The sequence below is a fragment of the Lactobacillus kalixensis DSM 16043 genome (assembly GCF_001434335.1).
Classification (GTDB): Bacteria; Bacillota; Bacilli; order Lactobacillales; family Lactobacillaceae; genus Lactobacillus; species Lactobacillus kalixensis.
On record NZ_AZFM01000004.1, the window covers coordinates 57,672 to 107,455 of the forward strand.

Here is a 49,784-nt window from a genome sequence, read left to right on the forward strand (position 1 = left end):
CAGTGGTGTTGGTGCACAACCATGTGCAATTGAATTAAATCGGCAACTGCTTGATTCAAAATTTCTTTAGTTTTTGGATATTTCATTTATTTAATCCTCTTTTTTTAAACTACAAACTACTCATACACTGTTCATCATAGCAGCTTTGCTTTTTAAAAGCCAAAATATTGATTTTTTCGTTATTATCTCTTTTTTTCACCCTTCTCCGAATTTGTTTTAATTAATTCCGCTAATTTAGCTACTGTTTTTGAATTCAAATGTCTCTCTGCAAGTTCGAATATTTTCTCAGTTGCAATCTTCTTAATGTCCTCACTAGAATTTGTATTCACAACAAAATCGGCTAATGCCTCTGAGCAATCGAGCAACTCATGATCACTCCTACTTTCTCTTAGAAAGTTTTCATCGATCTCTCGTAGTTTCAAATTACCATTCTTATCAAACTTATACCCACCCCACATATGTTGTTTCACTAGCTGCATTTTCTCGCTATCTACATATTGTAATTTACCTACCATATGATGAGTAGCTGTAATCCCCAAAGTGACTGGATCGTAAATATCAACATAATTGTAAATCTTATTGCGAATTTTATTAGCTCTTCGTCGCTGCTTTTGATCAAGCAAAAGCCAAATATTTGTTCCTTCATACAAATAAGCTGCAATAATTTCTTGCGGATGACGACAGTTTGCAAGGGCATATTGCGCATTGATTGAACCAAGAGAGTGACCGTAAATATAAAAGCGGGCTCCTCTAAATTGATGTATCACCTTATTTAAATAATCAGATGCTGTCTTTAATTGGCTTGGGACCTTTTTTTCGTTAGCTAAAATTGCCAATAAGATAGGCAAATTTGTGTTTAACCATTCATCTCGCCAAGTAGTCGGATTACCTTTAAGAAAGCCATACGAGCCTTTGAACAAAATTGTTACTTCGTTAGGATTAGTAATAACAAAAGCCCGCATCCCATCATCAGCGTAAATAGTATCTGAGACAATTCCTATAAACTTGTCATTAATTTCAACACTTTCTCCTAACTCTAGTTCAGCGTAAGATAGCTTAGTTAATTCAACTCGTTTTTCATCTGTTAATTTTTTATTTTCGTCCATAATTTTTAACCAAAAAAAAATACTAACTACTCTAAATATATCATGTAGCTAGTATTTATTCAGATTATTTAATTGTCAAATTTCTTTTCCAAGTGACTTGCCACCATTGATAGGGCAAAACATACAACGAAATACATAATCGCGATGATCACATACATTGGAATCAGATATGTCGTATTCTGACTGTAAATGATCTGTGCGTGATAAAGTAATTCTGGCGAAACAATGATCGTTGCTAAAGAAGTATCCTTTACCAAAGAAACAAACTGTGACAATAAAGCTGGAATCATATTTTGTAAGGCTTGTGGTACAACTACATGATACATTGCCTGAGCAAAAGTCATCCCATTTGAACGGGCACCTTCCATCTGACCAATTGGTACAGCGTTAATCCCACTACGTACAATTTCACAAAGCATCGCACCTTCAAAAATCACCAAGGCGATGATAGAAGCTGTAGTTGGATTCGTAACGATCCCTAATTGCGGTAAGCCAAAGTAAGTGAAGAAAATAATGAGCAACAGTGGCAAATTACGGATAATATCCACAATAAAGCCAACAATTGCTGAAACATATTTAATCTTCATGTAGCGAATTAATCCGAAAACTAATCCTAAAATAAAGCTTAAAACAATTGAAATCACTGAAACATAAATTGTTACCCACAAACCTTGTAATAAGAAGCGGATATCAATCCATGAATAAGCATAAATAAAACTTTCCATTTTTCTTCCTTTCTTACACTAGTCTGCGAGTTTCTTTTCCAAATGACGCATATAGTAGCTGAGTGGTAAAGTCAAAATCAAGTAGAAAATACCAACAACTACATATGTGTCAATGGTTTGAAAAGATGCAAAGGCAATTAATTGTGCCTGATACATCAAGTCAAATCCAGCAACAAAGGCCAAAACTGATGAGTTCTTAATCAAGTTGATAAATTGATTACCTAGTGGAGGAATCACAATTTTCATTGCTTGTGGCAAGATGACATAGCGCATTGCTTGTGTATAAGTCATCCCGTTAGAGCGAGCACCCTCCATTTGTCCATCACCGATTGACTTAATCCCTGATCTAACTGTTTCAGCAATAAAAGCTGATGTATAAAGTGTTAAACCAATTGTTCCAGCCTGAAAGCCAGATAACTTCACAAAGAAAGTCGGTACAATCAAGTAGAACATCATTACGATTACCAGAAGTGGAATATTTCTAAACACTTCAATATAGATATGAGCAACAACTCGGCCAAATTTAGGTGGAGCAACTTCTAATAAGGCAAATAAAACACCTAAAATCAGACTAAAGATCAAGGCAATGATACTACACAAGATCGTGTTCCAAAAGCCTGTTAAAAAAGCTGACCAGTTATTGGTAAGAATTTGCCACATTATTTAGTCATCTCCTTAATATCAATTCCTGGAATTCCCTTAAACCATTTATCAATTAAACGTTTATAAGTTCCGTTTTCTTTTAATTCTTCTAAGGCTTTATTCAAATGCTTAACCATTTGAGTTTGACCTTTATTAACAGCAATACCATAAGGAGCATTCACATAAACTCCACCTACAAGTTTGTAGCCTGGATTTTCTTGAGCGATACCAGCAAGCAAACCATTATCAGTAGTTAAAGCCACACCTTGTCCTGCTTTTAAAGCAGACATTGCTTGACCGTAGTCATCATATTGCAAAACTCTAGCTTTAGGAGCAAATTTGTGAACATCGTCAACAGCGGTAGTTCCTTTAACTGCTAAAACAGTCTTGCCGTTTAATTGACGAACATTAGTGATCTTACTATTATTGGGCACAAGTAACGATGAACCTGCTGGGAAGTATGGATTAGTAAAATCAACTTGCTTTTTTCTTTCCGCTGTAATTGTCATTGTTGCCAAGACAGCATCAATATTATGGTTCTTTAAAAGCGGAATTCTAGTATTGGCAGTAGTGGTTAAGAATTCAGCCTTAGCATCTTTTCCAAGCATCTGCTTAGTTAATGCCTTAGCTAGATCAACTTCAAATCCTTCAATTTTACCAGTTTTGATGTTAGTCAAACCAAATAGTCTTGTATCAGCACGAATACCCCACGTAATACTTTTATTTTGTTTGACTTGTTCATACGTATTATCGTTTTGTTTACCGCAACCAGCTAAAGCAAAAACAGCTAATAAGAGCGGTAAAAATAAAACTAGCTTTTTAAACTTTTTCATTGAAGTTCACTCTAATCCTTAGAAATAACCTTGCTCAAGAATTCACGTGCACGTTCAGAATCTGGATGAGCGAAGAATTCTTCAGGATTTCTGTCTTCAACAATTCGACCTGAATCAAAGAAGATTAAACGGTTACCAACTTTTCTGGCAAACCCCATTTCGTGAGTAACCACAACCATTGTAATTCCTTGTTCAGCAACATACTTCATAACGTCTAAAACGTCTTGAATCATTTCTGGGTCTAGTGCACTAGTTGGTTCGTCAAATAAGATAACCTTAGGCTTCATTGCAAGTGAACGAGCAATAGCTACACGTTGCTTTTGACCACCAGAAAGTTGACGAGGGTATGAATTAATCTTGTCAGCCATTCCAACCTTTTCAAGATATTGCATAGCAATCTTTTTATTTTCATCGTCAGGGCGCTTCAAAACGATCTTAGGTGCTAAAGTAACATTTTCCAAAACTGTATGATTATCATAGAGATTGAAGTGCTGGAAAACCATTCCGACATTTTTACGAATCTTATTAATGTCAGTTTCTTTATTGGCAAGGTCATAACCTGTTACAATTAATTGTCCACTATTAATCTTTTCCAATCCATTCATTGTTCGGATTAGAGTACTTTTACCGGAACCGGATGGACCGATAATTGAAACGACTTCGCCTTCATTGATGGTTAAGTTGATGTCCTTTAAAGCATGAAATTTGCCATAATATTTATCAACATTCTTAAATTCAATAATTGGTGTCATGGTTTGTTTCCTTTCTCCAAAATGCATTAACTAATATTTTACCTTTTTTTAAAGGATTTTAAAAGGTAACCGGAATTGAAATTAATAAAAAATTCGAAAACTAGTACAAATAACCGATTTATTTTAAGTATTTTATTTAAATTGTACGACATTTATGCTTTTTTTGAAAATATTGAATAGCCATCTGCATGAGAAAATCGTACAAAAACTATTGTCAGGGCTGCATTTTATCGTTAAGATGTTATTGATTAAAATAAAGGGAGACCATTATGACTACACTTGATAAACCTGTAATTATCGGTATCGCCGGCGGTTCAGGTAGTGGTAAAACAACCATTGCTCATGAAATTGCCGATCGTATTAATGACGATGACCATATTATGATTATGACGCAAGATTCTTATTATAAAGACAATACTGACTTACCAATGTCAGAGCGGAAAAAAATCAACTATGATCATCCGGATGCTTTTGACATGCCACTTCTTGAAGCACAACTTAACCAACTACTTCACAGAAAATCAATTGAAATGCCAACTTATGACTTTACCGCTCATACAAGAAGTGATGAAACTATTCATATTGAACCAGCTGACATCATCATTTTAGAAGGAATTCTGGTTCTTTTTAACGAAGAAATTCGTAATTTGATGGATATTAAAGTTTTCGTAGATACCGATGATGATATTAGATTTATCAGACGTTTAGAACGCGATATGAAAGAACGTGGCCGTTCACTTGATTCTGTTATTAATCAGTATTTATCAACAGTTAAGCCAATGTACAACCAATTCATTGAACCAACTAAGCGTTACGCAGATATTATCGTGCCAGAAGGTGGAGCAAAACGCGTGGCAATTGATATGTTAACCACCAAAATTGAATCAATTTTAGCGTAATAAAATAGCCTAACAAACCACTACAAATGATTTGTTAGGCTTTTATTTTATTCAAATTTGATCAAATCTTTCTGAATTTACCTGTTGGAGTATCATCATTGCTATTTGACTCTGGCATAACTATTGTCGCAACAATATATGCAATAATTCCCCAACCAGTAACAACCACAAGGGTACCATCAATAATTCTAGTCCAGGTTTTATCCCAACCAAAATATTCCGCAATACCACCTAAAACACCAGCTAAAATTCTATCTTTTGATTTAGTGAGCTTCTTCATTTTATTCTCCAAAAACGTTGTTAATCTTTTTCAGCTTCATGGCTATTTTCCAAAATTCTGTTATATTTCTTAGCAAAATTAACAAGAAGTAAGATACTAGCGATCACGTAAATTACAGCTGCAATGTAATAAGCATTTGCATATCCATCTGTTGTATTAAATAAATATAGACCAGTAAACAAGCCATCAATTACACCAACAACTGCATAAGCAATCTGCACAACGGCGGTAAATGCTGGACGCAAGTCCTTTTCAACAATTACCATCTGTACTTCTTGCTGGATTGGCATGGTCGCATTCGCCAAAAGAGTTCTTAAGAAGAGTAAAATTCCAACTAACACGAACAAAAACATGCCGCTTCCTAAGTGGCGCCCATTGGCTAGAAGGAGCATTACCGGTACACAAGTGAGTGTTCCAGCCGCTACAGATACAATCGCACCCAACTTCTTTTCCAAAAATGGGGCAAAAAAGTAACCAATAAACATTGCCGCTTGAACGAAAGTATTGATAATGGAAGTTACATCACGAGGTATATGCAAATAATTATTCAAATAAATTGGGACGTAAACTGCAATTAGCCGTGCTCCTAATTGTACACCTGCAATATAAATAATCCACATAATTGTCTTTTCATTAAGCAATTTTTTATACATTTTGGCTTTGTCTGCCCGACTTTTATTTTTTTCATTGCTTTCAGAGCGGTAGTCTTGCGGTAAATCACGAATAAACAATGCCAAAATAAAAGCAAACATGGTTACAGCTGCAGTAATTAATAATAGAATTCGATAAGCATTTGTATAATTATTTAACACACTTGAACTCATTAATTCAGGTTTAGCTGATAGTGCAGAAGCCTTACTATAAGGGACTTTTTGTAATAAGCTGAAGAAGTAAACAATTGCCTCCCCACCTAAGAAAGTACAAATAGTTTGAAAAACCAAGTTGACAATCATGACCACTGAGAACATCTTAGTTCTAATTTTGCTTGGAACATATGAAGTCCACATTAATGGATACATCAAATCGTAGATTCCAATAGCAGTCCAAGAAATGGTATAAGCAATCATAATAACCGCTTGATTGTGTGTTATACATGTTAAAGCCATAAAAATCGCAGTTAATGGTGGTAAGACAAGTAAAATTTTACGATAACCAAATTTATGCACCGTTGTAATAACTAATGACATTAAAATTGCGGTTGCAGCATTAAAAATATTCAAACTTGAAACCAACTGTGGTGCTACAATTCGATAATACGATAATGCCGCATCATTCGTGATCCCAGTAACCGCACCTAAAATTGCATAGATGGCTAGATAAATATAAACATTTCGTTTATAGCGCGGATTCCAATTTTTGATGACTTCCTGTTCTTCCTTTGACACGATTATCCTCCCTCTTTGTAAGCGCTATACACTTTCTAGTTTCATTGTAGCACTTTTAACAAAGAGGCGATGCGCAATTTAAGCCAGCTCAGGTTTTAAGACGCGATCAAATAAGTTAGTAATTAATTTTACTAAAACACCATCAAAAATTAGAGCTGAAAAAATACCAGCTACAAACATAGCAATTTGTAAATTCAAACTATACTTATACCAACCATACATAAAGTATTGTGAAATATACCCACCTAAATTAGCAAAAAAAGTACCTGTCAAAACGCTCTTCCAAGTGAATTGTTGATAACGACTTTTCTTAGGGAAAAATCCAATTTCATTAGTCGCCCCTTGAATTAAACCGGAAAGAATTGTCATTGCTCCCCACTGACCACCAATTGCCATTTCAACAATTGAAGCTAAAACTTCACCTAAAGTCCCTGATCCAGGCGTTGGTACAAAATACATTGCAAGTGGTGCCGCAATATACCAAAGACCAGAAAATACCATATCCATCACTGGTGCATAACCTGTTGGAAGAAGAGCGATTTTACTTAAATTATAGAGATTATTAAAGCCGTATGTATAAATAACTCCCATCAAAATCCCGATTAAAGCGACTAAAATAATTGACTTAATATCCCATTTTGACGATTTTTTGAACATAAAAAACTCCTAACTACTTACATTCATAAGCCATTAGGAGCAATATAATATCTTCTTTATTCCTCACTTCCCTTACGCAAGTATTATCTTGTTCAGGTTCAAAGGGTTTTCTCTCAGCATTACGCACCCCTAGTGACTTATTATTTGATTTCGCTTACATTATAGCACAAGTCCATTAGCATTTGCCTATTTTAATAAATTAATGATACGATATTTTCTGTACGTTATGCGATTTTAAAAAGAGGTGAATAACACATGAATAATAAGAAAAAAGCTTTAATCTTCTTTCTACTAATATTGCTTACATTTACTCTATCTGCTTGTGGTCAAAATAAAAACTATAATGTTTATCAAGAAACTAAGAAAGCTAAAACAATTAATTGGGGTGTTAAGGCTGATACACCTTTATTTGGTTCCATTGACATCAAAACTGGACAAATTCGCGGCTTTGAAATTGATTTAGCCACTGCATTAACTCATAAGATGTATGGTAAATCTGCTAAAGCGAATTTCGTAACTACTACTGCTAACACCAAGATTCAGCTATTAAAAAACCGCAACGTTGATGCCGTTATTGCTGCTATGACAATTACCCCTGAGCGTAAAAAGCAAGTTGATTTTAGTAAACCATACTTTCCAGCTGGTCAATCAATTATGGTTGCTAAAAATAGTAAAATTAAAAACGTTTATGCTCTAAATAACAAACGCGTTTTAGTTGTAAAAGGAACTACTTCAATCGATGCTGTTCATAAATATGCCCCCAAGGCCGATGTCTTGCAGTTTGACGATTATGGTCAAGCTTTTGCTGCTTTAAAAGCTGGTCAAGGTGATGCCTTTGTAACTGACAACGGTATTTTGGCCGGAATCTTGCATGATAATTCTGGCTTTAAATTAGTTGGCGGCACTTTTACTAACCAACCGTACGGTATTGCCGTTAATAAGGGGCAAAAGCAGATGATGAATAAGATTAACGCCGCCTTAACAGAACTCAGAAAAGATGGCACTTATAATCGTTTGGTTAAGAAATGGTTCGGTAACATTCCTGGATTTGATATTAAAGACATTGAGAAGCAATAAAAGTGTCTGGGAAACATACTAAACTTTTTACCCAGATATGAAAAACCAGAAATTCATTATTTTTAGTGAATTTCTGGTTTTTTGTCTCTTTAGCTTCATATATTTTGAAGTTTCTAACCATGCCCGTCGTAGGATCTTTATCCTTACGTATCTTTTTTCTAGAATTGAATAATTGGATATACTTCCATAACTGGCATCGGCTAGAATTTAATAATCATTTATTCTACTTTCCACTCTCGTCCCAAACCTTCTTAACTGCTGGGATCTTGCCAAGGTTAGTCATATCGTCTTTATCAACAACCACCAAATTATTTGGACCTTGTGCCAATTGGTTGAAGCTATCCAAACTTTGATTTCTGAAATAACCTTCACCAGCATGAGACAAAGCTTCTTCCATCTTTTGAACACGATACGCATCAGCATCAGCTTGCGTTTTTACCGCTTCCGCATTGGCTTTCGCGGTAGCAACCAACGCATCGTTTTTGGCTTTAGTAGTCATTTCAATTGTGCGAGCCTCACCTTCAGCTTTAGCAATTGCGGCAGTCTTTTCACGGTCAGCTGTAAGTTGCTTGTCCATGGCGCGTTGAATTTCAGGACTTGGTAAAAGTTCATCAACGTTCACACGAACAACTTTAATCCCATAAATATCAGTCAAATCACCTGTAGCAGTGAACAATTGATCGTTAATTTCTTTAGTTGACCCAAGGGCGGAGTTCAAATCCATTCGACCAATAATATCACGAAGGTGACCACGAATTAATTGCACCATTGACTCTACTGAATCAGTGTTATTGTAAAAGTAACGGTATGAATCAGTTACTAAATAATTCAAAGTTAAACTAGTAGTGATTTCTGCATTATCTTTAGTAATGATTGAATATTTGGAAATTTCAAGTGGCTGAAGGGCCAATGGCACCTTGCGGATCCTTTGGAAAAGCGGCCAAACAAAGATAAAGCCAGCTTTAACAGTCTTAGAATATTTACCCAAAGTTTCAATCAAACCTTCATTATTCTGTGGAACGATTCTAAAACCACAACAAATATAAACAATAACTAAAACGACAATTAAACCCAAAATAATTTTTAGCATCATCTTACCTCAAAATTTAGTCTTCTTTCTTATCTTCATCTAGCTTCTTAGCGATAGCACCTAATAAATCTTCTCTTCCGCTAAGCGTATTAAGGCGCTCATCAAGTAGCTTCGTATACTCATATTTATTCATCTGATCCAAATTATCCCAAGCATTGGGAATTTCAACTCTAAAAGGAATTCCGTTATGCAGAATAATTTGATCATAGAACATATTGATTGCGGTAGCTGAATTTAAACCCAGCTTCTTTAAAATTGCTTCTGCCTTCTCTTTTTTTTCAGGATTCATTCTGACATACAGACCTGTTGTTTTTTCTGCCATAACCTTCATTTCCTTTCTTAGTTGATATTATATATCAAATGAATATTCAATGTATATAATTTCTATATATTTTTTCATAAAAAAAGCAGTGAACTTCCGTCCCTGCCTTAAAGAATTATAAATTATCAATATGAAAAATCTGATTCTCTAAAGTCCTCAGATCATATTGACCATCTTTAACATATTTTTGATGGTATGCAACAGTAAGATAAATGTCATCTGGCGCATTAACATGAATGCTTTCAACTTCGCTGTAGCGCTCAGGTAAATCTACTCCATCAATCATTGCAACTTGCCAGTTATTACTATTGCTTTCACCCCATGGTAATTTCACGATCTTGCGTGACCAAGTGGTTACTTCACCAGTCTCATGATCAATCTTTGGTGATAATTGGTTAGAAATATAGATATTCTTATCATCATCGATCGCATAGCCTTGAACTGAATCAATCATGTTTGGCATTTCTTCATCTGGTGTAACGCTTGGATTATCAAAGTTATCAATATGAAATGCGCTTAAACAATGCAAGTCAGTGATTGGAGTATTTGTGGTGCCATTTTCATCTAATTTTTGATTTACTTCATTTAAATCATATAAGCCAAAGTGACCTGAGCCATCATCCCAAATTGACGCAATCATGAAGTACTTGCCATTTGGTGAAACTGAGGCTTCAACTCTATGTAAATGATCATGACCATCATAAGGAAGATCAGTTACACGATTTAAATGCGACAAACGTGGAAGTTGGGTATTTGAAGTGTAGTTTTCTGGTAAAAGTTTAGGATACTTAACTCGAGCAATTTGAGTAGTCCAGTTACCTGAATTTGGTTTCGCACCAACAAAAAATTCATCGGTATCATTTGCTGGTACCCAAGTTTGAGTGTGTCCAAAGCCAGTCAATACCAAGTGCGGGTCGTTATAATCAACATTCTTAGTTAAGCCAGCATGCTTGCGATAAACTAAAACATCGTGTGCACTGTGAAGAAGTTGCAGAGCAAAAATGTGGTTGTCTTTAACTGCACCAACCTGAGCAACAACGTGGTGCATCCCATTTAATCGATATACCACTTCTGGTGTGATACTTTTAACCATTTTTGAATCCTTTCTCTTAATATCTATTCACTCCTAATTATAATCCCAACTTGATCAATTTTATAATTATGATTATTGATATGTTGATATTTTGCAGAAAATGAAATAATCATCAAAGCCTCGCCACGTGGAGAAAACACTAAAAAATCCTTATTCTAAGGCTTTTAAAAACCTTTACAATACTTATTTTCATTTAGTTTGATTTCTGATCAATCATAAACACTATTATAATAGCATTATATAAATTTCATAAATCAATGATCCAACTTCTTCACCAATAAATAATCAATTTGAGGATCATCCCCTACCGGATATACATGTTGACTCACGCGAGTGAGTCCTTTTTTGGCATAAAATTTTTGCGCAACAATGTTCTTTTCATAAACACCTAGCCACAAATAATCTTTTTTCTCAGCCGTAGCAATCTTTTCGGCATAATTGAATAATACTGATCCTAATCCTTGGTGTTGGAACTTTTCTCTCAAATAAATTCGTTCGATTTCCAAGGCATTATCTCTCAATTGCTCAGTTTGAGCATGTCCAACATTTATCTTCAAATATCCAGCAACTTCGCCATCTACCATCAGAAAGAAAAAGCGACTATCTGGATTACTGATCTCCTGCGTCAATTTTTGAGTAGCATAACTTTCTTCCAAAAACTCCGCCATGTCATCTGGCTTAGTGAACGGATCGAAAGTCTTCTTAAAAGTTTCGCGAGAAATCTCTTGTAATTTCTTCAAATCATCAATTGTAACGTTCTTAATTGTGTAATCCATTAATATTCCCTTCTTCCACCATTTTTCACAAATTTCCAACTCTCACTAGCATTCTCCGCCACTTTTGTTAGCAATCGAAGCAATGTATCTTTTTCATCAGTAGTTAAACCTTCTAACGACGTTTCATTTGAATATTTATTTTCTCGCTCGATTATTTTCACTAGATTTTGTCCTTTTTCAGTCAAAAATAGCTTCTTATTTTTCTTATTATTAGAATCAGATCTTTTTACAACCAAATCATTTTTTACTAGTTTTTGAACACTTCGTGCAGTTGTAGTTCTGTCAATGTTTAGAATCTCAGCCAATCGCTCAGAAATTATCCCGGGATTTTCATCAATTCGAACTAAATATAAATATTGTCCACGCGTCAGCTGCATTTCTTTAAATTCAATATTGGCAATTGAATCAAATGATCGCGCAATTGTGCCAATTTTTCTTAAAACATCTTCTTGCATTTTATTCACCTCATGAAATATCTTAAATTACTATTGTTGCATTTGCAATAATATTTTTATAAAAAAGAAAAGCAGCATGTAAAATGCTGCCAAAATAAATATTTCTCGTAAGTTAAATAAAAACTGAAGATAACTCAAAGCATCTTCAAATTTAACAATTTCATTATACATTACCAATTAATTTTTGAACATATTTTCGCAAAAAATAATAAAAAAGTGTCTGGAAAAAGTCAAAAATTGACTTTTCCAGGCACTCTCATTTACTTATAGCTTCTAAAATCAATTTACTTACTTTTGCTTGTAAATCAGCAACCGTATGTGTTCTTGCTCTACCACATTCCTTAGCAGGTTTCCCACAAACTAAGCATTGTCTCTCCGGAAAACCTAAATCAGTTCTTGAAAGATCATTTTGTCCAAAATTATGCACATCTAAATCAAATAAACGTCGATAATCTTTTGATTCTTCAAAATCAATACATAATTTTTTAACAGCCTGACTTGACCCATCTATAATATAGAAACTTTCTGGACCAGTAGGTTGACTCAACTTAGATAGAAACAATTGAAAAGAAAATTTTTCATTCAACTTTTGTTCAAAGAAAGCCATTTCCTGTTCAAAAAAATATTCAATTTCAGTATTATTTTTGATCGGTCCAGGGATGTTTAATTTAGCTCCTATAATTGTTTTCGTTGGATTAGCATTAACTAATTTTTCTTGAATAGCCACTCTTTTATCTCGATTATTCAGAACTTCAGGAATATTTACTTCTATACCCTTTTGAAAAATATCATTCATCTAAAATTACCCCTTTAGCCAATTTATAATCTTTTCGTGACCCTAAAAAGTTAAGACACTAAAGCCAAAAGACCATAACTTTTTAATAGTACTTATGGCCAAGGCTAAAACGATTTAATCTACTTTCGTAAAAACTTCTTATCTGCTTCTGGAACATCATTTGATACATAACGCTCAATCTTCATGTGTAAGTCATACTTTTCACGCAACTTAGCTAATTCTTGCATCATTGAAGTTTGATGATGAGCATCAATTGCTGCTTGATCTGTCCAACTATCAATCAATAAAACAGTTTCCGGATCATCCATTGGGAAAAAATATTCATATTTTTCATTACCAGGTTCTTGACGAATCTTACCAGCTAACCCACTAGATTCCATCTCTTGAGCAAATTTTCTCGCATTACCATTTTTGCCTGTGTAATATAAATTAACTGTTAAACTCATATTTTTAGCCTCCTCGCCTTAACAGACAAAACTATAATTATTTAATTATTTTACTTCATTTAATTTTAAATTAATAGATATTGCTTTTACAGCGCCCTATGAAAATAAGTCCTCAGTACATTCTGAGAACTTATTTTTTATCCATTATTCAACTCGCGCGATAACATCCTTAACTTTAATATTACTGCTATCAATTCCTGGAGTCTGTCCATGCAAGTCAAAGTCAACTTTTACTTCTGGTCTAAATAATAAAACATGAGTTGACCCACCAAAGTGAAACATCCCTAATTGATCACCTTTATTAACATGTTGGCCGACTCTAACAGTAATTTCATTATTTGATACATCCCCCATACCAACTGCAACAAAACACATCAACCCAATCTTAGGGTTATCTGAGCGAATGAAAATTACGCCGCGAGTAGCAGTTGAGGTTAAGAATGCTTGTGAATCATTTGCTGCAACCGGATCAGCTCCACTCGGATTAGCAAATCCTTGATTATAAGCTTCACCATAATATGAGCCATATAAATTGTAAGCTTTGACCACAGTGCCACTAACCGGACTATTCCAGCGGTGATAGCTAAGCGCACTCAAAAAAGCTTGATATAACGTACCGCCCTCAAACTTTGATGTCCATGGATCATTATGGAGCAAGTCTAATAATGAATATGGCTGCCCTTTAATCCAGAACTTAGCCTTTAATGGTACATTCCTTGCAATTCTAAAGGGTGCTGATTCACATGCATTTGCAATTACATCTTGATCATCTTCATCTATTACGGGACGAACACCCGGTTTAAAGACTCTAGTAAAGAAATCATCCCATGATCTAAAACCTAATTTTTCATCAACTTTATCATTGCGACACTCAAATAAATCCATAAAATTATTGCCATCCGCTTCTTTAGCCATCTCACTTAAAGCGTACGGATTAAGCCAGCCTTTATCAGTAGTATTTAATACATATGCTGAAGCATCACTTTGTAAGTAGTGTCCCCAATAATCTAAGATAGATTTGAATATCTTGTTTACTTTAGGATTATTAAAAAGTACATACCCTGCTTTAGTACCCATTGGATAATCTAAAACAGCATTAATTGGTGTACCAACCAATCCTGTTTTATTAAATTCTGGTGCACGTTGAATTATTCGATTAAGAACTAATAACAATTGATGATAATCCCGAATTTGTGGTGTGCCAGCTGGAGTATCAACATCTTTAACTGGAATTTCATCAAACATCATTTGAAACAAATTCCAAATATAGCGATCAGATTCAATCAGGTCCTTTAAAGATTGAACCGGTGGTAATAAATGCTGATTTTCTTCTGTTTGAGCTTCTTTATATATCTTTTTAACCCAATCATTTTCAAATTCTTGATCTGAAGGTAACCACTTACCTACGTTATATTTACGTCTAGTCATTTTTACCAAGCCTCATTTCCAAGATAAAGCGTTTCCACCTATATCTTACTACTTTATGGGCAAAAGATAATCTAATCGTGGCAAAACAAAACGTTACTCAATCGATAATTGAAGTGAGTAACGTTTTATAAAATTTATTCTAAATTATAAAGTGATCTTGCCACTTGCAATAAGTTCATCACACTTAGTTGGTTCAAATTCTGCGCCAACTTCAAAGTCATTTGGAACAACCATGATTCCGCGCTTTTGAGGTGCGTGTGGTAAACCAAGTTCTCTAGCTGAACAAATCATACCGTATGAATCAACACCGCGTAATTCGCCTGGCCAAATTTGTTCACCGTTTGGCATCAAAGTACCAGGTAAAGCAACAACAACTTTTTGACCTTGAGCAATGTTTGGAGCACCACAGACAATTTGATGTTCTTCGCCTTCACCTACTTCAACAGTAGTTACGTGAAGGTGGTCTGAATCTGGGTGTGGTTCACAAGTCTTAACGTAGCCATATACCAAAGTTGGCTTGCCATAAGCTAATTTATCATCGAAGCCAGCAGCTGCTAACTTTTCATTCAACTTAGCAAGTTCATCTTCGCTTAACTTAACTTCACCGTTTGGCAACTTATCATAATCAATTAACTTATCAACATTGAAAAAGTTAAAACCAATTACGTTACCATCTTGGTCAGTAACACGGGTTACGTCTTCTTTTTCTTCAAATTCACTTCTGCCGTTGTCTTGACCCAAGATAACGATCAAAGTATTTGGATAAGCTTTTTTGTTAACACTAGTGATCATTTAAATATCTCCTCTATTAATTAGTCAAGTGACCGTAAGAAATCTTCAACTTGCTGTTTTGTTTTACGGTCCTTATTAACTAGTCTACCAATTTCTTTGCCATCTTGGTAGACAACAAATGAAGGAATTCCCATAATCATCAAATTTTTTGCAACATCCATCGAGCCATCGCGGTCAATTTGATAAAATTTCGAATCAGAAAAATCTGCTTCAATTTCTGGTAAAAAAGGATCTAAGAAACGGCAGTCTGGGCACCATTCGGCTGAGAATTCCAATACAACTCGGCCTTCTTTAATAATGTAAGTCAACTTTTCTGGAGTCAATTCCTTAATCTTTTCCATACATTTGCCTCATTTCTCTACTTACTATTTATAAGGATTATAAACATGAAATCTAATTTTTACAAGTTTTAGATTTCTCTGCTTTTTTATTCGTTAAAATCTGCATGCAAAGCATAAATTGGATTACCTTTTGCTGCAAATTTATGCTCATATTCAGTTTCGATATTCTTTTCAACAATTTCTGGCTTTTCATGGTGCAAATCAACACTCACGAAGTCAAAATGCATACCAAAATTATTCATACTTTGAACTGAATATGCAAATAAACCCGCATTATCAGTCTTAAATTCAATTTGTCCATCATCTTTTAAAACAGTCTTGTAAGTAGCTAAAAAACTCTTGTAGGTTAATCTACGCTTTTCATGACGAGTCTTTGGCCATGGATCACTAAAGTTCAAGTAGATCTTATCTGCTGCATTTTCATCAAAGAAGGCAGCCAAGTTTGCTGCATCCCCTCGCAAAATCTGCAAATTATCCAAGCCCTTTTCAAGCTTAGTTCTCAGGATGATTCCAGCTGCAGTTGTTTGAATTTCCAAAGCAACAAAATTTTTATCTGGGTTTTGTTCAGCCAAAGTGGTAATAAATTGACCTTTACCTGAACCAATTTCGATTTCTAATGGCTTAGAAAAATCTTCAAAACGGCTAGCCCAATCAATCTTCTTTTCAGGATCAGGATTTTGCAAGACGCTTTCTGGATGTGAATTAACAAGTTCAACTGCCCAAGGTTTATTTCTTAATCTCATTCTTTTCTTCCTTTATCTATCTTCTATTTTTTGCTCGCACCTTATTCGGTAAGTAAACTAAAACCATGAACCAAATAAAGACGAATAAAGCGGCAACAGCTGTAAAAATATTCAAATCAAATGGTAAAATTACAAACCATAAAATACTAATTAATAGCCATTGACCTAACAAAACGAGGTTCAACACTTTCGCCATATCTTTTTCACGGTTATCTTTGACGATTGGATAAACATGATACATGATATTGGAATCATATTCTGAAGCCATTGGCAATAACTGATATATCGTTAAGAAAATTACCAATGCAGATAATCCAAGTGCCCAGCGCCAATCTTGAACTAACCAAGAAATCAAGATTGCAAATAGTGTCATTCTAACAACCAAGTTCAAATATTCTGGATTTCTTAACAATGATCTGCGATACAAGAAGCGGTTAGGATTTTCTCCAGCAAGAGATTTAGGCAAAAGAAAATCTAAATACTTCCGGCGCTTAATTGCCACTCTGCGTTCTTTAACATCAGTAAACATACTGAAAATCGAATATACGCGATCTTTTCTTGCGCGCTCACTTTCAACAGCATAGCGCCAATCAAAAATGACTTTCTTATTCATTTTTTTGCCAAATATTGGTTTAAAGTTTGGAATGGCGCCATATTCCGCAATGATTGCAAAAACTAGTGCAGTTATTGGATAATATGCACCAATAACTGCTATTATTAATACAATTACGCTAACTAGACCAAAGCCAATTTTCTTACCAAAATATAAATTAGCTTTTTCTACTTCAAGCTCAGCTTCTTTGGTAATCAGCATTGTTACTATCAACAAGATATATTCAATTGAACTGATCTCCGCCTTAATTGTTGCAAAAGGAAAGACAATCCCAGCAAGTAATAGCTCCAAAATAAATGGTAGAACCAAGCTGTAGCGATGCATCGGCCTCAAATATTCACCCATATTTTCATCCTGAGTGAATAAGAATTGCATATCGGCTTCTCTAATTAAAGTAACTAATCGCCCAGTCAGAAGCGGTAAGAATAAAAGCAAGCCAACTAATGGCTTATAAAACCACAAATTGCTTGGCATTGTCTTCATGCTTTGAGCATACCAAAACATTAAAGCACCAAACAAAAAGATAATTGCCAGAATGAAAAAGTCGTTGAAAACAAGGGTTAGATACCGCATAGATTGTTTCAAATTTTCATTGAGTCGTTGTTTAGCAATTTTATTCATGATGATCCACCTGGTTCAAAGTTAAGTAAAGCTTGTCAAATGGATCATCTGGCTTCAATCCATAGTGCGAACGAATTTCATCTAAACTACCCACGATTTCAATCGTTCCATTATTTAGTACTGCATAATTAGAAATAGCTAATTGCGCATCTGCTAAGACGTGCGTGGTCATCAAAACCATCTTTTGATCAGCAATTGCCTTTTTGATTAAATCAATTAAGTTAGCAACAGCTAATGGATCAAGTCCGGTAAATGGCTCATCAATTACAAGTAAACTCGTATCTGCCAAAAAAGCAGAAACGATCATTACTTTTTGCCGCATCCCTTTTGAAAAGTGAATTGGAAGCCAATCTAACTTATCATCCAAACGGAACATCTTAAGTAGTTCATGAGCTCTTTCCCATGCCTTCTTCTCATCTAAGCCGTAGCTTAAGATCGTTAATTCCAAATGCTCCTTCAAAGTTAATTCTGGATAAAGGACTGGTGTTTCAGGAATATAAGCTACTTGCTTTTTAAACTTTGTTGGCTGCTGAGTTAAGACAACATCGTTTAACTCAATCTTTCCTTTTTGCGGACGCAATAAGCCTAACACATGCTTAATAGTTGTTGACTTACCCGCACCATTGAGCCCGATTAATCCGAGTGCTTGACCAGGTTTAATTTCAAGGTTGATATCTTTGATTACTGGGATACCAGTATAGCCCCCAGTTAAATGTTCAATTTTTAATGTCATTTGTCCTATCTTTCTTTAGTGTTAGTATCATTAATATGATAGCATGAAGAATATAAGAAAAACTAAAGTCATAAGAAATTGAGGTCTTATTATGGAAAATTTAGTAGAAGATTGTTTATTTTGTAAGATTATCCGTGGTGAAGTTCCTAGCTACACTGTTTTTGAAAACGATGATGTGAAGGCCTTTCTTGATATTTCTCAAGTTAACCCAGGTCACACTTTAATGATTCCAAAAAAGCACATCGTTAACATGTTCGACTACACTGACGAAGATGCTAAGAGATATTTACAATACATCCCTGAAATTGCTAATGCAATTAAGAAGGCTTTTCCTAACGTAACTGGTATGAACATTACTACTAATAACGGTAAATCCGCTAACCAAGTTGTGATGCACTCACACATTCACTTCATCCCAAGATTTGAAGGTGACGGTGTTCAATTAGTTACTAGAAACAATGCTGATCAATATGATGATACAAAATACAAGGAAGTTGCTGAAAAGATTAAGAAGGAATTCTAATGAAACATTTTTTACTTGGAACAATTGTGGGCTCAGCTGTCGGCGTAGTTATTTCTTGTCTTAAAGATAGTGATGGCAATCGTCCAGGTAAGCCTTTAAAAGATGAATTTGATGGAGCAAAGCACGATACAGCTCGCCTTACTACTGCTATTAAAAAAGCAAAGAAAGCCAGCCATGATTTAGTCGAAAGTTTACCTGAAGCTGAACGTACAATCAGTGATATTAGCGATGATATTGAAAAATATTCTGAGCATATCCAACCAATCGTTAACGATTTAGAACAAAGAAGTAACACTTTGGGTCAAAATATGAACAATTTTGATCAAAAGAAATAAGAAAAATTAAAGAAATTTTGATTTTTCTATGAATATTTGTCATTTAAAAACGATTTTCCAAATTTTATGGTATATTAATTGACAGTTACTTATTTATTAAGGATGTGGAGAGTTTATTTTTATGAAAAGCTATATTAAAAAAGCTGCTGCAGTTTTAGCAGTTGCTGGTATCGCACTATCTGCTAGTGCTTGTTCTAATAATAGTAGTAATAGTACTGTTGCTTCCTACAAGGGTGGTAAAATCTCTCAACAACAATACTATGATGAAATGAAGAAGTCACAAGCTGGTCAACAAACTTTGGCTAACATGATTATCAATCGTACTCTAGAAGAGCAATACGGTGATAAGGTTTCTCAAAAGAAAGTTGACAAGCAATACAACAACTACAAGAAGCAATACGGTTCACAATTTAGTGCTGTTTTGCAACAAAATGGTATGACTACTTCAAGCTTCAAGCAAAATTTAAAGACTAATTTACTTACTGAAGCTGCTTTGAAGGATATCAAGAAGATTTCTAAGTCACAAGAACAAAAAGCTTGGAAGACCTACCAACCTAAAGTTACTGTTCAACATATCTTGGTAGCTAAGAAGTCAACTGCTCAAAACATTATCAAGCAATTGAAAGACGGTAAGAGTTTCAGCAGCTTAGCTAAGAAGTATTCATTAGATACTGCAACTAAGAATAAAGCTGGTAAGTTGCCATCATTTGACTCAACTGACACCACTTTAGACTCAAGCTTCAAGACTGCTGCCTTCAAGCTTAAGACTGGTGAAGTTACTTCAACTCCAGTTAAATCACAATCTGGTTACCACGTAATCAAGATGATCAAGCACCCAGCTAAGGGTAAATTTGCTGATCACAAGAAGGCTATCGATAACCAAATTTACGCATCAATGGCTCAAGATCAATCAACTATGAGAGATGTTATCTCAACTGTATTGAAGAAGGCTAATGTTTCAATTAAGGATAACGACCTTAAGAACGTATTGTCACAATACATTTCAACTTCATCAAGCAACAAGTAATTGATTGCTAACTAAATAACCCAGAAGTTCATTTGAATTTCTGGGTTATTTTTTATTCTAAATGTTTGTAATTGTCTAGTGCTTTATCATCTTTAGGACGATAAAATCTGCGACCGTCTTGACTTTGTAGCGGCTCAGTAAAGCTACCCTTTCTAGTATGCTGCAAAGCATTTGTAATCGCGTAAACCGCTGCGTCTAAGTCATCAATTCTATGAAGTAATTCTGCTTCAAGTAATTGTGGCAGTTTTGGTGAACCGTATTCAAATTTGCCGTGGTGTGACAAAACCATATGCCTTAGCAAAAGTAAATCTTCTGATTCTTCATCTAGTTTTAACGCACTGGCTGCCAAAACGATTTGTTCATCAATTAGGATTAAGTGTCCAATCAAATTTCCTTCGTGCGTATACTGCGTTGCTGCAGATCCATTTAACTCAAGTACTTTCCCCATATCATGCAAAATGCACCCTGCATAAAGTAGTGAGCGATTTACTTGAGGATAATTATCTGCTAGCCCTTTAGCATCCCGCAGCATTGACAAGGTATGAAAAGCAAGGCCACCGCGCACTGCATGGTGGTTACTCTTTCCCGCTGGAAAATCAAAGAAACGGTCGTGCCATTTTTTAAGCAAATAACGGACAATTCGATTCCATGTTGGATTCAGAATTTCAAAAACATATTGATTAATTTCTTCCTCCATATCAGGAATTTTTTCAGGTGCAGATTTTACAAATTGACTTAGGTCATATCCTTCTTCTGCTCCAACCACTCGCAAAGAATAAATCTTAATTTGTGGACGATCTTGATACTCTTCTCTTTTTCCATTTAATTCGACAATTGTTCCTGTTGAAAAGATCTCGGCATCATGCTCAGTAGCACCCCAATAATTACCACGGATTTCACCAGATCCATCACCAAATTGCAAAGCTAAAAACAACTTATCATTTTTGGTATGTCGTAATTGCGAACTTCTAATCATGACAACGAGATCTAATTCTTCGCCATCATTATAATCCAGCAAACGTTTAAGCATTTGTGCTTCCTTTCTTAAAAGTCAAAACTGGTCTATCTAATTTATCAACTAAAGCTGATTGCGCAGTAAAAATCAAAACTTGATTATCTTCACCAATTTTATTTAATAGCTCTTTAATATCAGTTGTTCTTCGATCGTCAAAGTTCACAAAGGAATCATCAATCAAAATTGGTAGATTAATTTGATCTTTAATTTGGTGAACAAAAGCAAGCTTTAAAGCAAAATACAGTTGTTCAGAAGTTCCACGAGACAGATATTTCACTTCTCGTTTTTTACCATCTTTTCTTGTAACTGTAATTTTCTTATCTAATTCTAGATCGATATATCGATCATTAGTTAATAATTTGAAATATTCTTTGGCATCAGCCAGCATCTTTGGAAACCGCTCATTTGATGCGATATCAAGCGCTCGTCCAATCATTTTAGCCGCAAACATATCAGCTAAATATTCTTGACTTGCCTTAATGAAAGAAGTTTCAGTGTTAGCTAAATTTTGCTTTGCTTCAAAAACAGCTGTTGAATCAGCTAAATTAGCTTGAGCAACTTGTCTTTGAGCAAGCTGCTGTCTAATTTCACCAATTTTATCCTGCTCAAGTTGAATTTCTTTTTGAACTTGGTTTAATTCTTGAACTAATTTTTCTGGATCAGCCTTTTCTAGATTATCTAGTGAATCCCCCAAACTTTCTTTTAAAGCAGCAATTTGCGTTTGCAATTTTGCCTGTCTTAATGATTCTTGATAAAGGGCGTCGTAATCTTCAAGATTATCAACACCATCCTTAGCCAAAACTGCCTTAAGTTCTAAATCTACTTCCTTGACTTTCTGCTCTGTCTCTTTCAAAGAAGTTTGTAAATGAATTTGCTCATCTTGATCATGCCGTTTTTCTTCAACTTGATCATCAAGCTGCTCTAATTCATCCTTTAGCCCTTCAAAATTATGATTTATAGGTCGTTTTAGGAATTTTTCTAAGTTAGTGGCTAATTGGCCAGCCTGACTTTTAATCTCTTCTAGATCCGTATTATTGGCTTTTAATGCGAGCTCTTTAGCTTGATAATCATTATATTGGCTAATCAGATTATTCAGATCCGTTTTATCTAAATCAAGTTGATATTGCTCTTCAAAGGCGCGACGAATATTTTCGGCTGCCTGATTCTCTTTTATTTTTGCTTTGTATACCTCTTCAGCTTGCTTTCCTTGATAAAAACCATAGCCTGCAAGACCAGCTCCTGCAAGTAAGCAGATAATACCGACCAATGGTGAAACTGCACATAAAACAAGTCCAAGAGCAGCGACAACTAGTCCAATAATCAGAAGATTCTTATTGTTAGATGCTGATTCAACTTTTTCAGGCTTTGGTGGAAGTGAATCATATTTAGATCTTAATTCATCAATTTCTGTTTCTGTTAAATTCAAAATTTTGCCCAGTTCTGGGGTCAATTTAAGTAACTGTTCTTCTTCAAATTGAAGCTGTTTAGCTTTTTGCAAACATGCACGGTATTGACTCTCCCACTGTAAAAGCTCTGGGCGTTGTCTAATTAACTTTTTAGCTTCTTCAAAATTAAAATTTTGTTCATTATCGCTACTCAATCGACTTTGAAGAGAAGTAATATTTTGCAACAAGTTTTTCTTTTGACTTGTTAATTCAGTTGCCTTTTGAAAGTTTTCAGAGTCAAAATCAACTTTCTTTTGCTCAAGTTGCAATTTCTTTAATTGGTCAAAATTAGTTAGATTTTCCTGAATCTTTTTCAATTTTTGACTTTGCTCTTGCAACTTTTTCAGTTGAGTCTGTTCATCATTAAGCTTTTGTTCTTCACTAGTAACTTCAGAATTTAATGCTTCATATGATTCGAACTGCTTCTGCGTTTCTGTTAACTCTTGCCGTTTATCTTCTAACTGAGTTAAAAGTTGATTTACTTCTGGCTTTTTTGCAGTTTTCTTGAAAAGCTTACCGGCTTCTTTAGTAAAATCTTCACGCAAATCAAGCAATTGGCCGCTGTTAGCTGCACCTAAATAATAGATTCGCTCCAGTAAATCGGCCTGGCTCAATTTTGCAATTTGCCCTAACATATCTTGATTAAAGATAAAACTGTCAGTATAGAAATTACCATCAATATTTTGAATACGATCAAAAAATAGACTCTCTGGAACCTGTTGACCGTCTTTAATCACAGTCAAAATACCTTTTTTAGTTTTATCGCCTTTAGCCCACAAGCGTTCTAGTTTGAACTGACTACCATCTTCATCTTCGAAGATAAGACTTCCTCCCATTGGGGAAACGTGTGCTAAGGGTTTGTAATCTTCAAAAAATGGCGATGCATTATTTCTTAAATAAAAGCCAAACATTACCTGCTTAACAAAAGCAACAGTAGTACTTTTTCCAGATTCATTTTGACCAAAAAAAACATTTAAATTATCACTTGGCAAGTCAAAAGTTAAGTCAGAGAGTTGACCAAAATTTATGATTTTAATCTGTTTCAGTCTCATCAGTTAACCCCTTCAATTTTTTAGCTAATTTAAATCTTGTCAGATTCTTTACTTCATCCATAAAATTTTTATTTTCTGCAAGTTCTACTGCTAAAGCATCCTTTTTAGCCCAATCTTGAATTGCTTTTTTGAACTCATCTTCAGTAAAAATTTCTTGTGCAGCTTGATCAAATGCTTGTCGATCACTGTTGTTTAATTCCAGTTCAGCGCTACTTTCAAACCTTACATCAACTACTTGTGAATTAAATGGTAAATCAGCCGACAAACTTTGCCAAAAATCACTATCACTGACCAACTCAATCTCTTCATCAGTCAAATATTGACTCCCCTTAAGACGCAAGCTGAAATATGTTGTCTGCTCAATTGAACCAAGATCAGTTAATTTTTTACGCAGCTCACTTTTATCAACTATCTTAGTAAAAGTTATTTCATTAGCTTGCCAAATAATCGGACTAGTCTCATAGAATTCAGTCTGAGTTTGCTTAGTATTTTCATCTATTTCACCCAATAAACATCCCTTCGCCCCTAATTCATTGATGTGGCGTCCTTGAATATTTCCTGGGTAATTAATTAACGGATTCATGCTCAAATTCTGCCTTAAGTGAATATGACCTAAGGCAAAATAATCATAGTTCAAATCCTTCAACTCTTGCAGATCAAATGGTGCGTAGACGTTCTGACTTTTTTCAGCAGTTTTTTCTTGAGCGTGCATAATGCCGAAAGCATAGTTAGCTGACTTAGCTGGAAATTCTGGCAACTTATCTTCAAGGATATGATTATTCAGATATGAAAAACCGGTCACATCATAATTAAAGCCCGACTTTGCCTTTAACGTAACAGTTTCAACTTGTTCACCATTACCTAGTAATTTAAAAAACGGACTAGGAGTTACCAACAAATCTTCTTGTCTCATGTGATCGTGATTACCAAAGATCATCACAACTTGAATTTCTGCATCATTCAACCGCTTAATTTGCTCAGCAAAAAAGAGCTGACTGCGAGGACTTGGATGATTGCTGTCAAAAGTATCCCCTGCAATCAGTACCAAATCAACTTGCTCTTTTAATGCTAGATCGACAATTCTTTTGAAAGATTTGTCACTTGCTTGGTAAATATCTTTAAATGCTTTAGATGGCAAAAAAGATAGCCCACGAAAAGGACTATCTAAATGCGCATCAGCTAAATGAATAAATTTCATATGGCCTATTATTTTCTAATTTCTTCGTAAAGATCATTAATTGGCTTAGTAAATGCCTTTTGAACATCATCAATTGTCTTGTAAAGACCTTGTTCAGCAGTAAGTAACTTAACAATGTTTTCGTCTTTTTGAACCTTGTCATTTAATTCTTTATAGTCTTTTTGAAGATCTTCTGACAATGGTTGACCACTTTGTTGGGCAGCCATAATCTTACCTTGAATTTCGTCCATCTTGTTGAAAAGTTCTGAGCTATTTTCATCTGCCTTAACAGCTGCAATTGCTTCCTTTAAGCCGGCAAATTCAGGAGTCTTAGTTAAGTCTTCTGCTAATTGATTTGCTGAGTCATAAATATTTACCATACTACGGAATTCCTCCTATTGTATTATTTTAATTTCCAAAAATTCCTTTGATATTATTATACCATTTATTAAGTGTTTCACCTGCTGAACCGAGGCCTTTTTGAATTTTTTCTCCTAGGCCATTTGTCCAATCATTATTAGAACCATTCTCTTTAATCAGCTGGTTTGGCGCCTTTTCTGTGAACTGCGTTTTGGCAGTATATGGAAGAATCCCTTCCATTTGCGCCTTGTATAATCGCGTAATTCCTGTTTCAGAAACTCCATGCATAAAGTGATTGCTATCTGTCCTATCAAAGCCTACCCAAGTTGATAAAACAATATCTGGAGTATAACCAACTATCCACTGATCTTTTGTGCCAAAGCCGTAGGAATTAGGTACTTCAGTTGACCCGGTTTTACCAGCAACTTCAAACCCATTTGGTTGCGCACTTTGAGCGGTACCATTTTTAAATACGCCGAGAAGCATTGTTGTCATTTCTTTAGCAGTATTATTTGAAATAATACGATGCGTACCGGTATCACTATTTTGAGCCAAAACCCGACCACTAGCATCAGTAATTTTTGTAATAAAGTAAGAATTATTCGGTAAATTACCTTTATTTGCAAACGCTGAATAAGCCCTGGCCATTTGTAATGGAGAAACACCAGATGATAACCCACCTAGCGCTAAAGCTAAATTTTGGTCGCTCTTAGGTACACTGATTCCGAAATTCTGAACAGATTGGACACCTTTTTGAACACCAATTTTGTCAAGTAACCAAACAGCAGGAACATTTTTACTTAATGCTACTGCTTGATACATTGGGATTGTATTAGAATAACCATTGTCAACGTTATGTGGTTCATATCCATTCTTACCAAACTTCTGCAATTTATTAGAAAGTTTAGAATCATAATGATAGCCTTCTTGCAGTGCGGGTGAATAAACCGCAAGTGGCTTAATTGAAGATCCAGGCTGCCGCTTCATTTGCGTAGCACGATTATATCCTCGGAAGACATGCTTTCCGCGTCCACCAACAATACCGCGCACTGCACCGGTTGTAGGATCCATTGCAACACTTGCACCTTGAACCTGTGTACCATCAGTTGCATTTTGTGGGAAGAGCCAGCTTTGTTCAAAACTATTTTGTAACGCTTGTTGATAATTCTGATTCAAAGTTGTGTAGATCTTCAAGCCTTTGTTCATGACATCTTCTTCTTTTAAGCCGTAGCGATTAATTGCTTCGTCAACAACAGCATCAAAGAAATATGGATATCGATAACCATCTTTATTTTTAAAAGTGTTCTTGAGAGTTAAGCCTGTTTTTGAGATGCTTTTTGCCTGACTTGATGACAATTTGCCATTTTGGACCATCAATTGTAAGACCAAATTACGTCTTGACAAGGCATTTGCCATATGATCAACTGGGTTATAAAAACTTGGGCTTCTTAACATACCTGCCAAAGTTGCTGCTTCACTAACTGAAACCTGGTCGGCACTTTTACCAAAATATCGGCGACTTGCGTCTTGAACACCCCAAACACCATTACCAAAATACGCATTATTCAAATACATGGTAATAATGTCTTTTTTAGAGTAGACGTGGTTAATTTCAATTGCGAAGAAAAGTTCTTCGAGCTTTCTTGAAAAAGTTTGCTCTTGAGTAAGCAAGGAGTTCTTAGCAAGTTGCTGAGTTAAAGTTGATCCACCGCCAGTCACTTGACCATGGTGAATGACTAAGCCAATACCTGCTCGAGCCATCCCCTTTACACTAAAGCCTGGATTAGTCCAAAAAGTTCGGTCTTCTGTTGAAACAACCGCATTAACGATATTTTTGGAAATTTTATCATATTCCACAAAAGATCCCTTTTGTGAATATAAAGATCCAGCCTTTTTATTTTTATAATCATAAATTGTTGTAGTAGTTGAGAGTGAGGCTTTTAAATTAGAAATGTTCGAAGTTTTAACTTTAATTGTATAATATGTACATGTTATCAGCATGAGTGTCATTAGGATTAAGATCACCCAACGTCCGAAAAAGAAACGACGGTCTAATTTTTTAAACCAATTATCTTTCTTTTCATCCGTGCTGTGTTTCCTCATTCTTTGCAAATTTGGCATAGACATGCTCCTTTTTAAAACAATTTGTATTTTATCACAAGGACTTGCAAATACCGTATTTTTGGCTATTTTTAAGAAAATATCAACATTATGACATATAATTTTACACTAATTTATCCTCAAGATCGCAAAAAAATCACAGTTCGTCAGCTCTTAAAGGAATTACTAATTCCGCGAAAATGGCAGCATCTTTTACGAATTACTAAGACGGTTACCGTTAATAATTCTTATCGTAATTTCAACGAAATGATTCTTCCTGGCGATAAAATTTCTTTTGAAATCAATTTTACCGAGTGCAATCAACAGACTTATCCAGCAAGTGGTAAAAGTCCAAGCGTGATCTATGAAGACAGCGACGTTTTGGTAATTAATAAAGAAAAAGGACAAAAGACACACCCTAATTTAAATGAGACTAATACAGCACTCAATGATTGCGCAACTTATTTAGGTAGTAGCCCTTATATTGTTCACCGATTGGACATGCTAACTGGAGGCCTACTTTTAGTTGCTAAAAATCCAGCAGTTGTACCAATTCTAAACAGAGAATTGACTAGCAAGATTTTTCATCGTGAATATTTAGCAACAGTTGACAATAGCAACAAACTTGAGAAAAGTGGCACAATTTCTTTCCCAATTGGACAGGATCCTGATGATCAAAGAAAAAGAATGGTGCGTGATGATGGTCTTAAAGCTGTAACTCATTATGAAATTATCCAAAATAATCCGGATAATACAGCTTTGGTTAAAGTTGCACTTGAAACAGGGCGCACTCATCAGATTCGCGTTCACCTTGCTGCTATTGGCTGCCCAATAGTCGGTGATCCACTTTATAATCCAAATTTTCAAGAAAATGAAGAATTACAATTGTTGGCGTATCAGATGTCATTTATCAAGCCATTTAGCTTTGAACGTGTATATGTAAGTCTTCCTGAATCTTTCAGGTATTAATTTTGCTTTTTTTGAAAAAAAGATATTAATTGTACACTTTATCGTGTATAATTTCAACTTGAACGTATTTTTCACTTATTTTTTCTAGAGGAGCAAAAAGTATCTATTATGGAACATACTTGGATGATGAAGTATTTTGCTGAATTTTTCGGCACAATTATTTTGGTTGTATTTGGTAACGGTGCTGTTGCCAATTCTGTCTTAAAAGGAACTGGTGGTAACAGTCGAGACGGTCAAGCTAATGGTGGTTGGTTGTTAATCGCCTTCAGTTTCGGCTTTGGGGTTATGCTTCCAGCAATGATGTTTGGATCAATTTCTGGTAACCACTTAAATCCTGCTGTTACTATTGCACAAGCTGCTGCTGGAGCATTTCCATGGATTCAAGTAGCACCTTACCTTATTGCACAAATGCTTGGAGCAATTATTGGTCAAATTTTAGTTGTTCTTGTTTACTGGCCACACATTGCTAAAACTGAAAACGATGAAGAAGTATTAGCAAGTTTTGCTACCCACGATGCTAACAATAGTAACTTGAATGGTTTTATTACTGAATTTGTTGGTACTGCAATTTTACTCTTTGTTGCAGTTGGTTTATACCGTGGAATGTTCTTCAAACAATCAGAAGATATTGCCAACATTGGTGTTGGTTTCCTTATCACTGGACTTGTTATGGCTGTTGGTGGTCCTACTGGTCCTGCTTTAAATCCTGCAAGAGACTTGGGTCCAAGAATTGTTTATGCATTCTTCCCATTACCACATAAAGGCTCAGCACACTGGGAATACAGTTGGGTTCCTGTTGTAGCACCTATCCTTGGTGGTATCTTCGGAGTATTTATGTATAAATTAGCATTTGGATTATAAAAAACAAAAAGACGAATTTCGTTTTGAAATTCGTCTTTTTTTCTAATTTTCTTTATGTAAAACACTTGGATCAAATGACTTAGTATCTTTGACGCCAGTATACATCATCAATTCCGCTAATTGTTCATTCATCTTTTGTAGTTTTGCTTCAACAGCTTTTTCGCCATCTTTAAGTAGTTCAGACAAAATACCGCGTCCAATTAAAACAGCATCTGCTCCTAACGCTAAAGCTTTGTATGCATCGTATCCACTCATTAAAGAGCCATCAACAAAGATTTGCATTCCACTACCAGTTAATGACTTCTTAATACTTTGCAAGACTGAAAGTGGCGGAATACCAAACGGAACACGGCCATGGTGGTGAGAAACAACGATTGCCTTACAACCAGCTTGACGAGCTTTTAACGCGTCAGAAACTGATAATACGCCTTTAGCAATGAATGGCAAATCAGTACTTTCAGCATATTTCTTCAAATCAGCCATTGTGATTGACCCCAATGGAATACCATCAACTACGTCATATTTTCCATCCTTACCTGCAACATGATCAATGTCAATCCCCACTGCAACGGCATGATGCTTTTCAGCATATTTAATTTCATCTAGAATTTTTTGATGATCAGCAAAAGGTTTGATAATGCGAACAGTATCGCCACCTTCAGCCACAATTTCGCCATACTCTTCATTGGACTCCATTCCAATCCAATTCAGTAAGCTTAAATTGCAGGCAGCACGGGCTTTTTCTTGCATTGGCTTCCTGCTTTTATCTGGTAAGACTTTATTCAAATGTGATAAAGCAGCTGGCATCAACGGTGAAGCATAATTTTTGCCCAAAATAGTAGTGGTTAAATCAGGCTCTACTGAGTCAATTACTCTCATCTCAACTAATAAGCTATCCAAATAATAGCGATTATGAACATTAGCATCATCTGCTTGACCACTAGTTACAGGGATCATCCCTTTAGGACCTGGCCAATGATCAACTTGTGCTTCTTCAATTCTTTCAGTTTCTGATGCACCACTTACAGCATCTATTTTGTGTTCTGTCATATTTTTGCTCTTTTCTTTTTATTTTTATTATAAAAAAAGAGGCTGACATTTTACAACATCAGTCTCTTAATCTAATTAATAATCAAATGATTATTCTTCGTTCAATGATGAACGGTCGAATGAAGCATCCTTAAGTTCGTCATCGATAGTCTTAGTACCTAACCAAGCAATCATTTCCTTCATCTTGTCAGTGATTGCTTCAGTACCTGGTAATAACAACTTACGTGGGTCGTAACCCTTGTTGTCCTTGTCCAAGTCCTTTTCAGCTTCGAAGTACTTACGAGTAGCTTCTTGGAATGCCAATTGGAATTCAGTGTTAATGTTAACCTTAGCAATACCAAGTTGGATAGCCTTCTTGATTTGGTCTTCAGGAATACCTGAACCACCGTGCAATACAAGTGGAGTTTCAGGAACAGCTTCAGCAATTTCCTTCAAACGGTCAAAGTTAAGACCCTTCCAGTCAGCTGGGTATACACCGTGGATGTTACCAATACCACAAGCAAGCTTGTCAACACCAGCAGCAACGAATGCCTTAGCGTCTTCAACAGATGCTAATTCACCACCGCCTTGGTTTTCACCAATCTTACCAATTTCAGCTTCAACTGAGATACCACGTTCGTGTGCCAACTTAATGATTTCCTTAGTCTTAGCTAAGTTTTCTTCAGTTGGAAGTGCGTGACCATCAAACATAACTGATGAGTAGCCAAGTGCAATACATTCCTTAGCTGATTCAAAGTCACCGTGGTCCAAGTTCAAGATAACTGGAACAGAAATGTTCATTGCATCCATTTGGTCAGCTACCATGTCCTTAACGAACTTGTAGCCACCCATGTACTTAGCAGCACCAGTTGAAACTTGGATAAGAAGTGGAGTTCTAGTTTCTTCAGCAGCACGAAGTTCTGCACGAGTCCATTCCAAGTTGTTAGTGTTGTAAGCACCTACTGCATAATGTTCTCTACGAGCATCTTTAAAGATTTGGTTACCATTATCGAAATAAGCCATTAAAAATACCTCCTAAATATCTTACATGCTAATTGTACCCTTTTATGAAGATTTGAACAATCTTTCAGCCCAATGTAAACGTTTTTAATTACTTTTCATTAAATCTAAATTACATTTCCTTTGGAGCGTTTACACCCAAGAGGCGAAGAGCTTCAGTTAAAACAATTGAAGTTGCTTCAACTAATGCTAATCTAGCAGAAATTTGATCATCTTCAGTTAAGATCTTCACATTTGCATAGTATTTGTTAAACTTCTTAGCTAAATCAAGTGCGTACTTAGCAATAATCGAAGGTTCAAACTTATCACTTGCGCGAGCAATGATTCTTGGGAAGTCAGCCAAAGCCTTAGCAACGTCAAATGACCAGTCATCACTCAATTCAATATTATCTAAGCTTGGCTTTTCACCTTTGGCTGCAGCCTTTCTCAAGACACTCTGTGCACGAGCGTTAGTGTATTGAACATAAGGACCAGTGTCACCTTCAAAACGTACAACTTCTTGTAAGTCAAAGTCAAAGTTATCCAAGCGATCATTCTTCAAATCGTGGAAGACAACGGCACCAACACCAACATCGTGGGCAACTTGTTCTTTATCTGCCAAGTTTGGATTCTTTTCTTCAATTTGCTTTTCAGCAAGGCTAACAGCATCCTTCAACACTTGATCTAAGAAGACAACGTTACCTTTTCTAGTTGAAAGCTTCTTACCACCTTGAGTAATCAAACCAAATGGAATGTGGTGAATTTCATCAGCCCAATCATAGCCCATCTTCTTCAAGACAGTCTTAAGTTCAACGAAGTGTTGTGCTTGTTCGTTACCAACAACGTAGAGCATCTTAACGAAGTTGTATTCTTTCATTCTCCATTCAGCTGCTGCTAAGTCACGAGTTAAGTAAATTGAAGTACCATCTGACTTAACAATAATTGCTGGGTTTTCATCTTCACCCATATCAACAACTTGAGCACCGCGGGATTCATGAAGAAGACCTTTTTCCTTCAATTCATCAATAACTGGTTGCATCTTGTCATTAAAGAATGCTTCACCATTGTATGAGTCAAAAGTTACGCCAAGTTCCTTGTAGATCCGCTTGAAGTCTTCAAGTGAAACTTCTCTGAACCACTTCCAAAGCTTAACTGCTTCTGGATCTCCTTCTTCAAGCTTCTTGAACCATTCACGACCTTCTGTTTCAAGCTCAGGATTTTCTTCTGCTTCTTGGTGGAAGCGAACGTAGTAATGGAAAAGATTCATAATTGGATCTTTCTTAACGTCTTCTTCATTACCCCAGTGCTTGTAAGCCGCAATTAACTTACCAAATTGAGTACCGTAGTCACCAAGATAGTTAATCTTAATTGGTGTGTAGCCAACTTTCTTCATAGTCTTAGCAATTGAGTTACCAATTACAGTTGAGCGAAGGTGCCCCATTGACATTGGCTTAGCAATGTTTGGTGAAGACATATCGATTGGAACATTACCTTCACCCAATTTTTGATCACCATAGTGTTCTTTTTTATCTAAAATTTCATCTAAAGTAGAAGCAATTAACTTTTGGTGATTAATTGAGAAGTTAACATATGGTCCAACTGCCTTAATACTTGCAAAATCATCACTTGAAATCTTTTCAGCAATTTCGCTTGCAATTTCTGCAGGATTCTTACGTAAAATCTTTGATAAAGCAAAACATGGGAAGGCATAGTCACCCATCTTTGCATTTTTAGGACGTTCAATTAAGGCATCAATTTTTTCTTTTGGTAAATCAACTTGGCTGCTGATTAAGTCAACAACTTCAGTTTTAAAGTTCATGCAAATCTCCTTTTCTAAAACAAAAAAGTCCCTTTCTACGATTGTAGAAAGAGACGAGTTTTTACCCGCGGTACCACTCTATTTGATACAAAGTATCCGCTTATTTAAATCTTTATTTTATCTAGTTAACCACGCCTTCAATATCCTCTTCGACCTGGCTTCCACCAAATCCAGGCTCGCTGTATTCCAAAAATATCTACTACTGTTAACACATTCGTCATGATTATAGCAGGAAAAAGGGGTTATGGCTACTATTTATTTTCAATTATCACTTTAGTTGTTCTCAATTATGACCTTAGTTCCAGGTTGCACATGATCCATGAGCCATTTAGAATCTGGCACGCTTAATCTAACGCAGCCGTGTGAGCCTTGTGTTCGGCCCAGTTTTCTTGCTTCCTTCATATTGTACTCACCATCATCTTTAGTAGGAACTGAGTGGAACAAATAAATATTTTGATCTTTAGGATCCCAACTAGTCCAATTGTTTGCTCCTTCATTCAAATTATAGTTAAAGAAAGAATCGCCTTTTGAATCTCGAATTTTAAAGCTACCAGTTGGCGTTAAGGATTTGCCTTTTTTAAAAATTCCACCCGTTGAAAGCATAGTGTAAACGATATGACCACGTTTAATGATGTAAGTTCTATTACCCTTCAAAGATACTCTGATGACAATATCTTTTGCATTTTTGATATTAGGATATTTTTTCTTTTCACTTTTAATATTCCAACTACCCTCCGGAGCCAGATCAGCTGGATCTTTATATGGTCGTGCAGCTTCAGCTTCTGAAACATTCTTACGTGTCTTTTTAGCTTTTTGAGTAGTTTTAACTTCATTCTGACTATCGGCTTTAGGAATGCATGCTTTAGCTAATCCAACTATCGCTAAAATGACGACAATAGCAATTAGGATACGTTTTTTCATAAGTTTTCATTCTCATTCTGTTAATTTAAGTCGGCATATTTTTTCATTAGCTTAGGTAGTAATGATGAAATTTGGGTAGGTTTAACTAGGTAATGATCTTGATAAATTAGATCACCTGCTAATGAATGTAAATAGACCGCTGCTAAAATTGTATCAGGATTTGGGCCAAATTGGGCAATAAAGCCTCCGATAATTCCAGCAAGTGTATCACCGGTGCCACCCGTTGCCATTCCTGGATTACCAATTCTGTTGACATATACGGTGCCATATTCACTATAGACATGTGTATGATTAGATTTCAAAACCAAGGTTGCATTGTTATTTTGTGCAAGATGATGCAAAGCGGTCAAATTAGCTTGATCTGTTTGGAATTCAATTCTGATCCCACTTAATCGCTGCCATTCCATTTGATGGGGCGTAAATATTAAGTGGCCAGCTTTTACTGGCAGAAGATTTTTATCTTCACTAATTAAATCGATCGCACTAGCGTCTAATACCAAGGTTTGATCTGGGGTGATTTTTTCTTTTAGCATCACTAATAATCGTTTCGCTTGATCTCCAGTACCAAGACCTGGCCCACAGACAATAACATCCATTTGAGGAACTAAAGAAGCCAATTTATTGTCTTTCCAATCAATATACATTGCTTCGGGATCACGAGCGTGGAGTGCAGTTAAGTTAATTGAATGTGTAGCAACAGCAATCAAACCAGCACCTGCATTCAGTGCACCTTCAGTTGCCATGATGATTGCGCCACCGTAGTTTTCACTACCACCAATCAAAAGAATTCTTCCGTAATTTCCCTTGTGGGTATTACTTTTTCTAAGCTTAATTACTTTTTTTAAAATATCTTCTGAAATTGTAATTTCATCAGTCATTTTATCTTACTCCAGTAATCCAGCGCCAAAATCTAACAAAAACATTGGCCTTGCTATTAGCAGATAAAGCTTGTGCATCAACCCGCATTCCATTTGGCTGCTCAAGCGAAACCAATTTATCAGATCCTGATTTGAATTGGTATTGGCTTATAACTTGCCCCTTATTTATTGGTGCATCTGCAGTTTTTTTAGTTAAAGAAGCAGTTACATTTTTACCATCAACTGGATCCCAAATAGTAGTCTTACTCTTCAAACCAACATTAGTATCAAGCTGCTTACCATCTGCTACGCGAACACTTTGTGCCTTTCCCAAAGTGCTTCCAGCATTCAAGTTAATCGCATTATAATTCTTATAAATCCAGCGCATTAAACGTTTAGTTTGAATAAATCTTGAAGGATCTGTACCATCTTGGTGGCGAGCACCCATAACTACAGTGATAATTCTGCCACCTTGGTGAACAGCTGTACCGATAAAGCAAGCACCTGCCTTATCGGTAGTACCGGTTTTAAGACCATCTACTGATAAGTTTGCATCATATTGAGACAAACCTTTTAACATCCAGTTAAAGTTGCTCATTTGAGTAGTTTGATTGCCATCTTTGAAATTCATTTTGGCAATTTTAGTAGTATTTAAAACTGCTGGAAAATCGTCAATAAGTCTTTGACCAACAATTGCCATATCACGAGCAGACATAAGATTTTCTGCATCTTTACTTACTCCAGGATAAGCATCTGAACCTACATTACCATTAGGCAACCCACAAACTGTGTAAAGTTTGGCATCAGTAATGCCCCACTTTTTCACCTGAGTACGCATCTGTTTAACAAAAGCTTCTTGAGAACCAGCAACTGCTTTAGCTAAACACATTGCCGCACCGTTAGCTGATTCAATTAAAGTTGCTTGATACAATTGTCTAATAGTGTATGAATGACCCTTTTTCAATGGAACATTTGAATATTCAGAATTGTTAGCTACCTTTACAATGTTATCAGTTGGTGTAACTTTCGTATTCCAAGAAATTTGCTTATTCTTTATGGCTTGTAAAGTTAAGTAAACAGTAATTAATTTTGTCATTGATGCAATTGGTAATATTTTATTTGCGTTTTGAGCATATAAAATTTGCCCTGAATTACTGTCGATTGCTAAAGCAGATTTAACATCCAGGCTTAAATCATTTTGTCGATATGAACTTACATTACTGCTTGCAAAAACTGGGCTTGCTATTGCTGCAGTTGAACACATTGTAAGTGCTGCAACAAGTATAATTACTATTTTTTTTATTTTCGTCTTAATTCTCATAAAACCTTCCTTTAAGCGAACAAAACATACTTTCGTTATCTTAGATATTTATTTCCATTTTACCAAATATTTGGTATTATAGATGAGAAGTTGTTCATTAACTTTGCCCCGATGGCGGAATTGGCAGACGCGCAGCGTTCAGGTCGCTGTTCAGGCAACTGAGTGAAAGTTCGAATCTTTTTCGGGGCATATTCTTTAGAGCTAGTATATCTAGCTCTTTTATTTTAGCTAAAACAAAAAAGAGGCTTTAGCCTCTTTTTGCATACTAATAATTAATATTAGTTATTGTTAGAACTTGCATTGTCGTCTTTAATGTTCAAGTCTTTCTTAGCTTGTTCATAAAGATCGTTTGCATTCTTATTACTTGCTGAGTATTGTTCACTAGTAAGAACGGCAGCATTTGGATCATCCAAAGTTACTGCACTTGCTGGAATCAAAATGTACTTCTTATCACTTGTCATTGCATAATAAGCGGTAACTTTTTGGTTATTACTGCTAATTGCATTGTCATCTTTAAACAAGATGGTAAGAGTAGTACCTACTGGCATCTCTGAATCAGCTTTACTACCTTTACCAGTGCTGGTATCCATGTTGAAGTAAATAGATGCAGTAGTTACTTTACCGGTATATGTCTTTGGTTTTGCAGCATCAATTTTACTTTGCCAATCTGCAGCCTTCTTCTTGTAAGCTGCGACTGCTTTATCTCTTGATTGCTTCATCAATGAAGTTAAGGTTGGAACCTTCTTCTTGCTAATTACTTTAGCATCCTTGGTTCTAATTGCATAGTTGCCGCCAAGGTAGTAGTAATTTACACCTTTGTACTTAGTTGACCAGCTAGCAGTCATCTTAACAGCTTTCATGGTAAGCTGACGGCCATTCTTCTTCATTGGCACAATCTTAGAAACTGCAGTGCCTTTTTTGTTGAAAGTAATCTTATAAAGACGAGCACCCTTCTTAACACTAACAGTTGGATTCTTATAGTTCTTCTTAGTACTCTTTGTAGCAGCTTGAACAGTTGGTGTAGTAGTTTCAGCCAAACTTACCCCTGTGCTAGTCAATAAAGCAGCAGCTGCTAATACAGTAAATAACTTTCTTTTTTTCATTTTGTTATGCCTCACATTTAAAAACTCTACTGATCATATTATAACCTATTTTCATGAAAATATTAGCCAAAAGCTTTGTGAAACCATTACAAGCATTATTTTTGACAATATTATCACTTCATTTCCAAATGTTAATCGCTTTCATCTTTGATCATAGTGTATTTTGTTTTTACATCTTAAAATAAAGTACCGTGGAACTACTATTACAATAGGCTATACACAGGTTTTACACATACATTACAGTTCAAAAGTTTAAATAATTTGTTTACTCTATTATTATTTTACTTTTTGTTATGTCAAAAAACTGTATTTAGTGTATGATATAGGCGGTAGGAATATTCTACTATGATTAGCTTACACAATTTCTCCGTTAGATCTTTTAATATCCGAAAGATTTTTAGAAATTGTCGTATTTGTATCTGTATTTTCATGGCCACTAAGATCTATTGCTGAAGTCTTAGTGGTTTTTTCATGCAAAAAAAGCTGGATTGCTCCAGCTTTTCTTATTATGTATTATCTTTATCTTCTCTGTTATTTTCAGGATTATCTTCTTCATCTGAATTTGCTAATCCTAAAATGGCAACAGCTAAACCAAACAAATCATTATCATCCTGATCGTCAGTTTCAGCTTCTTTAAATTCCTTAGCAGCTTCTTTTTCTATCCTCTTAGTTTTATCTTGAGCACGCTTTGTTTCGATGTCTTCCATCCCTATCCCGCCACTAGCATTCATATATGGTACTTTAGTATCTAGCGTTGGATTCTCCGGTGAAATACTTGGAATATTAGTACTCCATTGATCCAAAATAGGAGTATCTTGATCAGTCAAAACTTTCGTAGCATCATCTGGATCATTAATATAATTTGGGCGATCTACATTTGGAATTGGCTTGCCCATTGGGTTTACAGGTAGAATTTTCCCCACCTTATGGTAAACAACTTTTTGCATGACGTTAGTTTTTTCTTCACTAACTATCAATCCACCTGCTTCGGCTTTCTCAGCAACATAGCCCGCAATAACTGGCACTTTTATTCTTTTGAAAGTGTGGTCCCCAATTAAACCAGTCTTTGTTTCAATAATTGGTTCACGTAATTGGTTATCCTTTTCACCAACAAATTTAATAGTTTGCATAGCTGAGTAAGTATCAGAAACACCCTTATTGATTCTTTGACTATAAACAATTTTAATAGTTACATCTTTATCTGAAGGTAAGACATTATCTTGCGGTTCAACTGCTTTTTGAGTGATTTGGAAATAACCAATATCACCTGGATATTTTGCAACTACTTTAGGGAAGATATTAGTATCTTCTTCGCACTGCCAAGCACTTTCACTGTTTTCTGAACTAATTTGCTTATTGCCATTAATTTCAAAACCTAATACTTTACCAGTTACTTGATCAACTATCGCTGTTCGATAAAAATGCACTTCTTGAACTACTTCACTGGTACCATCTGGTGCACCATTAACAGATTGACCGCGATCATTAATAAAACGAATAATTCGCTTTATATCTTTGTGTAAAGCCATTCTTTCATCATGTGGTGTAATACTTGGATATTCCGGATCTTCCTCTCCAGGTTTTCCTGCTAAATGCAAAATGTGGTGTTTAACATGGATAGTAAAAACATTATAACCTTTTTGGATTTTGGTTGGAATTTCAACTTGACTTTTTGCCACTTCATATCCCAACTTGCGTAGTTTTTCAACATCAACAGCTGGATCATACTCAATCTGTGTACCAATTATTTGTTGCCCAGATGTATATCCAACGCCTTCCTTGACGTTAATATCTTCATCAATAATGTCATCATGAAAAACAACCGTTAAGAATCCTTTTTCGCTACTATCATTTTTAGGAGTCGTATAAACGGCCTGTTCAGTACCTGAACCAGATAAATAAATTACCATTGTATCTTGAGATGGATCTTCTTTTGGCTGAATTAAATCACCAACTTTACCATTTGCTGGATGATAGCCTTCAATACTAGGTAAAGCAATCGCAGTGATTTTGGTAATATCTTCTGGATCAGTTGGAAATGAATATGACTCACTTGCAGGAAGCTGTTGACCATCCTTATCAACCAAGATTAATTGCCCATTTGGCGCATAAGTGACTGTTATCATAATATTGCCTAAAGTTTGCTCAACATCTGTCATTTCAGCAATATTACCTTTACCATCATCATATTTTTTTCCATCTGGACTAACAATACTTTCAACGTGATAGCCTTCAATAAATGGCGTATTTACACTTCTAAAAGTCGTACCATCTTCATGACTCCATTCAATGTTCTGAGTTTGATCTTCTAGTTCATCCCCAATTGCATTAGTCCATTTTTTAGTAACTTGGTCAAAATAACTTTTCCCAACAAAGTGAAGCGTATCGGTTACAGTTGCTGGATTATTGCCATTTGCGCCTTGATAAATAATGATTCTAGTTACATTTTTTTGAAGATCTACATTCTTAAGGCCATTACCAGCTTGAGTAGGATTTATTTCTTTAATATCATGATCAACAAAAATATTTACAACTTGATCAGATTCCATAATCTTATCTGGAATCGCTACAGTTGAATTCAAAATTTTATAACCTTGTGTTCTTAATTCATCAAAAACCTTTTCCTGATTATATTCAAAGTCTTTCCCAGCTTGTGTTGCTGTAACATTAACAGTGTATTGTGGTAAGTCTTGACTTGTCTTAACATCAGTTACTTTAACTGTAAGACTATACTGACCATTTTCATTTGGATTATTATGTTCTAAATTTAACTCTGTCATTTTGATTTACCTTACTCTGGTCTACGACAATTATTCAATCATTATATTATATCTAAATCTATATCGATATTTTTTGTGATTGCTATTTTAAAAAATTCAACATTAACGTTATTTTTAGTTTAACATTTTTCCTTTAGTAGTGACTTAAAAAATTATAGTTTCTGTTATTATTTTTCACAAAAAAAGGCACCCTATCACATAGGATACCTCAATAGTTAAGTAAAAAATATTTTAACCTAACTTGTTATAGTCTTCATCTGATACTGGTTCGTACCATTTTGTTGTTCCTTCACCAACCATAATAGCTATGTGAGCAAACCATGAATCTTTAGCAGCACCATGCCAATTATTGCGACAACCAGGTTCAAAAGTAACATTTGAAACGCCAGTTTTTGCGTCTTTACTTGAAGCTAAGCCCTTTAAGTAACTTTTACCTACAAAATATTTAGCATAAGCATCATTGCTTTCACCAAAACCAAAGACACTATTTTTTACTTCTTCTTCATTTTTAGCCATATTTTTTCCCCTCATATCTTTTATTTTTACTATTCATATTCTAAATCTATTTTCCACCATTGATAAATACTTATTACTAGTTGCAATTGATAACTTTTAATTATCGTAATTCTAATTGATGAACTACAAGAAAAAATTGGTGACACTTCAACCGAATCATTTATTATTTATATTTTCTTTTTCAGATTCATGTAAGCGCTTTTATTTTATGGTAACTTGTGTTATATTGTTGGTGAAGAAGGATCAAAATAGAAAAAGGAAGATGATCTATATGTTAACATGGGCAATTGGTGGAACATTTTTAGCAATAGAATTAATTGGAGTGGTTTTATTATCATGCTACAAAGCATAAGCATTACGCTCCATAATTATGAAACAACTTATAACTAAAAAACTGATTAGTGTTCTAAGAAACTAATCAGTTTTTTGATACCTTATTTTTGCGGCTTATCCCATTCTCCTGGCATATATAGACCTGAATTATCTATTTTTATTAACGGCTTACAAAACTTAGCCTTTAAAAATTCTAAAAACTTTTCCATCTTTCACCTATTGTCATCAATATATATTTCTTTAGATATATTCTATGACTTTCAAGTTAAAACGGTTTCGTTTATACATCACCTTAATAGATTTTTATTAACTTATGTGAAGCTTATTGAGTAGTCTGGTTGCTTTGCTACCCATAATTTTTTGCAAAAGTCCCGTTTTTAAGACCATGAATCCGTAAACAATTACTCCTGCAATAACTGCTAAAACAACTAACGCTAAGGCAGATATTCGTCTTTCTGGTGATAAGAATTTTCCACCGAAAAAGACCACGAATTTAACTACCGCAAACATCATTGCTGAAAACACAACAATACCGGTAAAGCGTCGAGCTGTTCTTCCTAAATTGAAATCATAGCTAAATTCCAAATGCTTAATTGCTAGGAAAATAATTATTAGCATTCCAATATTAGTTGAAGTTAATGGTCCATAGACCTTAAATAGATATATCATTGGATATTGCAAAATAAATTTGATAATTAACCCAATGACTAAATATTTAATCGCAAGTCCATTTTCAGATAAACCTTGCAAAATTGCCATTAAAACAGTAAATAATCCTAACGTAATTGCAGTAAAGGATGATAAATATAGAACGTTGGATCCTAACGGATCATAGCTATAAAATACCGTATAAATTGGCGTTGCAATTCCAGCCATCCCAAATGATGCAGGAATCATTACAAACAAGAACAGATCAAGTGTATTGCTAATTTGCTTTGAAATACTGCGATAGTCGCCTTGAGTATGTGCCGCTGACAAAAGCGGAATTGCCGTTACTGCCATCGCACTTGCCAAGGAAACAATAATCATAATTAATTTATTAGCATTCAGAGCAAATAGTGCATACCATCCTTCAATCGTATCTGAGCTAGCATGTACTAAACTTGCAATCATCGGGTGAAATGAATACTGATCAACTAAATAAAATAGTTGGATTCCGGCATCTATGATAATAAATGGAATCGCTTGTTCAATAATTTCAGCAAATAAACCACCTGTTGATACTTGAATAGCATTATTAGAATTAGCAACTAAATCATTTAACCTTTGTCGTCTTGTAAACAAAAACCATAGTAAAATTGCAATTCCAAAAATTGCACCAATGGCAGCTGCTAAATTCGACTGAATAACTGCATGAACATATGAGCCATGTTGAACTTGCATGATGACATATGCTGTCAAAAGCATCCAAATAACTCTAGCAAATTGCTCAACAAACTGTGACATGGCTGACGGCATCATATCAGCATAACCTTGGAAATAGCCACGCATAATACTCAAAATTGGAATAATCAAAATAGCATACGATAAACTTCGCATTACTGCTACTTGACGTGGATCACTTTGGCTACCATTAGAAGCTAGAATCGGTGCCGCAAAATACATAATAGCTGCTGAAATCACACCCAAAACAGCCATCAGAATCAAGCCTTTTCTAAACAGTTTTCTTCCAATACCGTATTCATTTAGTGCATTATATTTCGCTACCTGCTTAGCCACAGCTCCGGGAATACCAGCAGTTGAAATGAGAATAAAGATACTGTAAATATTATAACTTCTGGCAGTTAAAGCATTAGCAATATTGCCATAATGCCCCATCCATGCATACCATGGAATGATATATAACGCACCCAATATTCTTGAGGCAATCGAACCAAAAGTCATCCACGCAGATCCTTTTATAAAGGTTTCCTGCGTATTTTTTTCATTTAGATTTGTTTCGTTCTCTTCCATCAATCTCTTTAATCTTTCCTATTACTTCTGAATTTATTATAAATTTTGGAGAAAAGATCCAGTATCGATCTTCTTTATTTTAGGAAAAATTAAAACTATTTGGCAACGATATTAACGATCTTGTTAGGAATAACAATAACTTTCTTAATATCTTTACCTTCAACGAACTTCTTAACGTGTTCTTGATCTAAAGCTTGCTTTTGCAATTCATCTTTATCTGTGTCTTTAGCAGCTTGAAACTTACCACGAAGTTTACCATTCACCTGAACCATAATTTCTACAGTTGATTCAACTAACTTAGCTGGATCATATTCAGGCCATTTTGCATAAGAAATTGATTCATCATGACCGAAGACTGCCCAGATTTCTTCCATCATGTGTGGAGCAACTGGTGCCAACAATTTTACAAAGCCCTCAGCATATTCCTTTGGAATTGTCTTAGCTTTTTGAGCAGCATTAACAAAAACCATCATTTGACTGATTGCAGTATTAAAGTGAAGTGCATCAAAGTCTTCAGTAACCTTCTTAACAGTTTCGTTATAAACCTTATCCAAAGTACCGTCGTTTTCATTAACAATTCTCTCTTGAGGGATTGCCTTAAGATCTAAATCGTTAACAAATAAACGCCATACTCGATCTAAGAACTTCTTAGTTGAAGCAGGACCGTTATCATCCCAGTCAATTGATGCATCTAATGGTCCCATGAACATTTCATACATTCTAAGTGAGTCTGCACCATATTCTTCGATAACATCATCTGGATTAACAACATTTCCTTTAGACTTAGACATCTTTTCATGATTCTTAAGAATTAATCCTTGATTATACAACTTTTGGAATGGTTCCTTAGTTGGAACAACACCTAAGTCATAAAGAACCTTATGCCAGAATCTTGCATAAAGAAGGTGACGAACTGCGTGTTCTGCCCCACCAATGTATAAATCAACTGGAAGCCACTTCTTAAGCAAGTCATAATCAGCTAATTCTTTATCATTATGTGGATCAATGTAGCGAATGTAGTACCAACTTGAACCTGCCCAGTTTGGCATAGTATTGGTCTCACGCTTTCCTTTACGTCCATTTTCATCAACAACATTTACCCAGTCAGTCAAGTTTGCTAAAGGACTTTCCGGAGTACCTGATGGCTTAATGTTAGTTGCATGTGGCAAGCGTAATGGAAGTTCATCTTCTGGAACCAAGCTGGTAGTACCATCTTCCCAGTGAATAACTGGAATAGGTTCACCCCAGTAGCGTTGGCGACTGAAGTCCCAATCACGAAGCTTGTAGTTAACCTTTTGCTTACCGACATTGTGTTCTTCAAGCCAGTCAACCATCTTCTTCTTAGCATCATCATTGTTAAGACCATCTAAGAATTCTGAGTTAACATGGACACCATCCCCAGTAAAGGCTTCTTTGCTAATATCTCCACCTTCGATAACACGGTTAATTGGTAATCCAAACTTTTCTGCAAAAGCATGATCACGATCATCATGAGCAGGAACCGCCATAACAGCACCAGTACCGTAACTTGCTAAAACATAGTCAGAAATCCAAATTGGAACTTCTTTTCCGTTTACTGGGTTAATTGCATATGCACCAGTGAAAACACCAGTTTTATCCTTATTTAGATCTGTTCTTTCAAGATCTGATTTAGATTCAATTTGTTTAATGTAGGCATCAACTGCAGCCTTTTGTTCAGGAGTTACAATCTCTTGAACTAGTTTGCTTTCTGGCGCCAAAACAGTGTAAGAAACACCAAACAAAGTATCTGGTCGAGTAGTAAATACGTCAAATGTTTTATCAGTATCTTTAACCTTGAAAGTAACCTGGGCTCCAACTGAACGACCGATCCAGTTTCTTTGCATTTCCTTAACTGGTTCTGGCCAATCCAAGTCATCTAGATCTTCAAGTAATCTATCTGCATAGGCAGTCATCTTAAGCATCCATTGCTTCATATTACGACGGTATACCGGATAACCACCACGTTCTGTCTTACCATCAACTATTTCTTCATTAGCAACAACAGTACCTAAGTCTGGTGACCAATTAACAGGAACCTCAGCTTCATATGCTAAGCCCTTCTTGTACATTTGTTCAAATACCCATTGAGTCCACTTGTAAAAATTAGGATCACTAGTAGCTACTTCACGATCCCAATCATATGAAAAGCCTAAGGTGTTTAATTGACGCTTAAAGTTAGCAATATTTTCTTTAGTTACAACTTCTGGATCTTCACCAGTCTTTAAAGCATATTGTTCAGTTGGAAGACCAAATGCATCCCAACCCATTGGATGCAACACATTGTATCCTTGTGCACGCTTCATTCTTGACATAATATCGGTAGCCGTATAACCTTCTGGGTGGCCAACATGGAGACCTTTACCTGATGGAAATGGGAACATGTCTAAAGCATAATAATTTTTCTTCTTTGGATCCGTACCAGTCTTAAAAGTATCATGATCAGCCCAATATTTTTGCCACTTCTTTTCAACAACCTTGTGATTGTACATTATTTATTCCTTCCTAAACAAAAAGTCCTATGATTCTAAGAAATCATAGGACGAATTTACTCGCGGTACCACCTAAGTTCCACATAATGTGACACTTATTGCTCCTTAACGCGGAAGCACAACGAAAGGTTTATCTTTCAGGACGAGTTCACCAGAAACTTTTAAAGCTTTACACCAACCAGCTTCTCTCTGAAAAAAATTGCTAATTACTACTTCCTGACCTTTATTTTCTTTTAGATAATGATTATAATTTACCACAAATGCTAAAAATTACAAGACAAGAGGAGAAGATCTTTTGATTAATACTAAAAGACCCCCTAAAGATACACTAGTTGCTAGTGCTATTTTTACGGTGATTTTTGCCCTTTGGGCATATTTGGTATCAAGTAGTTCTCAAGTTATTCATAGTTTTGACAAAACCATGAATGGAATTATTTATACCAGTAATACAAGTTTGATTAATTTTGCCAAAACTTTCACTAATCTTGGCAATACAAGTACAATTGTTGTCGAAACGATAATTTTGTTTATTATTTTATTAGTTTTCAAACAATATGCCTATGCTTGGTTTACTGCAGGCGTAATGATTTGTGCTAACGGTTTTAATTGGATATTAAAACACGTAGTTCAAAGACCTCGTCCTACGGTTCGCCATTTGGTATATGCAGATGGTTATAGCTTCCCTTCAGGCCACTCAGTTGGAAGTGCTGCGCTATTTGGAGTGTTAATTGTTTTAACAATTTTACTTATTAAAAGCACTAGCTTGAAGACAATTTTAGTTATCATCTGGGCTCTGTTTTCACTAACAATCGGCTACACAAGAATTGTGCTTCATGTTCATTTCCCATCAGATGTTATGGGCGGCTGGCTTGAAGGAATCACCTTTGTATTATTAGGGTATTCATTCCTTTACCATTTCTATCTTGAGCCAAAATTAATTGAAGAAAAAAGAATTTAAAAATACCCCTGTTTACGTAAACTTGACGCGAACAGGGGTATTTTTATACATTATTTTTATTTTTTCGATAAGTTTGATTAAGAAGTAAGGAAACAATAATTACAATTAACGAAACCACATAGACACTCTTTAATCCGCCAAATAGTACTTCTCGTAATTGCGGAACTAAATTACTTGGCAAATTAGCAGCCTTTTCTGCAGAAACGATTTGATTCATCATATTTTGAGTAAGATCTGGGTGTTGAATTAATCGATGAGCAATCGCCGTATTGAATGCAATTCCATAGATTGAAACCATCATTGTCTGACCTAAATACTTCATCAATGTATTAAAGCTAGTCGCTACCCCAATTTCATCTTTTGTTACCAAAATTTGTGAACGAACTTGGGAGGCAGTAGTGATTACACCAAAGGCTGTTCCATTAAATGCTGCTATCATACAAAATACCCAAAATGGTGCGTAAATTGGGACTAATAATAAGACTAAATCAGCTGCAATTAAAATAAGTAGCATGTAGTCATACGTTCTTTTTATTCCCCACTTACCGAGCATCCAGCCAATTAAAAATGAGCCAACAATCCACATTAATGAACTTGGAGTAACGGCGAAACCAGCCATAGAAGCGTTAGTTCCATTAATTCCCTGTATCCAAGTTGGAATGTAGAATTCAAAGCCAATAACTACTCCACTGATCAGAAGAGTTATCAAATTGATCATCGCAAACTCTTTGTTTTTAAGCATACTGAGCGGCATTATTGGGTCTTGTGCTTTCTTTTCTGCACTATAAAACATGATTGTAGCTAGAACTATTAAAATTGCTAGTATAGCCATTAATAGCCAATTATTGCTACTTCCCAATTCTTGAAGCAAGATCATTAACGAAAGTAAGAAAATTACTAACCAAAAAGTGCCTTTAAGGTCTAGTTTAGATTTTGAACTGTGCTTTGGTTCTTTTAAATAAATCAAGACCAACAAAAAGGCCAAAATTCCGATCGGTACATTAATATAGAAAACCCAGTGCCATGACAAATGTTGCACGATGAAACCACCAAGTAAAGGTGCAATAACAGATGCTACTCCCCAAAATCCGGAATTCAATCCAAGCATTTTTGCTCTTTTTTCTAATGTAAATAAATCAGCTATTATTGTGATTGCTACTGGCTGAACAGCCCCGGAACCTAAACCTTGGATAACTCTGAATAAAATTAATTCCATCATATTTTGTGAAATTCCACAGAGCGATGACCCAACTACGAAAAGTGTAATTCCAAACAAAAAAACTGGCTTCCGCCCAAAGCTATCAGCCAGTTTTCCGTATAAAGGAGTTGACACTGCTGTCATGAGCAAGAAAATTGAAACTACCCAATTCATAATTTCCAAGCCATCAAGATCAGAAACAATAGTTGGCATTGCTGTTGAAACAATCGTTCCTTCAATCGCAGTCATAAAGGTTGTCATAAAAATTGCAAGCGTGACTACTGGCACGTTTGTTTTTTTCATTATTTATTGCCCCTTTTTCCTTTAATTAATTATTTTCTTTAACAAAATCAAGTAATTCTTGAACCTTATCTGTCTTTTCCCAAGGTAAATCAATATCTGTTCTACCAAAGTGACCATATGCAGCAGTTTGTTCATAGATTGGACGACGAAGATCAAGCATTTCAATGATACCGGCTGGGCGAAGATCGAATACTTCACGAACTGCTTCAGTTAATAAACCATCATCAACCTTACCAGTACCTGCAGTATCAATCATAATTGATACCGGATTAGCAACACCAATTGCATAGGCAAGTTGAACTTCACACCGATATGCTAAGCCGGCAGCAACAATATTTTTAGCAACATAGCGAGCGGCATATGAAGCTGAGCGATCAACCTTAGTTGCATCCTTTCCTGAAAAAGCACCACCACCATGGCGAGCATAACCGCCATAGGTATCAACAATAATCTTACGACCAGTTAACCCTGAATCACCCTTCGGACCACCAATAACAAAACGTCCTGATGGATTAATCAAAAACTTAGTTTGATCATCAAGATATTTAGCAGGAATGACTTCTTTAATTACTAAATCAATCATTGCTTTACGGATTTCGTCATTCGAAACTTCAGAATCTGTTTGAGTTGAAATAACTACAGTATCAACGCGTTTAGGTTTATTGTCTTCATCGTACTCAACAGTTACTTGAGCTTTGGCATCTGGACGAAGCCAATCAAGAGTATTGTCTTTTCTCAATGAAGCAACTCTTCTCATCAACTTGTGTGCCAATGAAATTGGAAGTGGCATCAGTTCAGGTGTTTCCTTAATTGCAAACCCAAACATTAATCCCTGATCACCTGCACCAATTTGATCAAGTTTATCATTGTCAGACTTGTTTTCTCTCATTTCAAGAGATTTATCAACACCGCCTGCAATATCAGGTGATTGTTCATCAATATCAACTAAAACAGCACAGTTATTTCCATCAAAACCTAATTCAGGTCTATTATAACCAATTTTTAAAACAGTTTCGCGAACAACATGTTGAATGTCAACATAAGCATCAGTTGAAATCTCACCAAAGACATAAACCATACCTGTGGTTACAATCGTCTCACAAGCAACGTGAGAATTTGGATCTTTTTCTAAAAGTGCATCTAAGATTGCATCAGAGATTTGATCAGCAACCTTATCCGGATGACCTTCAGAAACAGATTCTGAAGTAAATAAACGTTTTTCCATAAATAGTCCCCCTATATAGGCTAAAAGCTATTCGGTTACAAGGCATCTTCAATAAATGAATCCTATCAGGACTTGAACCGACTGAAATAATATTCTTCTTCGTTCTATATAAAATAAAAAGACCGCCTGAAGGCGGTCTTAGAACGATGGAGGATACAGGGCTCGAACCTGTGACCTCCTGCTTGTAAGGCAGATGCTCTCCCAGCTGAGCTAATCCTCCAATAAATGTTCACACTCTTGCGAACCACTTTTTTTATTATACCGTTAGTAATTAAGATGTCAACAACAATTGAAAATAAAAAGAACCTTCCACTGAAGGTTCAAATACTCAACTATTACGGAGTGTGAGAGATTTGAACTCTCGATACAGGATTAAACCCGTATACATGATTTCCAATCATGCTCCTTAAGCCACTCGGACAACACTCCATCGAGCTCCGGCTGTCAGACTCGAACTGACGACATCTTGATTAACAGTCAAGCGCTCTAC

48 protein-coding genes, 3 tRNA genes, 2 riboswitches and 1 other annotated feature (1 of these 54 only partly in view) are annotated in these 49,784 nt (G+C 35.5%); of the genes, 9 read left to right on the forward strand and 42 right to left on the reverse strand.

Going from position 1 to position 49,784, the window contains the following annotated elements:
• The 6 genes from FC46_RS02280 to FC46_RS02305 form a co-directional block, all read right to left on the reverse strand.
• Positions 1–86: the 5' end (the start) of a Dps family protein gene (locus FC46_RS02280; protein ID WP_057797427.1), read on the reverse strand. 382 nt of this gene lie to the left of the window's left edge; only the first 86 of its 468 coding nucleotides appear in the window; it begins with the start codon at positions 84–86; its stop codon lies beyond the left edge, outside the window.
• A 96-nt stretch (positions 87–182) separates the two neighbouring features.
• On the reverse strand, positions 183–1,106 hold the full coding sequence (locus FC46_RS02285) for an Mbeg1-like protein (protein WP_057797428.1): 924 nt from the start codon (positions 1,104–1,106) through the stop codon (positions 183–185).
• Between the two features lie 68 nt (positions 1,107–1,174).
• The gene (locus tag FC46_RS02290; protein WP_057797429.1) at positions 1,175–1,831 is read right to left on the reverse strand and encodes an amino acid ABC transporter permease; all 657 of its coding nucleotides are present in this window, start codon (positions 1,829–1,831) and stop codon (positions 1,175–1,177) included.
• Positions 1,832–1,849: 18 nt separating this feature from the next.
• Positions 1,850–2,491, reverse strand: a complete 642-nt coding sequence (locus FC46_RS02295) for an amino acid ABC transporter permease (RefSeq protein WP_057797430.1) — start codon at positions 2,489–2,491, stop codon at positions 1,850–1,852.
• On the reverse strand, positions 2,491–3,306 hold the full coding sequence (locus FC46_RS02300) for a transporter substrate-binding domain-containing protein (protein WP_057797431.1): 816 nt from the start codon (positions 3,304–3,306) through the stop codon (positions 2,491–2,493). Before FC46_RS02300 ends, FC46_RS02295 begins: the two co-directional genes overlap by 1 nt.
• 11 nt (positions 3,307–3,317) lie before the next feature.
• Complete coding sequence (locus FC46_RS02305; protein WP_057797432.1) at positions 3,318–4,058, reverse strand: amino acid ABC transporter ATP-binding protein; 741 nt, start codon at positions 4,056–4,058, stop codon at positions 3,318–3,320.
• 269 nt (positions 4,059–4,327) lie between these two features.
• Between FC46_RS02305 and udk the strand changes: the two genes are divergently transcribed.
• Positions 4,328–4,957 (forward strand): uridine kinase, encoded by a 630-nt coding sequence (gene udk, locus FC46_RS02310; protein WP_057797433.1) that lies wholly within the window; start codon positions 4,328–4,330, stop codon positions 4,955–4,957.
• Between the two features lie 61 nt (positions 4,958–5,018).
• Here the strand turns inward: udk and FC46_RS02315 are convergent, their stop codons facing one another.
• From FC46_RS02315 to FC46_RS02325, 3 genes are all read right to left on the reverse strand, one after another.
• The gene (locus FC46_RS02315; RefSeq protein WP_057797434.1) at positions 5,019–5,237 is read right to left on the reverse strand and encodes a PspC domain-containing protein; all 219 of its coding nucleotides are present in this window, start codon (positions 5,235–5,237) and stop codon (positions 5,019–5,021) included.
• A gap of 20 nt (positions 5,238–5,257) precedes the next feature.
• The gene (locus FC46_RS02320) at positions 5,258–6,622 is read right to left on the reverse strand and encodes an MFS transporter (RefSeq protein WP_057797435.1); all 1,365 of its coding nucleotides are present in this window, start codon (positions 6,620–6,622) and stop codon (positions 5,258–5,260) included.
• Positions 6,623–6,700: 78 nt separating this feature from the next.
• Complete coding sequence (locus FC46_RS02325) at positions 6,701–7,279, reverse strand: ECF transporter S component (protein ID WP_057797436.1); 579 nt, start codon at positions 7,277–7,279, stop codon at positions 6,701–6,703.
• Between the two features lie 51 nt (positions 7,280–7,330).
• Positions 7,331–7,420, reverse strand: a riboswitch (TPP riboswitch).
• 114 nt (positions 7,421–7,534) lie between these two features.
• Between FC46_RS02325 and FC46_RS02330 the strand changes: the two genes are divergently transcribed.
• Positions 7,535–8,356 carry a transporter substrate-binding domain-containing protein gene (locus FC46_RS02330; protein WP_057797437.1) on the forward strand — a complete coding sequence of 274 codons (822 nt, stop codon included), beginning with the start codon at positions 7,535–7,537 and terminating at the stop codon, positions 8,354–8,356.
• Positions 8,357–8,579: 223 nt separating this feature from the next.
• Here FC46_RS02330 and FC46_RS02335 read toward each other — a convergent pair whose 3' ends face one another.
• The 13 genes from FC46_RS02335 to FC46_RS02395 all read right to left on the reverse strand — a co-directional run bounded on the left by FC46_RS02335 (position 8,580) and on the right by FC46_RS02395 (position 18,605).
• On the reverse strand, positions 8,580–9,449 hold the full coding sequence (locus FC46_RS02335) for an SPFH domain-containing protein (protein WP_057797438.1): 870 nt from the start codon (positions 9,447–9,449) through the stop codon (positions 8,580–8,582).
• Between the two features lie 13 nt (positions 9,450–9,462).
• A complete protein-coding gene (locus tag FC46_RS02340; RefSeq protein ID WP_057797439.1) occupies positions 9,463–9,768 on the reverse strand; it encodes a type II toxin-antitoxin system RelB/DinJ family antitoxin in 306 nt (101 codons plus the stop codon).
• 115 nt (positions 9,769–9,883) lie between these two features.
• Positions 9,884–10,861 (reverse strand): class III bacteriocin, encoded by a 978-nt coding sequence (locus FC46_RS02345; protein ID WP_057797440.1) that lies wholly within the window; start codon positions 10,859–10,861, stop codon positions 9,884–9,886.
• A 254-nt stretch (positions 10,862–11,115) separates the two neighbouring features.
• The gene (locus FC46_RS02350; RefSeq protein WP_057797441.1) at positions 11,116–11,637 is read right to left on the reverse strand and encodes a GNAT family N-acetyltransferase; all 522 of its coding nucleotides are present in this window, start codon (positions 11,635–11,637) and stop codon (positions 11,116–11,118) included.
• Positions 11,637–12,092, reverse strand: coding sequence for a MarR family winged helix-turn-helix transcriptional regulator (locus FC46_RS02355; RefSeq protein ID WP_057797442.1), 456 nt, complete (start codon positions 12,090–12,092; stop codon positions 11,637–11,639). Before FC46_RS02355 ends, FC46_RS02350 begins: the two co-directional genes overlap by 1 nt.
• Positions 12,093–12,348: 256 nt before the next feature.
• Entirely contained in the window at positions 12,349–12,888 is a 540-nt protein-coding gene (citX, locus tag FC46_RS02360) for a citrate lyase holo-[acyl-carrier protein] synthase (RefSeq protein WP_057797443.1), read from the reverse strand.
• Between the two features lie 119 nt (positions 12,889–13,007).
• On the reverse strand, positions 13,008–13,334 hold the full coding sequence (locus FC46_RS02365; RefSeq protein ID WP_057797445.1) for a putative quinol monooxygenase: 327 nt from the start codon (positions 13,332–13,334) through the stop codon (positions 13,008–13,010).
• Positions 13,335–13,478: 144 nt separating this feature from the next.
• Complete coding sequence (locus FC46_RS02370) at positions 13,479–14,762, reverse strand: phosphatidylserine decarboxylase family protein (protein WP_057797447.1); 1,284 nt, start codon at positions 14,760–14,762, stop codon at positions 13,479–13,481.
• A gap of 144 nt (positions 14,763–14,906) precedes the next feature.
• Complete coding sequence (ytpR, locus tag FC46_RS02375) at positions 14,907–15,554, reverse strand: YtpR family tRNA-binding protein (RefSeq protein ID WP_057797449.1); 648 nt, start codon at positions 15,552–15,554, stop codon at positions 14,907–14,909.
• Positions 15,555–15,574: 20 nt separating this feature from the next.
• A complete protein-coding gene (locus FC46_RS02380) occupies positions 15,575–15,895 on the reverse strand; it encodes a thioredoxin family protein (protein WP_057797452.1) in 321 nt (106 codons plus the stop codon).
• Between the two features lie 86 nt (positions 15,896–15,981).
• Entirely contained in the window at positions 15,982–16,638 is a 657-nt protein-coding gene (gene trmB / locus FC46_RS02385; protein ID WP_057797457.1) for a tRNA (guanosine(46)-N7)-methyltransferase TrmB, read from the reverse strand.
• A gap of 16 nt (positions 16,639–16,654) precedes the next feature.
• Positions 16,655–17,872, reverse strand: coding sequence for an ABC transporter permease (locus FC46_RS02390; RefSeq protein ID WP_057797459.1), 1,218 nt, complete (start codon positions 17,870–17,872; stop codon positions 16,655–16,657).
• Positions 17,865–18,605 (reverse strand): ABC transporter ATP-binding protein, encoded by a 741-nt coding sequence (locus FC46_RS02395; RefSeq protein WP_057797461.1) that lies wholly within the window; start codon positions 18,603–18,605, stop codon positions 17,865–17,867. The genes FC46_RS02390 and FC46_RS02395 overlap by 8 nt, the downstream gene beginning before the upstream one ends.
• A gap of 91 nt (positions 18,606–18,696) precedes the next feature.
• Between FC46_RS02395 and FC46_RS02400 the strand changes: the two genes are divergently transcribed.
• The 3 genes from FC46_RS02400 (at position 18,697) to FC46_RS02410 (ending at position 20,490) form a co-directional block, all read left to right on the forward strand.
• Positions 18,697–19,128, forward strand: a complete 432-nt coding sequence (locus FC46_RS02400; RefSeq protein ID WP_057797463.1) for an HIT family protein — start codon at positions 18,697–18,699, stop codon at positions 19,126–19,128.
• The gene (locus tag FC46_RS02405) at positions 19,128–19,463 is read left to right on the forward strand and encodes a YtxH domain-containing protein (RefSeq protein WP_057797465.1); all 336 of its coding nucleotides are present in this window, start codon (positions 19,128–19,130) and stop codon (positions 19,461–19,463) included. The genes FC46_RS02400 and FC46_RS02405 overlap by 1 nt, the downstream gene beginning before the upstream one ends.
• Before the next feature lie 121 nt (positions 19,464–19,584).
• A complete protein-coding gene (locus FC46_RS02410; protein ID WP_057797467.1) occupies positions 19,585–20,490 on the forward strand; it encodes a peptidylprolyl isomerase PrsA in 906 nt (301 codons plus the stop codon).
• Positions 20,491–20,542: 52 nt separating this feature from the next.
• On the opposite strand, the gene FC46_RS02415 is transcribed toward FC46_RS02410, so the two are convergent.
• From FC46_RS02415 to FC46_RS02435, 5 genes are read right to left on the reverse strand one after another with little or no spacing between them, the layout of a single operon-like run.
• Positions 20,543–21,520, reverse strand: coding sequence for a 3'-5' exoribonuclease YhaM family protein (locus FC46_RS02415; protein WP_057797469.1), 978 nt, complete (start codon positions 21,518–21,520; stop codon positions 20,543–20,545).
• Positions 21,513–24,002, reverse strand: coding sequence for an AAA family ATPase (locus FC46_RS02420; RefSeq protein WP_057797471.1), 2,490 nt, complete (start codon positions 24,000–24,002; stop codon positions 21,513–21,515). Before FC46_RS02420 ends, FC46_RS02415 begins: the two co-directional genes overlap by 8 nt.
• Positions 23,983–25,200, reverse strand: coding sequence for a metallophosphoesterase family protein (locus FC46_RS02425; RefSeq protein WP_057797474.1), 1,218 nt, complete (start codon positions 25,198–25,200; stop codon positions 23,983–23,985). Before FC46_RS02425 ends, FC46_RS02420 begins: the two co-directional genes overlap by 20 nt.
• 8 nt (positions 25,201–25,208) lie before the next feature.
• The gene (locus FC46_RS02430) at positions 25,209–25,559 is read right to left on the reverse strand and encodes a YlbF/YmcA family competence regulator (RefSeq protein WP_057797476.1); all 351 of its coding nucleotides are present in this window, start codon (positions 25,557–25,559) and stop codon (positions 25,209–25,211) included.
• 28 nt (positions 25,560–25,587) lie between these two features.
• Positions 25,588–27,642 (reverse strand): PBP1A family penicillin-binding protein, encoded by a 2,055-nt coding sequence (locus tag FC46_RS02435; protein ID WP_057797513.1) that lies wholly within the window; start codon positions 27,640–27,642, stop codon positions 25,588–25,590.
• Positions 27,643–27,750: 108 nt separating this feature from the next.
• Here FC46_RS02435 and FC46_RS02440 point away from each other — a divergent pair, with 108 nt between their 5' ends.
• The gene (locus tag FC46_RS02440; RefSeq protein ID WP_057797477.1) at positions 27,751–28,608 is read left to right on the forward strand and encodes an RluA family pseudouridine synthase; all 858 of its coding nucleotides are present in this window, start codon (positions 27,751–27,753) and stop codon (positions 28,606–28,608) included.
• A 108-nt stretch (positions 28,609–28,716) separates the two neighbouring features.
• Entirely contained in the window at positions 28,717–29,469 is a 753-nt protein-coding gene (locus FC46_RS02445; RefSeq protein ID WP_057797479.1) for an MIP/aquaporin family protein, read from the forward strand.
• Positions 29,470–29,511: 42 nt separating this feature from the next.
• Here FC46_RS02445 and FC46_RS02450 read toward each other — a convergent pair whose 3' ends face one another.
• The 6 genes from FC46_RS02450 to FC46_RS02475 all read right to left on the reverse strand — a co-directional run bounded on the left by FC46_RS02450 (position 29,512) and on the right by FC46_RS02475 (position 36,415).
• Positions 29,512–30,519: an alpha-hydroxy-acid oxidizing protein gene (locus FC46_RS02450; RefSeq protein WP_083478003.1), complete on the reverse strand. Its 1,008-nt coding sequence runs from the start codon at positions 30,517–30,519 to the stop codon at positions 29,512–29,514.
• Positions 30,520–30,609: 90 nt separating this feature from the next.
• Positions 30,610–31,521: a class II fructose-bisphosphate aldolase gene (locus tag FC46_RS02455; RefSeq protein WP_057797481.1), complete on the reverse strand. Its 912-nt coding sequence runs from the start codon at positions 31,519–31,521 to the stop codon at positions 30,610–30,612.
• 109 nt (positions 31,522–31,630) lie between these two features.
• Complete coding sequence (argS, locus tag FC46_RS02460) at positions 31,631–33,316, reverse strand: arginine--tRNA ligase (RefSeq protein WP_057797483.1); 1,686 nt, start codon at positions 33,314–33,316, stop codon at positions 31,631–31,633.
• A 273-nt stretch (positions 33,317–33,589) separates the two neighbouring features.
• Positions 33,590–34,237: a L,D-transpeptidase gene (locus FC46_RS02465; protein ID WP_057797486.1), complete on the reverse strand. Its 648-nt coding sequence runs from the start codon at positions 34,235–34,237 to the stop codon at positions 33,590–33,592.
• Positions 34,238–34,257: 20 nt separating this feature from the next.
• Entirely contained in the window at positions 34,258–35,115 is an 858-nt protein-coding gene (locus tag FC46_RS02470; RefSeq protein WP_057797488.1) for an NAD(P)H-hydrate dehydratase, read from the reverse strand.
• Position 35,116: 1 nt separating this feature from the next.
• A complete protein-coding gene (locus FC46_RS02475) occupies positions 35,117–36,415 on the reverse strand; it encodes a serine hydrolase (RefSeq protein WP_057797490.1) in 1,299 nt (432 codons plus the stop codon).
• A 105-nt stretch (positions 36,416–36,520) separates the two neighbouring features.
• On the opposite strand from FC46_RS02475, the gene FC46_RS02480 reads away from it, so the two are divergent.
• Positions 36,521–36,604 (forward strand) — tRNA-Leu (locus FC46_RS02480).
• Between the two features lie 89 nt (positions 36,605–36,693).
• On the opposite strand, the gene FC46_RS02485 is transcribed toward FC46_RS02480, so the two are convergent.
• The 5 genes from FC46_RS02485 to leuS form a co-directional block, all read right to left on the reverse strand.
• Positions 36,694–37,518 (reverse strand): hypothetical protein, encoded by an 825-nt coding sequence (locus FC46_RS02485; RefSeq protein WP_057797492.1) that lies wholly within the window; start codon positions 37,516–37,518, stop codon positions 36,694–36,696.
• A gap of 506 nt (positions 37,519–38,024) precedes the next feature.
• A complete protein-coding gene (locus tag FC46_RS02490) occupies positions 38,025–40,298 on the reverse strand; it encodes a mucin-binding protein (protein WP_057797494.1) in 2,274 nt (757 codons plus the stop codon).
• A gap of 231 nt (positions 40,299–40,529) precedes the next feature.
• Positions 40,530–40,814, reverse strand: a complete 285-nt coding sequence (locus FC46_RS02495) for a cupin domain-containing protein (protein WP_057797496.1) — start codon at positions 40,812–40,814, stop codon at positions 40,530–40,532.
• A gap of 639 nt (positions 40,815–41,453) precedes the next feature.
• Complete coding sequence (locus FC46_RS02500) at positions 41,454–43,100, reverse strand: putative polysaccharide biosynthesis protein (protein WP_057797499.1); 1,647 nt, start codon at positions 43,098–43,100, stop codon at positions 41,454–41,456.
• Positions 43,101–43,195: 95 nt separating this feature from the next.
• Entirely contained in the window at positions 43,196–45,610 is a 2,415-nt protein-coding gene (leuS, locus tag FC46_RS02505) for a leucine--tRNA ligase (RefSeq protein ID WP_057797501.1), read from the reverse strand.
• Between the two features lie 43 nt (positions 45,611–45,653).
• Positions 45,654–45,836 (reverse strand) — a binding site (T-box leader).
• Positions 45,837–45,905: 69 nt separating this feature from the next.
• On the opposite strand from leuS, the gene FC46_RS02510 reads away from it, so the two are divergent.
• Complete coding sequence (locus FC46_RS02510; protein ID WP_057797503.1) at positions 45,906–46,568, forward strand: phosphatase PAP2 family protein; 663 nt, start codon at positions 45,906–45,908, stop codon at positions 46,566–46,568.
• 43 nt (positions 46,569–46,611) lie between these two features.
• Here FC46_RS02510 and FC46_RS02515 read toward each other — a convergent pair whose 3' ends face one another.
• The 4 genes from FC46_RS02515 to FC46_RS02530 form a co-directional block, all read right to left on the reverse strand.
• A complete protein-coding gene (locus FC46_RS02515; protein ID WP_057797505.1) occupies positions 46,612–48,069 on the reverse strand; it encodes an MDR family MFS transporter in 1,458 nt (485 codons plus the stop codon).
• A gap of 25 nt (positions 48,070–48,094) precedes the next feature.
• A complete protein-coding gene (gene metK, locus FC46_RS02520; protein ID WP_057797507.1) occupies positions 48,095–49,294 on the reverse strand; it encodes a methionine adenosyltransferase in 1,200 nt (399 codons plus the stop codon).
• Positions 49,292–49,377, reverse strand: a riboswitch (SMK box riboswitch). (Overlaps the previous gene by 3 nt.)
• 64 nt (positions 49,378–49,441) lie before the next feature.
• Positions 49,442–49,514 (reverse strand) — tRNA-Val (locus tag FC46_RS02525).
• A gap of 118 nt (positions 49,515–49,632) precedes the next feature.
• Positions 49,633–49,723, reverse strand: a tRNA-Ser gene (locus FC46_RS02530).
• Positions 49,724–49,784 lie beyond the last annotated feature (61 nt).

Excerpts from the sequence above, each read along its gene's own strand:
- FC46_RS02435 (WP_057797513.1), bottom strand. The coding sequence starts at position 27,642 with ATGAGGAAACACAGCACGGATGAAAAGAAAGATAATTGGTTTAAAAAA.
- FC46_RS02485 (WP_057797492.1), bottom strand. The coding sequence starts at position 37,518 with ATGAAAAAAAGAAAGTTATTTACTGTATTAGCAGCTGCTGCTTTATTG.
- citX (WP_057797443.1), bottom strand. The coding sequence starts at position 12,888 with ATGAATGATATTTTTCAAAAGGGTATAGAAGTAAATATTCCTGAAGTT.
- FC46_RS02395 (WP_057797461.1), bottom strand. The coding sequence starts at position 18,605 with ATGACATTAAAAATTGAACATTTAACTGGGGGCTATACTGGTATCCCA.
- FC46_RS02300 (WP_057797431.1), bottom strand. The coding sequence starts at position 3,306 with ATGAAAAAGTTTAAAAAGCTAGTTTTATTTTTACCGCTCTTATTAGCT.
- FC46_RS02430 (WP_057797476.1), bottom strand. The coding sequence starts at position 25,559 with ATGGTAAATATTTATGACTCAGCAAATCAATTAGCAGAAGACTTAACT.
- FC46_RS02380 (WP_057797452.1), bottom strand. The coding sequence starts at position 15,895 with ATGGAAAAGATTAAGGAATTGACTCCAGAAAAGTTGACTTACATTATT.
- FC46_RS02455 (WP_057797481.1), bottom strand. The coding sequence starts at position 31,521 with ATGGCTTATTTCGATAATGGTAACCAAATCTTTAAAGATGCTCGTAGA.
- FC46_RS02330 (WP_057797437.1), top strand. The coding sequence starts at position 7,535 with ATGAATAATAAGAAAAAAGCTTTAATCTTCTTTCTACTAATATTGCTT.
- FC46_RS02465 (WP_057797486.1), bottom strand. The coding sequence starts at position 34,237 with ATGAAAAAACGTATCCTAATTGCTATTGTCGTCATTTTAGCGATAGTT.
- FC46_RS02305 (WP_057797432.1), bottom strand. The coding sequence starts at position 4,058 with ATGACACCAATTATTGAATTTAAGAATGTTGATAAATATTATGGCAAA.
- FC46_RS02475 (WP_057797490.1), bottom strand. The coding sequence starts at position 36,415 with ATGAGAATTAAGACGAAAATAAAAAAAATAGTAATTATACTTGTTGCA.
- FC46_RS02495 (WP_057797496.1), bottom strand. The coding sequence starts at position 40,814 with ATGGCTAAAAATGAAGAAGAAGTAAAAAATAGTGTCTTTGGTTTTGGT.
- FC46_RS02290 (WP_057797429.1), bottom strand. The coding sequence starts at position 1,831 with ATGGAAAGTTTTATTTATGCTTATTCATGGATTGATATCCGCTTCTTA.
- ytpR (WP_057797449.1), bottom strand. The coding sequence starts at position 15,554 with ATGATCACTAGTGTTAACAAAAAAGCTTATCCAAATACTTTGATCGTT.
- FC46_RS02410 (WP_057797467.1), top strand. The coding sequence starts at position 19,585 with ATGAAAAGCTATATTAAAAAAGCTGCTGCAGTTTTAGCAGTTGCTGGT.
- FC46_RS02390 (WP_057797459.1), bottom strand. The coding sequence starts at position 17,872 with ATGAATAAAATTGCTAAACAACGACTCAATGAAAATTTGAAACAATCT.
- FC46_RS02285 (WP_057797428.1), bottom strand. The coding sequence starts at position 1,106 with ATGGACGAAAATAAAAAATTAACAGATGAAAAACGAGTTGAATTAACT.
- FC46_RS02340 (WP_057797439.1), bottom strand. The coding sequence starts at position 9,768 with ATGGCAGAAAAAACAACAGGTCTGTATGTCAGAATGAATCCTGAAAAA.
- FC46_RS02500 (WP_057797499.1), bottom strand. The coding sequence starts at position 43,100 with ATGGAAGAGAACGAAACAAATCTAAATGAAAAAAATACGCAGGAAACC.
- FC46_RS02470 (WP_057797488.1), bottom strand. The coding sequence starts at position 35,115 with ATGACTGATGAAATTACAATTTCAGAAGATATTTTAAAAAAAGTAATT.
- FC46_RS02445 (WP_057797479.1), top strand. The coding sequence starts at position 28,717 with ATGGAACATACTTGGATGATGAAGTATTTTGCTGAATTTTTCGGCACA.
- udk (WP_057797433.1), top strand. The coding sequence starts at position 4,328 with ATGACTACACTTGATAAACCTGTAATTATCGGTATCGCCGGCGGTTCA.
- trmB (WP_057797457.1), bottom strand. The coding sequence starts at position 16,638 with ATGAGATTAAGAAATAAACCTTGGGCAGTTGAACTTGTTAATTCACAT.
- FC46_RS02335 (WP_057797438.1), bottom strand. The coding sequence starts at position 9,449 with ATGATGCTAAAAATTATTTTGGGTTTAATTGTCGTTTTAGTTATTGTT.
- FC46_RS02490 (WP_057797494.1), bottom strand. The coding sequence starts at position 40,298 with ATGACAGAGTTAAATTTAGAACATAATAATCCAAATGAAAATGGTCAG.
- leuS (WP_057797501.1), bottom strand. The coding sequence starts at position 45,610 with ATGTACAATCACAAGGTTGTTGAAAAGAAGTGGCAAAAATATTGGGCT.
- FC46_RS02325 (WP_057797436.1), bottom strand. The coding sequence starts at position 7,279 with ATGTTCAAAAAATCGTCAAAATGGGATATTAAGTCAATTATTTTAGTC.
- FC46_RS02400 (WP_057797463.1), top strand. The coding sequence starts at position 18,697 with ATGGAAAATTTAGTAGAAGATTGTTTATTTTGTAAGATTATCCGTGGT.
- FC46_RS02515 (WP_057797505.1), bottom strand. The coding sequence starts at position 48,069 with ATGAAAAAAACAAACGTGCCAGTAGTCACGCTTGCAATTTTTATGACA.
- FC46_RS02345 (WP_057797440.1), bottom strand. The coding sequence starts at position 10,861 with ATGGTTAAAAGTATCACACCAGAAGTGGTATATCGATTAAATGGGATG.
- FC46_RS02420 (WP_057797471.1), bottom strand. The coding sequence starts at position 24,002 with ATGAGACTGAAACAGATTAAAATCATAAATTTTGGTCAACTCTCTGAC.
- FC46_RS02425 (WP_057797474.1), bottom strand. The coding sequence starts at position 25,200 with ATGAAATTTATTCATTTAGCTGATGCGCATTTAGATAGTCCTTTTCGT.
- FC46_RS02415 (WP_057797469.1), bottom strand. The coding sequence starts at position 21,520 with ATGCTTAAACGTTTGCTGGATTATAATGATGGCGAAGAATTAGATCTC.
- FC46_RS02450 (WP_083478003.1), bottom strand. The coding sequence starts at position 30,519 with ATGACAGAACACAAAATAGATGCTGTAAGTGGTGCATCAGAAACTGAA.
- FC46_RS02365 (WP_057797445.1), bottom strand. The coding sequence starts at position 13,334 with ATGAGTTTAACAGTTAATTTATATTACACAGGCAAAAATGGTAATGCG.
- FC46_RS02295 (WP_057797430.1), bottom strand. The coding sequence starts at position 2,491 with ATGTGGCAAATTCTTACCAATAACTGGTCAGCTTTTTTAACAGGCTTT.
- FC46_RS02405 (WP_057797465.1), top strand. The coding sequence starts at position 19,128 with ATGAAACATTTTTTACTTGGAACAATTGTGGGCTCAGCTGTCGGCGTA.
- argS (WP_057797483.1), bottom strand. The coding sequence starts at position 33,316 with ATGAACTTTAAAACTGAAGTTGTTGACTTAATCAGCAGCCAAGTTGAT.
- FC46_RS02370 (WP_057797447.1), bottom strand. The coding sequence starts at position 14,762 with ATGACTAGACGTAAATATAACGTAGGTAAGTGGTTACCTTCAGATCAA.
- FC46_RS02440 (WP_057797477.1), top strand. The coding sequence starts at position 27,751 with ATGACATATAATTTTACACTAATTTATCCTCAAGATCGCAAAAAAATC.
- FC46_RS02355 (WP_057797442.1), bottom strand. The coding sequence starts at position 12,092 with ATGCAAGAAGATGTTTTAAGAAAAATTGGCACAATTGCGCGATCATTT.
- FC46_RS02315 (WP_057797434.1), bottom strand. The coding sequence starts at position 5,237 with ATGAAGAAGCTCACTAAATCAAAAGATAGAATTTTAGCTGGTGTTTTA.
- metK (WP_057797507.1), bottom strand. The coding sequence starts at position 49,294 with ATGGAAAAACGTTTATTTACTTCAGAATCTGTTTCTGAAGGTCATCCG.
- FC46_RS02350 (WP_057797441.1), bottom strand. The coding sequence starts at position 11,637 with ATGGATTACACAATTAAGAACGTTACAATTGATGATTTGAAGAAATTA.